General features: G+C 35.7%; 41 protein-coding genes (2 of these 41 cut by a window edge). 39 read left to right on the plus strand and 2 right to left on the minus strand.

Features of this window, described 5'->3' with window-relative positions; translation table 11 throughout:
- From SFC47_RS07090 to SFC47_RS07115, 6 genes are all read left to right on the plus strand, one after another.
- Nucleotides 1-3,422, plus strand: partial view of a DEAD/DEAH box helicase gene (locus SFC47_RS07090; RefSeq protein WP_411253533.1) — the 3' portion only. It extends 1,390 nt beyond the left edge of the window; 3,422 of the gene's 4,812 nt are visible here — the last part of the coding sequence; the start codon falls outside the window, past its left edge; it ends in the stop codon at nt 3,420-3,422.
- On the plus strand, nt 3,419-3,694 hold the full coding sequence (locus SFC47_RS07095; RefSeq protein ID WP_411253534.1) for a hypothetical protein: 276 nt from the start codon (nt 3,419-3,421) through the stop codon (nt 3,692-3,694). The genes SFC47_RS07090 and SFC47_RS07095 overlap by 4 nt, the downstream gene beginning before the upstream one ends.
- A gap of 157 nt (nt 3,695-3,851) precedes the next feature.
- Nucleotides 3,852-4,322 (plus strand): hypothetical protein, encoded by a 471-nt coding sequence (locus SFC47_RS07100; RefSeq protein ID WP_411253535.1) that lies wholly within the window; start codon nt 3,852-3,854, stop codon nt 4,320-4,322.
- Nucleotides 4,323-5,139: 817 nt separating this feature from the next.
- Nucleotides 5,140-8,334: a UvrD-helicase domain-containing protein gene (locus SFC47_RS07105; RefSeq protein WP_411253536.1), complete on the plus strand. Its 3,195-nt coding sequence runs from the start codon at nt 5,140-5,142 to the stop codon at nt 8,332-8,334.
- Entirely contained in the window at nt 8,331-11,021 is a 2,691-nt protein-coding gene (locus tag SFC47_RS07110) for a hypothetical protein (protein ID WP_411253537.1), read from the plus strand. Before SFC47_RS07105 ends, SFC47_RS07110 begins: the two co-directional genes overlap by 4 nt.
- An 830-nt stretch (nt 11,022-11,851) precedes the next feature.
- A complete protein-coding gene (locus SFC47_RS07115; RefSeq protein ID WP_411253538.1) occupies nt 11,852-13,213 on the plus strand; it encodes a DNA cytosine methyltransferase in 1,362 nt (453 codons plus the stop codon).
- Nucleotides 13,214-13,245: 32 nt separating this feature from the next.
- Here SFC47_RS07115 and SFC47_RS07120 read toward each other — a convergent pair whose 3' ends face one another.
- Complete coding sequence (locus tag SFC47_RS07120) at nt 13,246-14,448, minus strand: MvaI/BcnI family restriction endonuclease (protein ID WP_411253539.1); 1,203 nt, start codon at nt 14,446-14,448, stop codon at nt 13,246-13,248.
- Nucleotides 14,449-15,248: 800 nt separating this feature from the next.
- On the opposite strand from SFC47_RS07120, the gene SFC47_RS07125 reads away from it, so the two are divergent.
- The 4 genes from SFC47_RS07125 to SFC47_RS07140 all read left to right on the plus strand — a co-directional run bounded on the left by SFC47_RS07125 (nt 15,249) and on the right by SFC47_RS07140 (nt 22,540).
- Nucleotides 15,249-15,575: a phosphoribosyl-ATP pyrophosphohydrolase gene (locus tag SFC47_RS07125; protein WP_411253540.1), complete on the plus strand. Its 327-nt coding sequence runs from the start codon at nt 15,249-15,251 to the stop codon at nt 15,573-15,575.
- Entirely contained in the window at nt 15,568-17,991 is a 2,424-nt protein-coding gene (locus SFC47_RS07130) for a DEAD/DEAH box helicase family protein (protein ID WP_411253541.1), read from the plus strand. Before SFC47_RS07125 ends, SFC47_RS07130 begins: the two co-directional genes overlap by 8 nt.
- A gap of 226 nt (nt 17,992-18,217) precedes the next feature.
- Entirely contained in the window at nt 18,218-18,535 is a 318-nt protein-coding gene (locus tag SFC47_RS07135; RefSeq protein ID WP_411253542.1) for a hypothetical protein, read from the plus strand.
- A 240-nt stretch (nt 18,536-18,775) separates the two neighbouring features.
- Nucleotides 18,776-22,540 carry an AAA domain-containing protein gene (locus tag SFC47_RS07140; RefSeq protein WP_411253543.1) on the plus strand — a complete coding sequence of 1,255 codons (3,765 nt, stop codon included), beginning with the start codon at nt 18,776-18,778 and terminating at the stop codon, nt 22,538-22,540.
- A gap of 129 nt (nt 22,541-22,669) precedes the next feature.
- Here SFC47_RS07140 and SFC47_RS07145 read toward each other — a convergent pair whose 3' ends face one another.
- A complete protein-coding gene (locus SFC47_RS07145) occupies nt 22,670-23,788 on the minus strand; it encodes a sigma-70 family RNA polymerase sigma factor (protein ID WP_411253544.1) in 1,119 nt (372 codons plus the stop codon).
- A 112-nt stretch (nt 23,789-23,900) separates the two neighbouring features.
- Here SFC47_RS07145 and SFC47_RS07150 point away from each other — a divergent pair, with 112 nt between their 5' ends.
- From SFC47_RS07150 to SFC47_RS07290, 29 genes are all read left to right on the plus strand, one after another.
- The gene (locus SFC47_RS07150) at nt 23,901-27,170 is read left to right on the plus strand and encodes a DEAD/DEAH box helicase (protein ID WP_411253545.1); all 3,270 of its coding nucleotides are present in this window, start codon (nt 23,901-23,903) and stop codon (nt 27,168-27,170) included.
- Nucleotides 27,171-27,552: 382 nt separating this feature from the next.
- Nucleotides 27,553-27,726, plus strand: a complete 174-nt coding sequence (locus tag SFC47_RS07155) for a DUF7662 domain-containing protein (RefSeq protein ID WP_411253546.1) — start codon at nt 27,553-27,555, stop codon at nt 27,724-27,726.
- 57 nt (nt 27,727-27,783) lie between these two features.
- The gene (locus SFC47_RS07160) at nt 27,784-28,035 is read left to right on the plus strand and encodes a hypothetical protein (RefSeq protein ID WP_411253547.1); all 252 of its coding nucleotides are present in this window, start codon (nt 27,784-27,786) and stop codon (nt 28,033-28,035) included.
- Between the two features lie 155 nt (nt 28,036-28,190).
- Entirely contained in the window at nt 28,191-28,622 is a 432-nt protein-coding gene (locus SFC47_RS07165; RefSeq protein WP_411253548.1) for a hypothetical protein, read from the plus strand.
- An 87-nt stretch (nt 28,623-28,709) separates the two neighbouring features.
- On the plus strand, nt 28,710-29,291 hold the full coding sequence (locus SFC47_RS07170; RefSeq protein WP_411253549.1) for a hypothetical protein: 582 nt from the start codon (nt 28,710-28,712) through the stop codon (nt 29,289-29,291).
- 122 nt (nt 29,292-29,413) lie between these two features.
- The gene (locus tag SFC47_RS07175) at nt 29,414-30,481 is read left to right on the plus strand and encodes a Wadjet anti-phage system protein JetD domain-containing protein (protein ID WP_411253550.1); all 1,068 of its coding nucleotides are present in this window, start codon (nt 29,414-29,416) and stop codon (nt 30,479-30,481) included.
- Nucleotides 30,482-30,499: 18 nt separating this feature from the next.
- Nucleotides 30,500-31,987 carry a hypothetical protein gene (locus tag SFC47_RS07180; RefSeq protein WP_411253551.1) on the plus strand — a complete coding sequence of 496 codons (1,488 nt, stop codon included), beginning with the start codon at nt 30,500-30,502 and terminating at the stop codon, nt 31,985-31,987.
- A 35-nt stretch (nt 31,988-32,022) separates the two neighbouring features.
- Nucleotides 32,023-32,781: a DUF6063 family protein gene (locus SFC47_RS07185; RefSeq protein WP_411253552.1), complete on the plus strand. Its 759-nt coding sequence runs from the start codon at nt 32,023-32,025 to the stop codon at nt 32,779-32,781.
- Nucleotides 32,774-37,234, plus strand: a complete 4,461-nt coding sequence (locus tag SFC47_RS07190) for a coiled-coil domain-containing protein (RefSeq protein WP_411253553.1) — start codon at nt 32,774-32,776, stop codon at nt 37,232-37,234. The genes SFC47_RS07185 and SFC47_RS07190 overlap by 8 nt, the downstream gene beginning before the upstream one ends.
- 566 nt (nt 37,235-37,800) lie before the next feature.
- Nucleotides 37,801-38,244, plus strand: a complete 444-nt coding sequence (locus tag SFC47_RS07195; RefSeq protein ID WP_411253554.1) for a hypothetical protein — start codon at nt 37,801-37,803, stop codon at nt 38,242-38,244.
- 47 nt (nt 38,245-38,291) lie between these two features.
- Nucleotides 38,292-38,855 (plus strand): hypothetical protein, encoded by a 564-nt coding sequence (locus tag SFC47_RS07200; RefSeq protein ID WP_411253555.1) that lies wholly within the window; start codon nt 38,292-38,294, stop codon nt 38,853-38,855.
- 393 nt (nt 38,856-39,248) lie between these two features.
- Nucleotides 39,249-40,214, plus strand: a complete 966-nt coding sequence (gene hflK, locus SFC47_RS07205) for an FtsH protease activity modulator HflK (RefSeq protein ID WP_411253556.1) — start codon at nt 39,249-39,251, stop codon at nt 40,212-40,214.
- Entirely contained in the window at nt 40,207-41,142 is a 936-nt protein-coding gene (gene hflC / locus SFC47_RS07210) for a protease modulator HflC (protein WP_411253557.1), read from the plus strand. Before hflK ends, hflC begins: the two co-directional genes overlap by 8 nt.
- 126 nt (nt 41,143-41,268) lie before the next feature.
- Complete coding sequence (locus SFC47_RS07215; protein ID WP_411253558.1) at nt 41,269-42,612, plus strand: NfeD family protein; 1,344 nt, start codon at nt 41,269-41,271, stop codon at nt 42,610-42,612.
- Between the two features lie 327 nt (nt 42,613-42,939).
- Entirely contained in the window at nt 42,940-46,608 is a 3,669-nt protein-coding gene (locus SFC47_RS07220; RefSeq protein ID WP_411253559.1) for an AAA family ATPase, read from the plus strand.
- A 363-nt stretch (nt 46,609-46,971) separates the two neighbouring features.
- Complete coding sequence (locus SFC47_RS07225) at nt 46,972-47,718, plus strand: DUF2087 domain-containing protein (protein ID WP_411253560.1); 747 nt, start codon at nt 46,972-46,974, stop codon at nt 47,716-47,718.
- Between the two features lie 23 nt (nt 47,719-47,741).
- Nucleotides 47,742-48,098, plus strand: coding sequence for a GIY-YIG nuclease family protein (locus tag SFC47_RS07230; RefSeq protein ID WP_411253638.1), 357 nt, complete (start codon nt 47,742-47,744; stop codon nt 48,096-48,098).
- 115 nt (nt 48,099-48,213) lie between these two features.
- Nucleotides 48,214-48,432, plus strand: coding sequence for a hypothetical protein (locus SFC47_RS07235; RefSeq protein ID WP_411253561.1), 219 nt, complete (start codon nt 48,214-48,216; stop codon nt 48,430-48,432).
- A gap of 251 nt (nt 48,433-48,683) precedes the next feature.
- Nucleotides 48,684-48,878: a hypothetical protein gene (locus SFC47_RS07240; protein ID WP_411253562.1), complete on the plus strand. Its 195-nt coding sequence runs from the start codon at nt 48,684-48,686 to the stop codon at nt 48,876-48,878.
- Nucleotides 48,879-49,079: 201 nt separating this feature from the next.
- Nucleotides 49,080-49,400 carry a ribonuclease E inhibitor RraB gene (locus SFC47_RS07245; RefSeq protein ID WP_411253563.1) on the plus strand — a complete coding sequence of 107 codons (321 nt, stop codon included), beginning with the start codon at nt 49,080-49,082 and terminating at the stop codon, nt 49,398-49,400.
- Between the two features lie 550 nt (nt 49,401-49,950).
- Nucleotides 49,951-50,250: a ScoMcrA-related endonuclease gene (locus SFC47_RS07250; RefSeq protein WP_411253564.1), complete on the plus strand. Its 300-nt coding sequence runs from the start codon at nt 49,951-49,953 to the stop codon at nt 50,248-50,250.
- A gap of 71 nt (nt 50,251-50,321) precedes the next feature.
- The gene (locus SFC47_RS07255; RefSeq protein ID WP_411253565.1) at nt 50,322-50,741 is read left to right on the plus strand and encodes a hypothetical protein; all 420 of its coding nucleotides are present in this window, start codon (nt 50,322-50,324) and stop codon (nt 50,739-50,741) included.
- 194 nt (nt 50,742-50,935) lie between these two features.
- Entirely contained in the window at nt 50,936-51,226 is a 291-nt protein-coding gene (locus tag SFC47_RS07260; protein WP_411253566.1) for an Ada metal-binding domain-containing protein, read from the plus strand.
- 222 nt (nt 51,227-51,448) lie between these two features.
- Nucleotides 51,449-52,213, plus strand: a complete 765-nt coding sequence (locus SFC47_RS07265) for a DUF4230 domain-containing protein (RefSeq protein ID WP_411253567.1) — start codon at nt 51,449-51,451, stop codon at nt 52,211-52,213.
- 231 nt (nt 52,214-52,444) lie between these two features.
- On the plus strand, nt 52,445-52,960 hold the full coding sequence (locus SFC47_RS07270) for a YkvA family protein (RefSeq protein WP_411253568.1): 516 nt from the start codon (nt 52,445-52,447) through the stop codon (nt 52,958-52,960).
- A gap of 263 nt (nt 52,961-53,223) precedes the next feature.
- Nucleotides 53,224-53,379 carry a hypothetical protein gene (locus tag SFC47_RS07275; RefSeq protein WP_411253569.1) on the plus strand — a complete coding sequence of 52 codons (156 nt, stop codon included), beginning with the start codon at nt 53,224-53,226 and terminating at the stop codon, nt 53,377-53,379.
- Between the two features lie 101 nt (nt 53,380-53,480).
- A complete protein-coding gene (locus SFC47_RS07280; RefSeq protein WP_411253570.1) occupies nt 53,481-53,777 on the plus strand; it encodes a hypothetical protein in 297 nt (98 codons plus the stop codon).
- 111 nt (nt 53,778-53,888) lie between these two features.
- Nucleotides 53,889-54,419 (plus strand): TetR/AcrR family transcriptional regulator, encoded by a 531-nt coding sequence (locus tag SFC47_RS07285; protein WP_411253571.1) that lies wholly within the window; start codon nt 53,889-53,891, stop codon nt 54,417-54,419.
- 186 nt (nt 54,420-54,605) lie between these two features.
- Nucleotides 54,606-57,671, plus strand: the 5' portion of a protein-coding gene (locus tag SFC47_RS07290; protein WP_411253572.1) for an MMPL family transporter. It continues 18 nt past the right edge of the window; only the first 3,066 of its 3,084 coding nucleotides appear in the window; its start codon is at nt 54,606-54,608; the stop codon falls past the right edge of the window.

Raw genomic sequence — 57,671 nt, forward strand, 5'->3', positions numbered from 1 at the left:
TTGAACTTGCAAACTGTCAAAGATGTGGACAAGAATATATCACTGGAAGGACAGAAAATGAAAAACTGATTCATGCAGATTCTGATGTTGATATCGAGGGTGTTATTAAAAGAAAACAAGAATATTACATGCTTAATACAACAGAAGAAGAGATTGATGTCACATCAATAGATGGGGATGAATCCGTTGTTGAAGGTGGTGGTATTTCAATTGACAGTGATGAATATATCTTATGCACTGGTTGTGGTCATATCGAACCGGATGGAAAAGTGAAACGGACACATTGTTGTAATTTTCCAAGTGAAAAATTCATAAAAGTACTTAAAATAAAAATGCCCGAGTACACAGTCAATACGTGCTTGAAGTGTGGAAACCACTCAAAGAACATTGTAAAACAATTTAGAACGGCAGATGACCCAGCAACAGAAGTTTTGACTAGGTCTTTATATCAATGTATTCCACCAAACAAACAGCAAGTAATGGAAGATGATTTGTTTGGAGAAAGTGAAGAAATCGATGAAGATTTATTGGGTCGTAAGCTATTGGTGTTTTCCGACAGCCGGCAAGAGGCAGCCTTTTTTGCATCTTTCCTTCAGACGAAGTATAGCAATATTTTATGGAGAAATGCGATAATACATGAATTAGGCAATCTTCAAGAATACGATGATATTCGTATCGATAGCCTGGCCAATGCGGTTGTAAAGTTTGGGAAACAAAAAGGCCTATTCGAAAATGGCCTTGACGATATTGAAAAACAAAAACAAATCCAGACTGTGCTTATAAAAGAATTCATGAACACAGAACGCCAAATCGGACTAGAAGGTTTGGGATTAATTTCATTTGTACCGGAAAAACCGGATAAATGGTCAAAATTAAATATGAACAGTCTTGGGATTAATGCTGAACTAGACCTTACCATTGATGATTTATGGGAATTATATAAAAATTTATTTAATTCATTAAGAGACCTTAATGCTATTACCTTCCCAGACTTAGTTTCTATAACCGATCAAACCTTTGCACCAAGAAACAAAGAAGTATATTTTAAGTTGGAATCAGAAAAAAGTGCCCTAGGTAATAATATTGTCGGCTGGTTACCAAAGGAAAACCTGAATAATAAAAGACTTGATTTCATCCAAAAAATGTATAAAGCGAAGGGATACTCTAAGGAGGATGCAGCCGGTAAGGCGAGGAGTCTTCTAAAAGAGCTTCTTACCGGTAAATTATATAAGGGGTTCTGGGTAAAGGATGGATATATTTCTGAAACACCACTTGCCAGAGAAGGAACAGTACTAAAACTGAATTATAAAAAATGGCAAGTGCTAAAACCGGAGAATTTATATATTTGCAATAAGTGCGGCAGCATCAATTCTAATAATTTGAGAGGTATATGCCCTACCTTTAGATGTGAAGGATCATTGGTTAAATACAATGATGATATGAGTAGGTTTACTTATTTTAAAGATTTATATACAAAGATGAAACCATTACCTCTGATTGCAAACGAACACACAGCACAGTTAACAAGTGAATATGCCTCTAGATTGCAGAATCGTTTTGAACGGGGAGAAGTGAATGTTTTAAGCTGTTCTACAACCTTTGAAATGGGTGTGGATGTCGGACAGCTTGAAGCCGTATTTATGCGCAATGTACCGCCTGAAACAGCAAATTATATTCAAAGAGCAGGTCGTGCAGGTAGACGGACAGAATCAACTGCATTTTCATTGACCTATGCCAAAAGACGTTCACATGATCTTACCTACTACCAATTTCCTGAGAATATTATTGGAGGTATGATTAAGGCACCGTATATAGAAATGAACAATGAAAAAATCGTACTTCGGCATGTGTTCTCCGTTGTGTTTGCTTGGTTTTTTAGAAAGTATCAAACATATTATGGGAAGGTTGATAATTTCCTTAATATTTCTGGCGATGGTGAAAAGAGTGCAGTCCAGGTATTAAAAGAAGTGTTAAATGCACAACCAGAAGATCTGAAGAAGGCATTACAATTTATTGTACCAAATTCAAGATCTTTACAGGCTTTTGTTGATATAGAGAATTGGAAATGGGTTGACTACCTACTTAAAGATGATGAGGGAGCCTTAATTATCGCGGAGTCGAATGTGAAAGAGATTATTGATGAACTGGAAGAATTGAAAAAAAGACTAGACTTGGAACGGAAACCTAGTGACAATATACTAAAAATCCAAAATACCTATTTGACGAAAGATGTTTTGAGTTTCTTATCCTCAAGTAATGTATTACCCAAATATGGATTTCCGGTAGATGTGGTTAATTTAGATATTCTTCATAATGGGGAAAATGCTAAAGTTATTAATATTTCACGAGACTTAAAACTGGCGATTTCGGAGTTTGCACCAGGTTCTGAAATCGTAGCCAATAAAAAGGTTTGGAAACCATATGCGTTGAACATGAATAAGATGAAAAGCTGGCCTGTACAACAGTATGCCATTTGTAAGAGTTGTGGCCGTTTATATGGCTATCATGTTGATTTGGGCACATCGTATGAAGATAGAGAAATGGAATGCTGTCATGAGCCTTTAAACTACTATTACTATCTGCAGCCAGTATTCGGATTCTCTACAAAGGCAGACGACTTACCAGGAAATCCTGGTGAAAGACGTAAAGCAAAACCTCTACCATCTAGAGTAAAGTTTGATAACTATGTAGAAGAGGAATTAGAATTAACCGAATCTACACAGGAAGTTATCAATATAGGCACCCATGAAATTGAAGTCAAATATTCTTCTAGAGGCAAATTGGTAATCGTAAATAATGGTGGGGGTCTTGGGTATTCACTTTGTAAGCGATGCGGCTATATCACACAAACGAAATTAACGAAGTCTAAAAAGACGAATGAGAGAAAAGTGGAGCATAAAAACAAGCTTGGTAAAACATGTGATAACACGTATTTGCATAATATTCATTTAGGGCATGATTTTATCACTGATGTAGTGGAAATAAGATTGCCTTTGATTTCGCAAAAATTTAATCAGAAAAGCTTCTGGCCATCTCTACTATATGCAGTGATGGAAGGTGCAAGTATTGAATTAGGCGTAGCAAGAAGCGAAATCGGCGGCTGCTTATATCGTGCTGACGGAGTAGATGTAACAAATACCTCTATTATTTTGTATGATGATGTGCCAGGTGGTGCTGGGCACGCAAAGAAAATCTCTCAGAATCTACGAGGTGTCCTTGAAAATGCTAAATTAAAAGTGTCAGGTTCATGTGGATGTGGGGAAGATACAAGCTGCTATGGCTGTTTAAGAGGATTTGAAAATCAGTTTTATCATGAGATATTAGAGAGAGGTATTACACATGAATATTTAACAAAGCTTTTGGGGAAGGGTAATTCAAGTCATATTGAAACTGCAGAGTTATATAAGGAGGAGATCCTGTGAACGATTTTTCAAAAAAGTTACTAGATGAATTAAATGAGATTGGTTGTTTAGAAGTTGTAAATCATAAGAATGATTCTGGGTTTGTAAATGTTAGATGTACTACTAGTAAGGATCTAAGAAGAATTAATGTCGTTGGTGATCTCAATACCAAAACAGGCAATATGCGATTATATTCTAATGGAAAATGGGTGAGTATAAATAAATTAAGGTTGATAAATATTGAGGAGATAATTACATTTGTAAAAAATGATATAAAATTATTAACAAAATAGATAATAAAACGGTTAATAAGATTATCTTTAACCTAAAAAGAACCGAAGCTTATCGGTTCTGTTCCATTATAATATTTGTTTATTTAAAATAAGAAGTGGAAAAGATATACTTAAAAACGATGACTTTACTCTACTTAGCCGTTTAGTGGATACAGATTTGAATATTTATATTTATGAATTTCTTGAAATAAACTTTGATTATCTTTCTCAATTCATTCTTGATATTAAAGATTTGTCTCTTTTCGTTTCATTTATGCATGTGAATTTAGAATATAGCATGGAAGACAAAGGAGACATGCTTCTATCAAAGCTTCTAGAAGATTGGGTCCGCTGTAATTATGCGTTAACAGAACAACAATTCATCAAGCTGCTCTGGAATAGCTCCTACTACGAAAAAGATCAAGAGTTAATAGAGCTCGTTCCTTGTGAGTTCTTAGCAGAATCTGTTCCTGGTATAAAGTTGTACACAGCATGCTATGATGCAATGAACGGAGACGCAGAATCAAAAAGACGAGTTCAGTTGTACAAGAAAGAATTTATAGGACTTTTTAGTCCAATAGAGAGGGTTCTAATTCAAGAGAAGATCAAGAATATAACTTTAATTAATAAGATTAAAGCCTTAACGTAGTAGATTACATGTTGTCGAGAAAACTAATTCTAATAGCCCCTTTCTTTCATAGTAAGGGGCTATTGTTTGTTCAAATACCAGAACCCTACCCCTACCCCGTTTGTTGTAGGTATAATAATAAAGTTGGTATAAATATTAATATCGAGAGAATTGAAAGCAAAGGGCAGGGGATAGTACATACGTCTCCTACACTGTACATACATCTAAGGAAATGTTAACAAATACCAAACAAACAGCTTACATAAATTTGATAAAGGACAGGTACCTAAGCGGTATGATTAACCTAAGAAATCAGGGTCTGGTTCGTATTTGTGGATTCGTAATTTAAATGACGAAGAAAGTCCTGATAAGTCGATTAACAAAAAAATATTGGATTCAATATTTGTTGGCAGAAAAAAAGTTCAATAACCCGCTCGATTAAGGCGGCAGGGTAATATTTCCACACTACTGTCGCTGAAAACGGTAAGGTTCATTTTGGACAAACGATTAAACATTAATTACGGGTAGAAACAAAGCCTGAAGAGTTTGAGCGATTGCATTCTAAAGTGTGGTCAGGGTATTTGTCGTTGAATAAATATTCTACAATCTATAGTTTTTTCAATCTAACGGGTGGGCTTTTGCTCAAGGTGAATGACGATCCATTATCCATAATATTTGGGATTATTTATAAATATCCCAAGTTAATGTACTTAAATATTATTAATATAGTTCTTTATACATAATGAGTAATTTTTGTTAAATAGTTTAATAGTCTATTCTTACTAGTAATATTAAAGTAAAATGAAAGTAAGATTTAATTTGCTAAAGGGGAAATAATATGGTGCAGCGTGAATTAAACGTTATACGCATTTTACAAACATCACAAAATATAGAAAATAAAATAAAAAAATCATACAGAAAAATATACCCAAGCGTTAAATGGCACCCAAGCGTAAGAGATGAACAGATGCCTAACTTTGTTTCATTTTTTTATGACTTAATTATAGCCTTAAAGTATTTACCTTCTCTAAAACAATTTGTACGTGCATATATGAAAAATTACTACAGCAAAGTACTCCCCGAAGGAATTATCTATCATACCTATATAGATAGGACAAGTAAAGCCTACCAGTCACTGGTTCGTGATTTGCACTTCTATTTTAAGCTAAAAGAGAGTGACTATTTTGACCATGTACAATTATCCTACGCATACGACATTGAAGCAAAACAGGATCTTGTTGTTACATTAGGGGATAAAAAGTTGGGATTGCAACTGTTTGAAGGAGATGACAGTCAAACCAAGTGGAAAGAGAAGCAAGCTGCAAGACGAAGGATCATTCTCGGTTATCCCGATTATTACATGCCGCTTAAAGGAATAGATAGTAAACCTGTCAACATTGGTACACAGCGGGATGAATTTTTTGTTTATAGCGATTACGATGTTAGGATCGTATATCATAAATTACTAGATGTTTCAAATGTTGCAAGACATGTTGAAAGGGATTCGTATATATTACCGAAACCGGTTATAAAAGAGAATGGTGATTCTAGGGAAAAACACGATTATGATGACATTGATCACTCTTATATTTATGTCGGAGAAAAGAATATATTAGACGATTTGGACATGATCAGAATCCTCCTTCAACGAGGGGTAAGAGTAGAATGGGTATCACCCTATCCGACAGTGAAACGCGATTTGCCAACTGATTTATTTGGCGAACTTCTTGAAAATTTACGCTTACACGAGTGGCTAGGGGCAAACATCTGTCGGTTGCAAATATACGATGGACGATACAGTAAATCACAAGGGGATACATTGCAGGACATTGGTGATAATACAACATTTAATTTTGAACAATATAAAACAGAGCATGCCCCAACGAAAAAGCATTTAATTGTCGAAGCCGGAGCCGGCAGTGGAAAAACAGAAACTATGATTTCAAGATTGATTTATCTTCTTCATACAAAAAAACTTACCAAATTGGAAAATGTTGTAATGATAACATTTACAAATGAAGCTGCAGATAATATCAAAACAAAGTTATTGAAACGGTTGTACCAATTTTATGAAATAACAAGCAATATTCGATACATCAAATGGAGTGAGGAAGTTACTTCAGTTCGAATTATGACCATCCCATCCTTTGCCAAAACGGTAATTAAGGATTTTAGTGCTGACCTTGGTTTGGGTAATGACTTCTCCATTCGCACTCTTACTGTTGATCGTAGGAAGATTATTGATGAAGAGCTTAATGAGTTCGTCTCTAAAAAGGGTTTAAGTTTTAAAGCACTAGGTGAAATCCGTGAATATGAATGGCGTGAAATAATCGACGAGTTTTGGAATCAATTAGAAAAAAAGGGAATCCCTCATGATATTCAGGATCGTATTGAATGGGGGAAAACACCAGAAGATAAGTTGGCACAAAGATATTTCACAATGGTAAAACAGGTGCTGTCAAATTGTGAACAAAAATTCAACGATTTAAAACTAAGGCAGAATGTATTTACGGTAAATGATTTGACACAAAAAATTAGTGAAATACAAGAAATTATTAATATAAAGCAACTCAGTAAGCCTTTTAAGTATCTATTTGTTGATGAGTTTCAAGATACCGATGATATACAGATAAACCTGGTAATAACACTTATTAATCTAATAGAAGCTGCTCAACTGTTTGTTGTGGGTGATATTAAGCAATCTATATATCGTTTTAGGGGAGCAAATTATACTGCTTTTGATGTACTGAGCAAACAACTTGGAGTAAAAAATATTGACCGTGATTATCGGTTGAAAAAGAACTACCGCACAAACGACGAGATATTGGATGCAATTGAGGATATGTTTGATATTTGGAGAAATGACCCTGATCAAATACTTCCAAAAGAACTCGTTGATTGTAATAATCGCCTTGAACCCACTGTCCACTATTCTAAATATAAACAACCATATCATTTTGAAGCTGTTTATAATACAAGGGATTATGACTATACATCGAAAATAAGGAACCTTTACCATTCGCTGAAAATAGATAAGGAAGACGAGAAAGAGAATAAACCTACCGTATTAGCGATTCTAGTCCGTACGAATTATCAAGCAAGGCAGATAAGAGATATACTTGAGGCGATGAGGACCGGTTTGGACAAGGATATTGTGTATGATGTAGTGACTGGAGGAAATCTATTCTCTACCACTGCCGCCCGAGATTTGTTAATACTGTTAACTGCTTTCAATTATGAAAGGGACCCTGAATCATATTTTGCTTTGTATCAAACACCGTTCACTCCTAAACCATTTAATCCAGTTGAGTTTCTTCCATTTGAGGGGAACCTGGATAAATTTCGTACTAACCACTCATTTGACGAAGTCGATGGTTTTAATGAAACACTTGCTGCATTACGGGTTAAACCACCACTTCATGCAATTTATCAATTTATTGCAAATAATCCGTTTGAGAAGGTTCTTGCGGCCCAAAATATCCAACTTCATGAAATTGAGAAGTATCGTCTTAATCTGTATCGCATTCTTGAGCTTGCGACGGAAGAAGTGGGATCAGGTATCACAAGTATCCAGCGCCTTAGAGACTGGCTACGGCAACAGGTCGCAAGTAATCGAGAAGAGGAAGAGATGCAAGTAGATATCACAAACTATAATAAATTAATAAAAGTCGTAACTGTCCATAAAGCTAAAGGGCTTGAATTTGATACAGTATTTATTCCTTTCACTTACCAAAAATTTGAAAAGAAAACAAAAAAGGATATGATTGTAACAAAAGAAAAAGACAAGGTGAAAGCCGGTTGGAAGATAGAAGGGTCTGACGATGAGGAAACATCAGTTAAATCACCATTGTATATCAAATTAAAGGAAAATGAGAATATTGAAAATATCCGTGAAGAGGCGAGACTCTTATATGTCGCTTTGACACGTGCTAAAAATCGTTTAGTGGTTATATATAATAAGTCTAACTCGAGAAAAAATGAAAGAAGAAACTGGTCCGATCTAATCAGGCTAGGGAGGGGTGAAACGGTATGACTAGAAAAATACTAACCTATCAGGCTCCTTCGCAATTGTTCAGATCAGACTCACTATTCCAACAAGAGTATGGAGATTGCCTTCATATTGCAGCCACTAGCAGTCTCAAATCTGGCCTTGGGGAATCCCTTGCGGTTTCAAGGTGGTTTAGTGCCCCAATTATTACTTTTAGAGAATTATTTACAGAACTTGCCGGACCTCGATGGTCCTCTTCCAAAGCTCAGCTTAGGCAATTTCTTTTCCTTTCTGACGTTTTGGCAGATTTATGGAATGCCGATAGTGGCAAAAACAGGCTTAAGTTACAGGCGATGGAACGAAATCAATTGCAGATACTTCAAACCCTAAGGGTGCTGACGGAGTTAGGAATAAAACCTTATCACATTTCACTTGATGTAATAAGAGATAGCTCTTCTGAAATATTGTTTCTTCAAATTTGGAAGAAGATGTTCAATCTGTTGACCCGTGACTCTTCAGGGCTGCATAGTTTTTTGAATGCAGATAAACAGGCTGATGAACTGTTAAAGGATGCCCTAAGAAGATGGAGTGAGGCACTTCTAGACAAAAAGGATGCACAGGGAACCATTCATAGAACAACAAGTAATATACCTCTTGATAGTGTTCAGCAGTCTATTACTTCATCTTTAGAGAAAAAAAGTCTAATCCTCCATGGGTTTTACTTCATCACCCCTATTCAGCAACGGGTCTTTAATGAATTGGAAAAGGATTATGAATTAATTTTCCTTAATACGTATGATGAGAGGTTTCCAAATACGTTTGAAACAGTTAAGGATTTCCTCGGTATTGGTGTGTTTGAGACACTCCGTTCAACAGATGACGATGTTCCTATTCATCCCCTTGCTGTTAAGCTTATTGAGAGTCTTGAAGGGGGATCAAGCATATCGATAGATAGTGTAGCTGATAGATATGTTGATCTACCACATTTTATTCAAAGCGAAAAAGCTAGGCTTAGGGATGATAAAAACGGTACCCAGGGTATGGGATATCAACTAATTACACCAAGGGCGAAACAGGTTGAAGAACAACTTATTGCAAATGAATTTGTACCGTTTCCAAAAAACAGGAAGAAGCTCACTGACTATCCTGTTGGCCGCTTTTTATACAGATTACATCAGATTAAAAGTCAAAATAATAATGTTGAAACCGGTAAAGTCACGTTTGCAGAGAATATTACATCAGAGATTTTGCTTGACTGCTTTTCCTCTGGATGTCTTTTTGTAAAAGGCGAAGATATGAGGAACTATGTAAAATCATTGGAAAGAATTTTGCCATACTGTGAAGGTGTTAATACTTTTGATCAATGGTTTAAAAGAATAGAGTCACTGGAAAATGAAAAGGCATCTTGGGAAGAAGAGGTTTTGAAAAAAAATTCAAAGTCGTTATCCGATCGTATTCATAGGTTTCATTCCTTTCCTATGAGACTCCTTTCATATTTTTCTGTTGAAACTGAAGATCTTATTAAGATTAAATCAGGTATCGAAGCGCTTTACAATATTCACTCTGCCTTGTTTAGTGATTTTGAAAAGAAAAAGGTAAATATGACAGTCCACCTTCAGGAGATTGAAAGACTGGTATTAAAAAATGCAGAAAATTCCTTTGAAGGTGAAGAGAAAGAAATTGTCCGTAAAATTATTGCAGATATAAATAATATTAAGGATACTGAACTCGAATTCTCACTGAAGGATATTTCGAAAGGCCTCTTGTTTTATCTGAAGGGCACATTGGAAGAACTTGCCGGAGAGGAAAACTTTGGGGAAAAAGTATATTCATTTGATAGTGCAGACGCAGCTCCATTCCGCTCAAACAGAAATTTTCATTTAGCTTTTGCGGACCAAAAGGCATTGCCTATTTCTCAGGACTACAATATTTGGCCAATTTCAAGTGGTTTACTTTCTTACCTTGAGAAATCATTTCCTGAATTGACATTACTCACTGAGAGAAAGCAAAAAAGTAATTCCATTACAAGATACCTGCTGTATGTCCTTTTCCATTCGGCAGATGATATTCGAATCTCTTTTACGGAGAATTTGGGGAAAGAATCACGGCTTCAATTAGCTTTATACCTAAAATTGATAGGTTTTAAAACGCTATCCGTCGAAAGGGAACCATTTCATACTGAGGAATTGTCGATTAATGGGCCTGACAGTGTAGAATTGGAAAGTTTGGACTGGACAGATCCTATGGTACGTGAGGCGCAGGTATGCCCGAAAAGAGCAGCATTTAGCTTTATTTTGAATGAACAAACCATGTATCATTCTGATTTCCATCATGGTTTCTTATACACCAAGTTTGTGACAGTTATGAACCGGATGGAAAAAGGAAAAAAAAATAAATTTGAACCCGAAGAGTTCCGACCTAGAATTGACAAATGGTTTCCACAATGGAATAACATGAAAAAGGATTTTCTTTTTGATTATATTACAACATCAAAATTTGCTAAGCCGACAATTAGTAAATATAGAATTTCATATGATGAAAAAAGCTACAGTGCTGGAATGACCTATTTAAACCTGTTGCCTACGGGGTATGCAGATAAAGGAAAAGATAATGTAATTCCAATTAAGGATGTTGCACTTCATGAGGCATGTCCTGGAAAACACTGTAAGTACTGCCCGTATGCTTCCATTTGTCGGGATGCAATCTATAGTCTGGATTTTGAAGATGATTAAATTTGAACATTGGTTGAAATCGACAAAGATTAATATGATAAAAACGGTGGTACTTAAAGAATTCTGAGTTTTCTCTAATAGATTCCTAAATATAAAAATAAAGGCAGTACATCTGAGCTTCTAAATAAGGAAAAAATATGAAATCGATTGGTTTCATCTGTTAAATATATTTAGTAAAATGTTCGAAAAATTGTATTGTTTTAATTGATTGTCAATTGGAATGAACAAAAGAGCTTAATCATTACCTCATTCAGCTTTATTGACTTTAGGCTAACACAGTTGTGTTAGTAGATCATTGATCAACACGCACTTGTATTAACGTTCAATGGAAGAATTATAGGTTTTCAACCCCAGTAACAGAGGGTAGGTCGTAATGTAATATAGATTAGGTGGCAAAACTCTGCAAGAACCATGCACAGTTATTGCCTTTTTTTCTGCAAAATACAATACACCATCATTAAAGATGTTACCCGAAAAAACTATAAGATATAATAAAACACTACTGCAAAGCAAAAATATAGTATGGAATCGGGAAGAAAGCTAACTTATTATCTAGAATTACAATTCTTGTTAGGTTTATTTGTTATCTGACAAAATAATTACTGTTTACTTTACAAGAACTTACGTTCGCTATATAATATAAATATAGCTGAACCCTTGATGTCATATAACATTAAGTTTTGTAAAGGAATGCTTGTCAAAACTTACCTGTTAGATTTTATTTGTTTTTTTAAAAATCTGGACTTTTTATGATTTTTCTTTGAAATTGAGTTATAATATATCTTTTCGCAGTAATTTACGCAGCAATATTCTCAGTTGGAGGTGTAGTAATGACTAAACCAATAGCAATAGATTTATTTTGTGGTGCAGGAGGGATGAGTGAGGGATTACTTCAAGCAGGTTTTCACATTGTTTTTTCAAGTGATATTAACGTTGATGTTGAAAAAACATACACCAATCGACATGAGCAATTGGGTTTACATCAAGGGGTTAATACTTTTTTTCATAGAGCAGATATAAGAGAACTTAATGGAGAGTTTATATTAGAAGCTATACGAAATCTTCAAGTTTTCAGAAACAGACAAATAGCAGATATTGATGCTATTTTCGGTGGACCGCCATGTCAGGGATTTAGTTTAGCTGGCCGTCGTGATAAAAATGACCCTAGAAATATGTTATTTAAAGAGTATTTAAGAGTAATTAGTGAAATTAGGCCAAAATATGTGGTAATGGAGAATGTAGAAGGGTTTTTAACTACTCGTTTAGATGGATTTATTGGAGTGACTGGGATTGAGTACCAAGATGATAGTTTAGTTCCTGAACTTCTTGAACATGAACTTACAGAGATTGGATACCATGTAATACAACCAAGGGTTTTGGATGCTTCTGATTTTGGCGTTCCTCAGCGTAGGAGAAGGGTTATTTTTATTGCATATCGTGATGGCCAATCTGCACCTAGTTATCCAGACCCTTTCACTCTTAATGATGTAGATAAAGTTACAGTCCAAGATGCTATAGGCGACCTAATAACCGATGATACAATTAAAATGCAGGTGAATCTGAAACCATCTAAATATCAAATGGATTCCATTGCTGGTAGAACAAGAACATTTCATGGGCAAGTTGTACCACATGACGGAACTGTAAATAATCACGAGTTATCAAACCACTCTCCAATCATTCAGGAACGGTTTTCACTATATAGGGAAGGTGAAAATGTTACTTCGGTTTTATTTAGGATAATGAGCGAGGGTCTAAATCTAAAAAAATATCCCCACTTACTTGATGAATGCACTAGAAAACTAAGTAATTGTTATAGTAGGGAAGAGATAATAACTCGTTTTCAAGAAGGACGACCTTACAAAGAAATGATTGATGTCTTATTAACTAAAAAAAATAACAGGTTCAGATATTCAAGAGATAAAGTGTCTCCAACAGTAGTAACACTTCCCGATGACTATCTTGTACCTTTCGAAAATCGAATTCCATCAGTGAGAGAGATGGCTCGCCTGCAGTCCTTCGATGACTCGTTTGTCTTTCTTGGGAAGAGGACAACTGGTGGGCAAAGAAGGAAAATTGAGGTTCCACAATATACACAAGTAGGAAATGCTGTTCCTCCCCTTTTAGCTAAGGCTGTTGCACTTAAAATCAAAGAAGTTGTTTCCATTGAACAAGCACACCCAGTACATTAAAGTACAATAATGGGTGTGCTCCTTTAAGAGTATTACAATTCTAGATCAATTGTTTCACCGAATAATAGATGCCGTTTGGAAGGATCCATTCTAAACCCGTGCCCATAATCCATCTTAGATTTTTTTATACTTGGAGCGTCTGGATCAGTTTTTGCCCTTCTACGCCAATCAAAAGTGATTACTCCTTGTTTTAACAATGAAATGAACTGAGAAAAAATAGGGTCACGTGTATATTGAACCTTAATATAATTAAAATGAATTTGCTTGTTAATAAACATTTTATCAGCTACAATCCACATTGTTTTTGGATGTTTGTCAAATAACTTATTCTTAATATCCTCAAACTTCCAATAGCAGGTTTCCGTTATTTCCCCATTTTTTTTGCATTTTTGGATCACCATTTCATTTTCATCATCAACTTCTAAATAAAGTCCTTGAGGGTTTGGTTTAATCCCTACCGTAACAAATAAGGCATTATATCCTGAATATTCATTATCAGAATAACCATAATTTAAAGCCATGTCATTTGCACTTGTTGTCGGGCTAATTTTCCAATCGGGTACCATACTAAATAATGAATCTTTTGTTCCGGAACCAAGTGTCTTTCCTTTTACTTCTATTACTCCCTTGAAGTCCGGCAAAGGTAAGTTATTTAGTTTAATTCCCAATTCGTGTTCTAGAGTGTCACCAATATCTTTGTCATTGAGCTTGTTTGGTGAAACACTTAGTACCCAACCTTTATTTTTAACCACACTGATTTTCTCTTTAAATTCTTTCACAATTTCTTCCTCTTCTTCATTAGCTCCGAAGAAAGAGATGATATTTTCTTCAAATTCAGGATAATCAATCAAAGGTATCGCAATTAAACGAAATTCATGAACAGTAAAATATACTAGTTCAAGAGGATTTACAAAGCCTTTTAACTTGTAAACCCAAAATCGAGGATCGCCATCTTTAGTTTCTGGCCTGTAAAAGCTTGTTTGGTTTTCTTGAATACCAAATTGTGATATTACAACAGATGGACGTAACTGTTTGAATTCTTTGCCCTTATCAATTGTCCTGTAGTCTACTATTGTTTCGCGTACAATACCCCGGAATTCTTCGGAAGCATCGATAATACTTTTGTTAAGCATTGTTTCTGTCATACGAATAAGAGCAAATTCATTTCTACAATATTTTTGTATTATTTCAATGAGGCTGTTTTCGATCTTATCCGGTAGAAAAATTACATTCACTTAAAATCCTCTCCTAATAAAATGGTAAACCCTGGAAGGTCTATTAATTATAATAGCAAAGGTTAGTCAATTATACCTATGTTTTTTATCATGTAAATAATGTAAATATTTAACGTTTATAAATACTAAACTAGTTATTGCATACACATATTCAAACGACATAAAGTATTTATTGGGATTGCTTGAAAGAATGGAGCCTCTTCAAAGCATATAATTTTAAGGGCTAAATGCAAAACTACCTTTATTCCGGATAAAAAGACACTTAAAAAGGTTGTTTGATTCAGAACCAATTTCATTTTATAATTGCAAATGTTTGCACTGGACATGTGTCTGAATACTCTGTTTTTAATTTTTACAAAACTATTTTTCACTAACCTCTAGAAAAAACTACTCAATGAGGGAACTTGCAGCTTGAGAAAAGGGGATTCAAAGTCCCACCAGTTAAACTTTTTGGGGCAACTTGTATCGGGAATTTTGTAAGCAGCTGACTATTTTTAGAATAAAAACCACCGTAAATGTAAGATTTGTGTCTAACATTTACGGGTAAGCTCAAAATCATTAGTGGATAGGGGATTCTTTGTATTCTATAAAGGTATGTTCAAATTTAATTGTTATATGAACCAACTGAAAAAATGTCATCTTCAAAATTATGTATCATCTGCATGATAAATTTACTAACTTGAGTCAATTTGAAGCTTATTTATAATATTCTTGTAAAATTAAGAAACCCACTCCAAAGAATGTAAATGATAACATGATTCGTTATAATGTAGGTAAGATCAATATTGGAGGTAATATATATGCCTGTTTATAACAAATTAGTAAGAGATCGTATACCTGAGGTAATTGAAAAGACAGGGAAAAAATTCACTACAAGAATTTTAGAGAATGAAGAATACATAAAAGAACTAAAAACAAAAAGCTTTGAGGAGCTTAATGAATACATAGATACAGAAAATGATAAAGATGCAGTTGAAGAGTTAGCTGACCTTTTGGAAATTATCCATGCTCTTGCTGAATGTCATGGAGCGAACATTGATCAAGTGGAACAGGTTCGGAAGGAAAAGGCAGAGAAGCGCGGTGGATTTAAAGATAAAATCTTTTTAATCGAGGTTGAGGATGAGTGAGGTACAACTGATTACAAGTGACCTAGGGTCACATTTAAATGACAATATAAAAGAGGCAGATACAGTCTGTATTTTGTCTTCCTTTGTAATGAAATCTGGCGTCAAGTTTATTAAAGAGGCCTTGAAGAAAGCTTCCCAAAATGGCGCGGATATTAAGATTTGTACAGGTGATTATTTGTACATTACGCAGCCAGAGGCTCTTGAAGAACTGCTTTCAATTGATGAACGTATCAGCATCCGGCTATGGAAAAGTAATGGTGTTTCCTTTCATCCCAAAGCATATCTATTTCAAACGAATGAACATGATGTTCTTTTTATCGGTTCTTCCAATCTTTCAAATTCTGCTTTGAATCAAGGCATCGAATGGAATATTTCTGTGAGCGATGAAAAAGAAGTTTTTGATGAAGCACTAAAGGAGTTTCTTGATGTTTTCTATTGTGATCAAACCGTACCATTAAATAAAGAAACCCTTGAGGAATACCGAACTAATTATGATGAGTATCATCTTAAACATCCAAATCTAGTTCGAAAATGGACGGAACTTGAGGAACAAGAATTAATGCTTCCTGCAAAAAAGAATAGTCCTGAAATGCCTGAAGTTGTATTAGAAACCCCGGCTTCTTATGGAGAGATACTGCCTCGTTTTGCGCAAATTGAAGCACTTGAAGAGTTAAATAAGACATTAGAAGAAGAATACAATAAAGCTTTGGTTGTTATGGCTACTGGATTGGGAAAAACCTATTTGGCTGGATTCTTTGCACAAAACTTCAAAAAGATTCTCTTTATTGCTCATCGTGAGGAAATTCTCTATCAAGCAAGAGATTCTTTTAAAAGAATTATGCCTGAAAAGCAGTATGGCATATACAATGGCAAGATAAAAGAAGGTGGAGCAGATGCGATATTTGCTTCAATCTATACATTGAGTATTAAGAAGCATCTTGAGCGGTTTAGAGCGGATGAATTTGATTTAATTATTGTGGATGAATTCCATCATGCTGCAGCGGATTCCTACCAGCGGGCATTGGATTATTTTCAACCGCGCTTTTTATTAGGAATTACGGCTACACCCGATCGGAATGATAACAAGGATGTTTATGCTATTTGTGATGGGAATGTAGCCTTTCGATTAGATTTCTTAGAGGCTATTAATCGGAAATGGTTAGCACCGTTTAAGTATTTTGGAGTGTACGATGATACCGATTATAGTCAAATTACTTGGTTGGGCAACCGTTATGCGGAAGAGGAATTGCTACAAGCGCAGCTAAGAGAAGATTTGGCACAAAAGGTCCTTCAAGCATGGGAAGATAAAAAACAGACAAGGACACTAGGCTTTTGTTCTTCAATTAAACAAGCAGACTTTTTATCCCGTTATTTCAATACACATGGTTATAATACTGTTAGTCTACATTCTCAATCAGGAGTCAACAGGTCTGCAGCAATTTCTCAGCTTTCAAAAGGTGAGATTGATATCATCTTTACTGTGGACCTATTTAATGAAGGTGTTGATATCCCGGCCGTTGACACATTAATATTTGTACGTCCAACCGAATCCCTGACAGTGTTTACACAACAAATTGGTCGTGGACTTAGATTACATGATAATAAACAAACATGTGTGATCATCGATTTAATTGGAAATTACCGAAATGCCGATATTAAGCTAAGTTTATTTGATACCCATCCAGGTGAAGGGAATAGTAGAAATATTAATCCTGCACTGCCGAAGTTTTGTGAAATGAATTTAGATGTAAATGTCATAAATCTTTTGCAGGAAATGCTCAGAAAAAGACAGCCGAGAAAAGAGAAGCTATTTAATGATTATATGGTATTAAAACGAGACATAGGAAGAAGACCCTCTTATTTGGAGCTGCATTTAAAGGGGGCATCTGAGTCACCGCAATATAGACAGGAATTTGGTTCTTATATCGGATTTTTAAAATGGGCTGAGGAATTAACAATTGAGGAAACGGATGTTTTCAAAAGGTACGCAAACTGGTTTGTTGAAGAAGAGAAAACCAGTATGACAAAAAGTTATAAGATGGTAGTCTTATTAGCCATGTTGGAACGTGGAAAATCGGAATGGTACAAGCCAATTTCATCTAATATAGCAGCACCATTTTTTCATCGATATCTAATCGAAAAGGAATATCGCAAAAGAATCGATTTCTCCGATAAAGGTGCTAAGAAACTGTGGGATTATGATGAAAAGGGTGTCAGCAAACTAATTGCCACCATGCCAATGTCAAAATGGAGTGGCAGCTCTAAAGGATTAATTACATATCAAAATGATGAGTTTATCTTAAACTTCGATGTTGCTCCAGAACATGAGGATATTATGTATAACTGGACGAAGGAAATATGTGAATACCGGTTACATTATCATTTTGAGCGTAAGGCAAATCGTAATAATTTCTAAATCGAGAAATCCTTAAAAGCAAAAAAGCCAGTATCAATAGCAAAGATACTGGCTTTTTTGAGTTAATTCACTCTATGGCTCGATTGAAAACGGCATAGATGTGTTTATTTTATCAGCTAATATGTAATTCAGGATGCTTGATAATAATCTGATTTATCATATTATGATAATTATGGGACAATATAGGTATGATTATTTAAAAAAATAAATATTAGAGGTGAATTAAATGGAAGAATTAATAACTATATTACAAGAAATTAGAGATGGAATTCAGGATATGTCCAGTAACATTAGTAATCTAAATGATTCCATTAATGAGTTAAAAGGATATAATACAATAACGGATTTAAATGATAATCTTGATGATATTAAAGGAACTGGTATTTATAATTCTATATCAGATATTCATGATAAGTTATATCAAATTAATGAAAGTGTAGAAGAAATAAAAGGATCTGGCTTATATAATTCTATTTCAGATGTCTGTGATAAATTAGACGAAGTTGTATCATCTCTAAACTCGATACATCTTGAAGTAATGTAAACAAACATTAATTTTCGACTACATATATTGAAAATTAAAAACTAATAATAAATATAAGAATAAACTTAATAAATCCTAAGCCCTGTAGAGAATCTATAGGGCTCTTAGCAATCTCGGGTATTACTTTGGAGAAACATTATTAAAATTAACCATTACCTTAAGCTGGATAATGAAAAAGCATGAATTAAGAGATATACTGGATAGTGGTGGATATTGGAAAAATGGAAAGAGGTCTTTTAATTGAAAGATAAGTTAATACATATGAGGGATAAACTTAATGATATTAGTAAGCGTAATCGTTCTATCCGATTATTGAAACTTTATAATAAGTGGAGCTTTGATGTAACGGAATTGGATACCCTAGCAATGTTATCAAAGGAGAAAGTAAGTTCACTTGTTGTGGAGCAAATTATTAATCAGTCTAAAAATGAAATTACTCTACTAAAGCCCACAATTACGAATGAAAAATCCATGATCATTTCTAAAAAGCTTACTGACTTGTACAGAAATATAAAAGCAATTGAAGAAGAAACAGGAATCCACGATTTTTATTTAGGTTTTCCTTTTTTATCAGGGAAACTTTATGACGGTACGTTTTTTCAAGCTCCGTTATTTTTATTTCCGATAAGACTAGAAAGAAACAATGTGAATTCACAAAAATGGGTGCTAAAACTGGATGAAGGCAGTCCACAGATTAATCGTACTTTGTTTTTAGCATTTAAAAAGTTAAATAACTTGACGTTTGCTGAAGAATTTTTTGAAAAAGCCGCTGAAATTTCAACGAATTTCAATTATGAAGCATGGCTATCCTTTTTGAAGGAAAATGAAATGAATGTTTCGTTTATTCCAAGTGGTATAACGAAATTACGTGAATATAAATCAGATGAAGTTCCTGAAGTAGCGAATCTAACTTTATTGGAAAATGCCATTATCGGGAACTTCCCTCAAGGGGGGTCCTCATTAGTAAAAGATTATGAGGAACTAATTGAACTTTCAGAAGAAAGTGATTTGTCTCTCGCAGGAGAACTCATAGACCCACAAGATCATGATCTTGATAAAGATGGAGAACAAGTTGAAAACGAAAAAGACAAGATACCGGAAAAACCCGAGATATTGAATCTCTTACAAGCCGATGGCTCTCAAGAGGAGATTTTGGTTGAGGCACGCTATAAAAAAGGTATTGTTGTCCATGGGCCACCGGGTACAGGGAAGTCTCAAGTAATTGTTAACTTAGTATCCGATGCAATTAATCAAGAAAAGAAAGTATTAGTCGTATGTCAAAAACGAGCTGCTTTGGATGTGGTCTATCAACGATTAGAAAGTGTGGGATTAAGTAATCATGTTGCACTAGTCCATGATGAAAAAAATGATCGAAAAAAGCTCTATGCAAAAATTGGTGCCCTTCTTGAACAAAATCAAGTTGCATATGAAACCGCAATAAAAGATTTAGCTTCCACTTCCAAGAAATTATCCTCTCAGGAAGATTTATTAAATAAAATTGCAAATGCTTTATATGTGTATCAGGACTTTGGATTAAGGCTTTACGATCTGTATGGATTAGCAAAACCCATTGAAAATACCAACCAAATAATTGATTTAACCGAATTATTATCAGCATTAAATAAAGATGTTTTAGAAGATGTCTCAGAAAAAGCCTATACCTATGCTGAATGGTTTGAACGGTACGGAGATGATGACTACCCCTTAAAAGAAAGAAAAACATTTGCGAATTTTAATATGAAGGAGAAACTAGAAGCGATAGAATTGCTGAACGAAATCATTGAGAAGGCAAAAAAGTCAGTTGAGTACCTGGATTCATTAGATCATGAAAAAATTACTCCAGCCTATACGTGGTTAATTGAAAATAAACTCGATAAAATTTATCCAGATATAGAAGAGGGTACTAAAAAAACACTACAAGGTCTTAGACTATGGTGGTGGACCTCATTTTCCGGTAAGACGATTATAGAAGAATTATTGGAAGGGCAAAAGTTTAAAGGCACGAGTTCGCCGGAATGGTTGAAAATAAAAAAATCTCTCATAATGATGAATCAATTAGGTAAAGTTACAAAAACAATGGCTGAAGAAATGGACAAGCTTAAAAAATATATAAGTGATTCAACTATTGAGGGTTATAAAATTAGAATCTCTGAAGGGGATATCCCTTTAAATGAATTAGATAAAATTGTGGAATATTTCCATCGGGATTTCGAAGATTTACAGCAAATGGATGTCTATTGGAATCATTGTTCTGACCTAGAGAAAAAGGTCATTCTTTTACTACAAAATAAAAAAACAACGAATGAATTAACACTTTCTGAAAATTGGGTTGAATTATTTAGAAATTCTGCGTATGTTCAATGGATTGACCAGACAGAAAAGAAATACCCAGAGGTGCAAAAAGTTTCAACCAATGAATTGTCAAGGATAAGAGAATCTTTCGCAGCACTAGTTGAAGAGAAGAGAAAGATTGCCACACATTTTTTAATAAATAAACTAACAAAAAAAGTAGAATCAGCTCAATCCATCCATCCAAAAGGTATCAGGGAGTTAAAGCATCAGGTTGGTAAGAAGAGACAGGTTTGGTCGCTTCGAAAATTAGTCAATCATTTTGCCGGTAATGGACTAGTAGATATCATGCCTGTTTGGTTGGCATCCCCGGAAATTGTTTCATCTATTTTTCCATTAAAGGAAGGGATATTTGACATCGTCATTTTCGATGAAGCCTCCCAATGTACAGTAGAAAGTGGCATTCCGGCGGTTTATCGTGCGAAACAGGTTATCATCGCTGGAGATGAAAAGCAGCTACCACCTTTTAATATGTTCCAATCTTCCATGGTATCCGATGATGAGGAGGAAGAACAATATGATACAGATGATTCACTTAGCTTATTAAACTTAGCTAAGAGAAGATTCCCGGAGAGACTGCTGCAATGGCATTATCGTTCAAAATATGAAGAGTTAATCAATTATTCAAATCATGCCTTTTATAATGGGCATGTTCAAATAGCACCTAATGTTGTTCCTTATAAAAATCCGCCAGCGATTATATGGAAAAAAGTGGAGGGAATTTGGATTAATCAATCCAATGAAGTAGAAGCCCTTGAGGTCGTGAAAATATTAAAAGATCTATTAATAAAGCAGCCTGGAAAATCCGTTGGCATCATAACCTTTAATGCGAAGCAACAAACGAAAATACAGGATGTGATCGATAAAAAATTAACGGAGGATCCGGAATTCAACTCAGTTTATAATCAGGTTATGGCAAAAGAGCTGGATGAGAGAGTTTTTATAAAAAATATCGAGAATGTTCAAGGTGATGAACGAGATATAATTCTTTTCTCCATCGGTTATGCCAAAAATGAGGAAGGTAAGGTCTATAACCGGTTTGGCATGTTAAATCAAAAGGGTGGAGAAAACCGGTTAAATGTTGCTGTTACAAGGGCAAAAGAGGGAATCATTGTGGTATCAAGTATTGAACCCGAAGAACTTAATGTTGCAAACACCGCCCAAATGGGACCCAAATTACTTAAAGCCTATTTAAAATATGTTAAAGCTGTATCAAATTCACTAGTTGACCAGATTAAGGCAGTTATTCAAGAGGTAAATGAAAATGTTTCTACACATGTTCAAGATTTAGAATTACATTTTGATTCTCCTTTTGAGGAACAGGTGTATAATCAATTAAAAAATTTAGGATATGACGTTGCGACCCAAGTAGGAATGTCAGGTTATCGAATTGACTTAGCTGTTTTTCATCCAAAGGACTCTTCCAGATACATCTTGGGAATAGAATGTGATGGAGCTATGTATCATAGTTCTGCAAATGCAAAGGAAAGAGATGTTTACCGCCAACGATTCCTTGAAAGTAGAGGATGGACCATTGAACGAATATGGAGTCGAAATTGGTGGAAGAACTCATCTGCTGAGGTAGAAAGGATCGATCAGAAAATTAAAGCATTATTAAAGAGTCAAGATGTTCGAGATAAAGTGGTTCTTAAATAATATAAAAGCGAAGTTAATTGTGAGAAGTTATATTTTCTGTTCGCCAAAATTCAATTATAGAAAAAAGCACATTTATTCAACGGTAAAAGTAATAAGCTTTACCATGAAAAAATGTGCTTTCTTTCTGTCTTAAGCAGAAATCCAATCTTTTTTTCTGATCCGATAACGAAGACGTTTCATTGCTTTTGCTTCGATTTGGCGAATACGCTCACGTGTTACGCCGTATTTTTTGCCGACTTCCTCAAGTGTTTTATTTTCGCCATCCTTAATACCAAAACGTTCTATAATAATATCTTTTTCTCTTTCCTTTAAGCCATCCAAAGCTTTGTAAAGCTTATCATATTCATCGATTCTCTCAATCGATAAGTAAGGGTCCTGATAATCGGACATATCAATTCCCAAAAGGTTAACATGGTCATTTGAAATAAATTCAAGCAGCTCTGTATCGCCGTCTTCCCCCGAAACGACACCATTTAAGGAGGTTATTTGAAAGAAATTACTTTCGACTTGTTTTATCTGTTCATATTTTTCAAAGGTGATATTTAATGCTTCACAAACAAAATCTATATTGATTTTATCCTCATTATTCATGGACTGCCGTTCCATTTTTCTCATTTTATTTACGAGTTCGATCATATGGACAGGAATTCTCACTGTGGAACCGGTGTTGCAGATGGCTCGGAAAATCGCCTGACGAATCCACCAGACGGCATAGGTAGAAAATTGGTTTCCTAAAGAACCATCAAAGCGCTCAATTGCCTTAAGTAAACCGAATATTCCCTCCTGAACAAGGTCATCATAAGAAAGCTTATGCTTCATCCAATTTTGCAATTTGCTTGCTTCTTTATGAACGAGTCGTAAGTTTTGTACAACTATGTCAGCACGCATTTTGTCATCATGTTCAAATTGGTACGACTGAATCATCTCGCTGTTACTCTCGTAGGAGCTTTTCTTAGCTGGTATTTTCGCATGAATTTCTACATCTTTATTTGATTCTAAGAAATCATCGAGGTCAAAATCAAATTCATCAGACTTCGATGTGGTCTGTTTCACCTTAGGTTGCTTCTTTTCAATTTGTTTATAACCTTTTGACTTCAAATAGTTCATGATTAACTCTTGTTTAACCTTTGTATTTACGATACCTTCAATAAATTGGACTGCATCTTCAATATATATTAGTTCCTTATTAGGAAAGTGGGTTTCTAGGAATTGTAGCTGCTGGGAAACATTCAACATTGATGGTTGCAAAGTTTCTCCTTCTTTCTTACTATATTTATATTCTTATTTTAGTACATATTTACTAAAATTAAAATACTATTTCAGGAAGTGGTAGAAAGTGGATGTTGTTTTTAAAAGAATTTTGAATCATAAAATCCAACAAATACAAGGGAAATCTAGTAAAACACCCTTGCTTGTCTTTAAAGGATTTCCACATTATATACTAGAGAAAGTGGATTTGGAGAAGTTAGTAACATTACCAGTGACTATTGACCTACATCGTCTTCATACTGAAAAACCGAAGCTCCTGCAAGAAGTCATTATGAAAACAGCAAGTAATCCAGGAAATGCTTTATGGTGTACGTTTGAAGAATTTCTTTCCATTGGAGCTCCCATTCTTTCCATGTATTTTGAGGTAAAAGTTTTTAAAAACAATGTTTATCATCAATTTTACCCATGTACATATTCGGTGCAGAAGATTGAAGAGTTGTATTCAGAGATCTTTGAAAACGATGAATTTTTGAATGATGATGATTTTGACCATCCATCCTTTTCCATTTTTACAGAATATTATGGAGGATTAAAGAAAGTAAACGATACTTTCTATATTACCTATGCCAGCGAGAGTGAAGAAGAAGCCTTTTTTATAGAAAATCCAGATGCCGTTTCCATAACCGAGCAAAGTATCTATTCTGAAGTTAATTTGGAGCTTTCTGAAGTTGAGGACGATTTCCTATCATTAATTGAGGAGCTGCTACAGGATGGCAGGGATCATGATACATATTATATATCGTTTTCTGGTGATCTAGACGTTCTTCCTAATCGTTATAAAGAAAGAATCTCGGTCCTTCAGTTTCTACTTGAAGAGAAGGTAACACTGCATCTTGTAACCAAATCATTAGACCAAAGAGCACAGTTTGATGACAAGAAATACGTAGATATACTGAATCGATTTTGGCATTTTCCGTCCTTTCGGAACCTCAAAATGTATAAGAACATTAACGACCCAATAAACAATAAAGAAATTATCGAAATTCCCCAAAGTCAAATTATTGATGATATCGTCAAGCAGGCTGAACATGCAAAGACGGGGAATTCCTATAAGGACATCTTTGTTACTTCACCGACGGGCGCAGGGAAGTCTATTATGTTCCAGATACCTGCTATTTATTTAGCGGAGAACTATGGCCACATGACCATTGTTATTTCCCCGTTAATTGGTTTAATGAAGGATCAGGTGGAAGGGATGCAACGAAAGGATATTGACATCTCAGCTACCATTAATTCTGAAATTACTCCTGTACAGAAATTGGATATCATTGAAAAAATTAAACTCGGGAAAATAAAAATACTTTATATTTCCCCTGAAACATTACTTAGCCGTTCTGATATTAAATTGTTAATAGGTGATCAGCAAATTGGATTGTTTGTTGTCGATGAAGCGCATATCGTTACGACATGGGGAAAGGCGTTTCGATCTGACTATTGGTATTTAGGCAGCTATTTAAATAAACTCCGGAAAGAAATGAACAAAGAGGGGAAGGGCTTTCCGATTGCGACGTTTACAGCAACGGCCATTTACGGCGGAGTCGAAGATATGTACTCTGAAACACGTGACAGCTTAAATTTAATTAATCCGATCAGTTATTTCGGGTATGTAAAACGAGATAATTTACAGGTGTTAATTAAACAATCCAAAAAAGAGCAAGGACGGTTTAATGAATACCTTCATGATAAGTTTAGGATTATGCTTCACAGAATTGAGAATCAATTTTTACCAAGAGGAGAAAAAACGCTTATTTATTTTCCGACCGTTGCACTTATCCATAAATTTCGTGACCATGTTCGGACCAACAAGAGTGACTTATTAAATCAGATTGTTATGTATTATGGACCAATGGCCAAGGAAGATAAGAATGAAAGCTTTGCAAAATACCTAAAAGGCGAAGCACGGGTGATGCTGGCGACGAAGGCCTTTGGGATGGGAATCGATATTCCCGATATTGCAAATATTTATCATTTTGCACCTACAGGAAATGTATGTGATTATGTGCAGGAAATCGGACGTGCAGCCCGTGATTTAGAGGAAGGCAGAGCGTTCTTTGATTATTTGTCCAAGGATTTTGTTCACGTCAATCGCTTACACGGTGTATCTACGATCAGGAAGCACCAACTTATTCAGGTGATGGAGAAAATTCTTCTTATACTTGACCAAAATAAAGGTAAAAGTCATGCTCGTAACCTATTGGTAAGTGCAGAGGATTTTCGGTATATTTTCGAGAAGAAGTCAGCGAATAATGATCAAGATGAAGATATCGATAACAAGCTTAAGACAGCGCTGCTTATTATCGAAAAGGACTTTATCGCTAAACTAAATTATTCACCTATTGTGGCGAGACCGAGAAGCATTTTTGCAAAAGAGTACTTCATGTTTGAAAAAAAGAATGAAGTGGAAATACTCCGGAAGTATGGTTCCTATTTTACTATTGCCCGCGAACGAAATACTGGTACAAACAATATTTTTGGAAATATTTATATAGGTGATTTGAAAAAACTCTGGGAGGACAAATATGAACACTTGTCATTCCCAAATTTTAAACGATTATTTCATCAAAAGGATGAAAAGCTAAAATTACCGATTCTAAAGGATATTATGCCGGTTCTGCAACTTGAATTAGACCTAAAGGAAGAGAATAGTTCAAAATTTTTGAATGCCTTGAAAAGAAATGTAAGTAAAATTTCTGAAGTATTCGGTGTGTTTGTTAGAGAAGGGAAGTATTTTACCGTACATGACTTTGCAAGAGAACTCCAAAAGGTAACCGGAAAAAATAAATACTTTTGCGAAAATCTGGCCAGTATTATAATGCAAAGTGCGGATAATTATGACCAAATGCAGAAAAAGAGTTCCAATTTTTACACCAGGTTCCTAAAATACTACGAGGAGCGTAATGCATACGTCCTTACTAGTGGCTATGCAGCTTTTATGGATTGGATCGTAAGTGAAACCTCTAAACTATTGGCTGATATAAATACGGTCAAGATTTCAGAGGACCAATATCAAACATTTCTTCCAAAAGCCAATGACACACGTATTGAAAAACTGTTTGTTCTTTTAGGAATGATTGAGGCATTGGGATTACTGTTATATCAAGTAAATGGCGGAGACAAGCCTGAAATTTACATCAGAATCAACTCCCGATTACAATTAGACAGGACTGTAAAAGAACCGAACAGATACAATAATGTAATTCTTCAAAATGTTTACAAGCGGCATAAAATATCCGTAGAGATGCTCATGTTCCTGTTTGAAAATGAAGTTGATACGGAACAATTTTGGAATTATATAGAGGACTACTTTTTAGGACATATTCCTCAAGAGGTACTAGCAAGGTTAGCTGCAAAGTCATCCTAATATACTGCGCCCCTTTGATCATTAACAATCAGAGGGGCGTTGATTTGTTTTAAGCCTGATTTTTCTTTTATTGTGTATATATTTAGATTGCTCACCATTCGATTCCTCTGGCTGGGCCAGATAATCATTTAACGGTTTACAAGGGATCACTAGAACAATTAAGAAGGATCAAAAGATGGTATAAGGATAAAAAATTTATAAACTAAAAGGGATTTTAATAGGTGCGTGTCGAAATTATTAGGTAAAAAGTTGGATATGGTTTGAACCATAATATATATATTTCTTAGTGATTGGAGTGGCATTGTGTGTATACAGGGAATATGAAAGGTTATATCAATCTCTTACTAAAAAGGAGAAAGAAGTTTGACAACTTACATTATCTATGAATGAAATTGAAGAAATACTTACGTTTAAATTGCCTGCCTCTGCTTATAAATATTCTGCGTGGTGGGCGAATGAAACAGAAGGAACTCACACACATGCACGTTCATGGTTGATGGCTGGTTGGAAAACAACTGAGGTAAAACCCGGAAATAAAGTGACATTAATAAAATAAATAGCTAGTTCAAAGGGGAGAGTAGCAGTGGGTTTATTTGAACAACGTATCGAAGTAATGAAAGAAAGTGGTCTTGAAATTCGGGAATTAGCCAATAATCGCTTCAGTGGGTGGTTTAACGGTCGAGCAATTGTTCAACAATTAAAAACTAGTGGGACGGGTTATGTTCCTGGAACACTTGTACAAAGGGTAACTAGTGAATTTAATTCATATACCGATGAACGAAATATGGTGAAATTTGAAGACTTTACAACAGAGAAATTTAGAAGTTTATTAGAAGCTGCAAAATCAGCCATTAACCGTTTTTAAAAAGTTTAAACTTTCATGTGTAAAACGAATAGCAAAGGAAGATAAACTTCTTTAAATAATTTGTATAAGAACAAATATTCGGGGGAGTTTTTCAAGGTGAGCAAAGTGTTTAGCAATTTGTCAAAGTATAACGACAAATTAGGGGCTGTGGTTTTTTGAATAAGGTAACTCTAATTCTTATATCAATTGTTTTCTTATTGGCATCCTGCCAATCAATAAATTCCAATATGATTACGCTGAATGAAGTTGTATCTTCTTTTGAAAAACAGCAATTAGTCATTAAAGAAAATAAAGAATTAAGCAAGGATACCATTTTTGCAATGAAACTTAATGGTGTCAAACCTTCATCTTATGAATTAGATGGAAAGTTGTTATCGGTGTATATCTATGATTCAGCGAAAGAACGAAAAAAGGGATTAGAAGACTTTCGTGACAAAACAGCGACAATGGATATTGTTTCTTATAATGTTTATGAAGTTACCAATGTATTAATCTTCTATGTGTATGAACACGACATGAGTATGGAAGTTCTATTTGATGATGAAGTTAAAGAAGCACTAAGTAAGTTGAGATTAGAGAACTTATAGAAGGAAATTAATGAAAGTAGGTAAAGATGACATGGATTATGTTTGGTATGCCAGTTACGGTTCAAATATCAATATTGAAAGATTTATGTGTTACAAAAAGGGGGAAAACCTGCTGGATCTAGTAAAGTTGAAATTGGATGCAGAAATACATCTCTACCCTTAAAAGAATCAGTATTTGAAATTCAGCACCCGCTTTATTTTGCAAAAGAAGCTGCAAGGTGGGGATTTCAAGGAGTTGCTTTTATCGGTTTAAGTTCCGAAAAAGAGAATGTCACGTTAAGTAAGAAATATTTAGTCACCCGTGAACAATTTTTAGATATCCTTAAACAAGAAAATAATGGTTTAGAATTTGATATTCATTTAGAAGACGTTATTGAAAAGGGTTCACAGGTTTTCCGCAACAACGCATGGTATGGAAATATTCTTTATCTGGGTGAACATGAACAGTATCCGATTTTTACATTCACTGCTCCATGGGATGTAAAGGAGGTTCAATTGAAAAAACCATCTTATGAATATCTTTCTACCATTGTAAAAGGTTTAAAAAGGGACTTTTCCGATGAGGAGATCTACGAATATCTAAAAGAAAAAGATGGAATTAATGGGGAATATTCAACAGAAGAATTAATTGATGTTATTAAATCGTCGTGCCAGGCACGACACGAATAATCTTGTTTTACTATTGTTCCACAGCGATGTGCCAGGTCCGACATTAGGTCCTGGCACTTTCTATTGGCTCATTTTGTCAAATCTAGTAGAATAGTAGGAGAGGTGCGAAAGGTGGAAACCTGATGAAGGATAAAATGAAGGCGTGGTTAGTAAATTATTTTAAAACGATGCAATTGCCTACGAAACGGAAAAAAATACATATACAACAAGTAGAGCATTATCTCATAAAAGATAAGTTAAAAGATCCGATTCGCTATCAAGCTGAAAATGGATATCGTTATTTTGTTCAAATTATGAATGAACTTACTGATGAGGGAATTGTTTCCCCTGTTAAGAAAAGTCCTTTAAATGGCAGGAGACCAAGTCTTCATTCTGAATGGTGGCTGGAAAAGGCTTCTTTTGAAAATCAGTGGAGTGATATGCAAGTATTAGCAGTTTCTGATGAGCTGAATTTATCAAAATATCGGCAGCATCCAGAGTGGCAATCAGATTTTGAATGGCAGCTTATTCAATCCATTTATACACTTTTAAAACAAAAGGAACAGTATAGCTGGGTGACAAGGGAGGAACGTTCCTTCCAGCTTTTTGGTGAGGAAAAATTCCTTGCAAATGTTGGTGCCACTTTACTACAAAGATTACAACTGTCGCTGGACGATTTGAAGGCGAGAGTGTACGGAGAACCTTTTGCATTTTGGCCAGCGCCAGATGCTGATATTAGAAATGCCAAAACTGTTTTAATTGTTGAGAATCAATCATTTTATCATACATGTAGATTATTAATGAATAGTGGCAAGGATATTAGTGGGATACATCCAGATTTATTGATTTATGGAGAAGGAAAAAAGATTGAAAAGAGCTTCAATTTCTTAAGTGACATCACCAATGAAAATGACTTGACCATATATTATGTCGGAGATATCGATCCGGAGGGCTGGGGGATATATGTTCGGCTGAAAGATTCCTATCCTGACGCAAATATTCAGCTGGCAATGCCGATATATGAGGCCTTACTGAGTAAGGATTTGACCAATAAAACTGATACAAATCAAAACGAGAATCCAACCTATCTTAATCGGGTCCTGCTAGAGTTTGAGCAGCTGGGGCGTCCGGATTTAGCAGCTAAAATCCAACAACTATGGGAGCAAAAATTGCGAGTACCACAAGAGGTGCTGTCTCTTGATACGATTTAAGCATAAAGGAGTAAGTAAATGAAGGCACGATGGCAAGGCTTTGGGGAACGGATGAAGCGGTTGAATCCGATTTGGAATTTAGCATCTGGGATGCAGCTGGGTGGGTTAAAAGACTATGCTCACATGTTGGCACTTAGTGTTCTGCTAGAGATGTTTTACCGTGAAATTGAAAACAATCCCGAACGAAAAAAACAGGATTTACTAGGAATCGCTAAATCTTGTATAAGCGATTTGGAAATATCCATTGAGTCAGACAGTCAGGAAGAGTTAATTCAGCGTTTTGTCGATGGGATGCTTTGGAGTGGTCAAGCAGAACTGCATCAGCCGTTTTCGGCGAAGTGGTTTGATGAAAAAGAGCAGGGAATGAAAGACCACCGTTTTCGGTACTTAATTGAAGACCGGGAAACGTCTCAATGGGAAAAGGGTGGGAAAACGGTTTATCGGTGCTCCGATGAGGCAAAAGAATTAATTTTTATGAGTCGAGAGATTCTTCAGGAGCTGGAAATCACGATTGACCAGCTCTATATTGAACACCTAGTGAAGAACGGCCATTTTCAACAAGCTCTGTCTGGGTTAGATGATTTAATGGCCCGGGTGAAACGGATGATAGCAAGGGAGTTGGATTATCGGGAGAGTATGAAGCGGAATCCGAAAATTATTTTCCAACAGGAGCATGAACTACGAAGTGGACGCGAGCAAGAGGTCAAGCAGCAATTTCAAGAAGAAAAGACTCGGTTTCAACAAATGCGGCAGCTGCTGCAGCGAATATCCACCTCCAATCAGCACTATGAAATTGCAGAGAAACTAGAGCAAACAAGGCGAATTCATGATCAGCTGGCAAGTAATGTTGTTGAAAATATGCGCCTAGAGATTGAGCTACGCTATGAGTTTCCTAATCTCTTTTGGAAACAACAGCATGTCACATTTCAAAAAAGTTATTTTCAGGATTGGCTGGTGTTAGAAGGGCTTCCGGAACCAGACGATATGGAGATTCTTATGGAGCCTTTATTTTCACCACAAGCGCATTTTATTTATCCACTTGATTGGAGCTGGATGGAGCAGGATACAGATATACATATGGAAGAAAAAAGCGAGCCAATGGACGAAGAAAAAGAAGAAATCATTTATCAAAAGCGGGAAGTCGATTGGGAAAAGGTGGTCCGATTATGGGAGCCGCTATTTGTAGAATTGCTGGAAAAAGGAGAATTTCATCTTTCCAGATTGCGAGATATCCCGGAATCGTTACAAGAAAAATGGCTCGAGCAAAAAGAGGCCATCGATCTCTGGCTATTATTTCATAGTGAGCCATTATCAATCCCTTTTATTGATTTGGAGAAAGAACAATCGGATGAACGGTTACTACTTCTTTCCCATTTAGTTCGTCAACAGGAACGATTTATTATGCTTGAAGGGAAATCCATCACTTCCTTTATTGATGCCAATGAACCAATGATTCATTGGAAAGGGATGAGTATTTCACCATTTGTCTTACGGATTAAGGAATAGGATTACTTACACGAATATTTTTAGGAAGTGATGTTTTGAGTATTTCAACCCAACAGTTACAAGATGCAGCGAAAATCTTTTTTCAATTATTAAACCGTAAAATGGTGTTAACCAATGATCCGATTATGAATCCTTATTTTGAGGAGGATGGAGTCCGGGATGCGGTAAAAGTCCTGGCAGAAGAATCAAGAACACGAGTTATTCAAACTGCAGACCGCATCCATTTAGTTGCACGTCCAGAAGGCTCTATTTTTGCCACCTCGTTTACACAATTTAAAAAGAGGTATGGGGATGTAGAGAACAAGAAACATTTTTATCTTATGAATCTTATTGTGTTCGTCTTTTTAGCTGAGGTTGATATTCCTTCTACTTCTAATCTTCGCTGGGAACATGCAGGTGTTTCTTATTACTTACTAGAAAAAAACGTAACACAGCTCTTAGCTGAATGGCAAAAGGAAAATAAGGAGTCCGAGGGGAAATTTAGCGAGGATTATGGACTAGCGGTAGACGATATGGCAGATATTTGGGGTTCAATGGCGGTGGACCTGGATACTGAGACGGTAGACGAACGGATATCGAACACAAGGAAAACACATATTGGGCTTATACATACGGCAATGAGGTTATTACGAGATGAAGGGCTTGTCTTTATTATCGAAGACGAAAAGCGAGTTATTCCTAAGATTGAGTTATATGAACGTTTAGAAGAAGGGTACCATCAGCAGGCACGCTTTGAAGAAATGCGTGACCTTGTTTTAACGACTCTATCATCAAGAGGTGACACCCATGCCTAGAATCGAAAAAGTGCGGATTACCGGTGTCCGCTATGACAAGATGAAAAAACACTATGAAAATACAATCTTTGATTTTCTCAATGAAACGGAACCCCAGCATGCCCTGCTAACCCTAGTTAACGGCGGTGGTAAAGGGATGCTGCTGCAGATGATCTTTCAGGCGTTGACGCCACTAACGACATGGGGAAAGAATGGCGAGAATCATATTGATGCACTATTTTATAATGAAAAGCAGCAATTTGATCCTTATACCTTTCATGTTGCACTAGAGTGGCGCTTGGATTCGGAGCCTGCGGAGTGGTTAGTGACGGGGATTTGTGTGACCGCACGAAAAAGCGGTCAGGATAAAGATGAAATCGAAACCGAACCGCAATACTTTTTATATACAAGTAAATACCGCAAACCGGAAGATTGGATGCTTGAAAATCTCCCACTTTATGACGAAGAAAAAAAGCTGACTACTTCCTATGAAGACTGGGAGATGTGGCTGAAAAAGCATAAGCAGCAATTCCATTTTTATTCTAAGTCGAAACAAACGGCATATTACCAATATCTATCTTCGTATGGCATAGAAAAGATGGAATGGAAGCACATGAAAGAGATTAACCGTGATGAGGGCGGCATAGAGCATTATTTTAAAAAGGGCTTAGACAACTTTGGTTTATTTCATCATCTGATTATTCCGGAAATTAGTGCCTATCTTGAAGAGGATCAGGAAGAGAATCTAGTTAAGATTTTTCGAGATAATTCTATCATTGCCCAGAAGCTGCCGAAGCTTTTGAAGCGAGAGGAAGCCTATCAGCTGATTCAGGGCAAGCTTGTTCCGATTAAAACGGTATTAGAAGAGGGCCAAAGCTTAGAGGTTGAGGAGCAGGAGCATCACGACCGGGCAAATTATCTTTTTTTCGGCATGGAGGAACAGAAGCAAACGTATCAGTATGATTTAGAAAAATGGCAGCAGGACAAGCAGAGCATGGAAAAGAAGCAGGCAGATTTTTTATGGCAGAAAGATAATTTAGAGTTTGCGAGGGAATGTCGTTCCTATAGGGAGATATCAACTAAGATTGAAACGAGTCAGGCTCGTGTAGAGCAATTGGTTACTGAAAGTAAGCTCCTAGAAACCGAAAAAAACAATATAGAAGTTGACATTGCGCTAAAAGATTACATAGAGTCGACAACCGAATTAGAAACTATTGAAAACCGTATTCGAATTTTAGAAAATGCCCAAAATCTGAAAGAAGAAAAAGACCAAATATCTGATATTGAACAACAGCTTGCTGAAAGCTGGAAGTCTATTGAATCTGAGATACAGAGCGATATTGAGAAATTTAATACGTTAGAAAGCAAAATGAATAAAGAAATAAATGTTGTTGTATCTAAAATGAAATTGGATCAGAATGATTTAAATAAAGTCAATGGCAATTTAATTAGGTATACAGACCATATTCAAGCACACAACAAAAAGGCAATGAATATGGAGCAGAAATACAGCAGGGATGTGAACCGTGAGCCGGAACTCGTCTATAAAAGAATGACGAAAGAATTGCAAGAGCTTGATACTTCGTTAGAGGAACTACAAAGAGATGTGGATGGGCAGCAGGCAAGAAAGCTAGAAGTTGGGGAGCAACAAGGTGAATGTCGTGCGCTGATTAATGGAAAGAAAGAAGAATTGGAACAAGTCGAAAAGAAAAAAGCTGCTAGACAAGAGGCGGAGAAGTCCTTCCATAAGCAATGGTGCAATTATTATCTGGTCGACCAAGAGTTTCGGTGTTTTTCTGCAGATGATTGGATAGATATAGCGGATAGGTTGAGCACGGAGCGGGATCACTTAAAGAATACCTATGACAATACATTAAAAGATTATTGGTACCATCAGTTAGATACCGCACTTATCAATGATGACTACTGGGTGGCCAACAACGATGTTCGCAAAATGGTTGAAAGGTTAGCTGATGAGGGTATTGCGGCTACTTATGGTACGCAGTTGATTCAAGAATTTACTGCAGAAGAACAAGCGCTTGTGATGGAGCGTTATCCATTATTGGCATATGGCATTGTAGTTCACCAGCATGATTGGGATAAAAAAGTCGACCAAGTGGCAATCCAACAGATACTAGTGCATTCCCCCGTACCGATTTTTATCCGTGAACGGATGAATCAGGAATACAAACTGCCATTTGAAATCGTCCGGGACCAGGGAATTTCTATGGCATTTCATCAAGAACAATGGATCCTGTGGAAGGAAAAGTTAGCAGATTTGACGGATAGTTTTACTCTCGATCTAGATAAAATTCAGGCAAAACGTGAAGAAGTAGAACGTATGATAGAGTCAGTAAAAACTCTATCTGTCATTACGTTTCAAGAGATTCTTAATGAAGAAGAAACGGTTATCGGACAATTGGCTGAACTGAAGGAGAAAGGAGAGCATTTACAAGCTGAAATGCTTTCCTTAGAATCCCACTTAGTAGAGTTAGGGAATAGGATTAAACAAACGTACCAGGAACGCCAGTCCACTCAACAGAAACAACAAGAGCTTGAAAATTGGGTGAGTGAGCATAAGCAGTTTCAGCAGTATCAAGAATTAAAGGCTGTAGCACAAATTAAAAAACAAGAGCTTGATAAACTTTTATACTCATTGGGTAAGCAAAGAGACGACCAGGTGAAAAATCTGAAAAGCTGGGAAAAATCTTTTAATGTCTGGAAAATTAACATGCAGAGAGAGACGAGGGATCTTCAAGAAATTCTCCATTCGATTCTGTTCCCGACGACACAATCTATATTTGCAGATGATAAGGAAACACCGAATTTACGGAATTCCATTTTTGATGAAGCGGGTCCTATGGTTAAGAAGTGGCACTTTCTACAGCAAAAAATCAATAGTGCGGATAGTGAATTAGCATCAGAAAGAACGAAGAGAGAGTATCAATTAAGGGACCAACAGCAGATTAAGGCACAATTAAATCAACTCGATTTGAACTGGACTGCTCGGAAGGTTCCGATACTGCCCAAAAAAATATTGATGGAACAGCTAAAAAATAAAAAGGAAGAAATGAATAAAACCATCCAAGACCTTGGTACTGAAAAAGGAAATGTTACAGGTCTAAATGGTCAACTGTTTCAAATAAAGAAAAATATCGCAAAGCTGGAGCAGCAAATTCTTAAGAAGCATTATCGGAGTGCAGAGTCTTGGGACGATGTGAATCTTGATGAAATGGAACGTAAGGTTGAAGAAGCGCTAGAAAAGATAAAAGAAGATTTAGATGAAATACAAAAAATCATTACTGAACTAGTTCGTAATCAGCAACAGCTGCAAAAGCAGCAAGATATCCTAAAAACACATCTTCTTACTATTAAACATGTTGGTGAGATTCCAGTTACTTATAAAGAGAAAATTAAAGCAGATCCAGAGAAACTGATTCAACAATGGATTAGTCAAAACAAGGAATTATCGGATAAGATAACTACCTATCATAAGGGCTTCAAGGAGCAATTAAAGCAGCTTGGTTCGGTTCTTCAGGATGATAAAATTGATGGCCCATTAAAACAAAGTATGAATCAATTGATTCCACAGCTCGAGAGTGATTCAATCCGGTCAGGATTAAGTGTGGTTTCAAGTGTAATCGAGCATATCCAACATGAACTGCTAAAGTTAAAGGATGACAAACAAAAAGCCGAAAATGCACAGGAGATTTGGGTTGACCGTTCTGTAATCCGTGTCATCAGAATTTTTCAATCGTTAAAGCAAATGGTCAATCGCATGAAAATAAAGAATAAAGAAGGTCACTCCTTCCCGCTTGTTGAGATTGAACGATTAAAAGAAATTGAAACAGGTGATGACGAAGAATACCGTCGGCTTTTGCGCGAACATTTTACCCAAACGATTGAAAAGCTACTTGAAAGTGAAGAGTCCATTGAGAACTTAACAGATAGTCAATTGAAAAAGTATATAGATGATAGTCAGCTAGTACTGGTTTCTTTGCGAAATCGGTACCCGAAATTGGCTATTTATAAGCCGCAAACGACCAATGCCTTTTTATATGAAAAACCAAGAAAACACCACTATACCGACTGGGAAACTTTAAACAAGGGTTCCAAGATGGAAGCAAAGGGCAGCGGCGGTCAGTTGTTAGCAGCAAGAACGATGATTATGATGATGATTATGACCTTCAAACGGCAGGAACACAGCAATAACTGGTCCGTTTTAATCACGGATAATCCATTTGGCCAAGCGGTATCAGCTCATATATTGGATCCGATTTTCTCCATTGCTGATATTCTGTGCTTCCAGTGGATCGTCCTTGCACCGCCAGAATTAATCAAATTAGATGTCAGTCGACGTTTCCCTGTTTATTGGAAACTTGAACTTAGCCAGCAAAAACAGGGTGAAATGATCAAAGAAGTGCTTCAGCATGGGGGCAGGACATTTGATGAAGTGGAGTTTAGTTTGTTTTAAATGAATTTACTTAAAATTTCTAAGCTAATTATTAGTACTGTTTTCTAAAGCAGAAAGCACCATCCACTATTGGTTGGGGCTTTAAACATGGAAAAATTATGAAGAAATAAATGCCAGGCACCACCTAATTAAAAGGAAGGTGCCAGGCACTTTTTGTGAGATGAATAGAAAAATTCAGCATTTTGTCATTATTTCTATAAATTTGTGGGATGAATTAATGATAAATTTAAAATGCAATAAAAAGTATACAAAAAATTGCAATTTGTAAGAAAGGATGATAAAAAATGTGCTAGGTTTCAATTTTTAGCTCTAAAGAATATACTTAATCGGTAGTTATTAGGATTTTATTTTTTACCTTCCTCTATCCACTATTTCTATCTTCACCTATCGAAAGATCTTCTTGAATCAGACTATTTATCATTTAATTTCTCCTCTTGTATTCTTTATTGTTTTTTGAATCCAATTTTTTAATAATGAATCTAAATATCGATGGAAAGATTATGGCGTTGATCTATTTGTTTCAATTACTGGAATCTGCCATTTTTATTGAAGCCTGGAGGTTCGCTATGGAGGAAACACTGAAAAGTATTTTATCAGAATTGAAAGTTTTAAATGAGAGGCACCAAGAAATAATGGAAGGCCAAAATGGACTAATAGGACGGATTGAAAGTATAGAAAAGGTACAAAAAAAGTTAGTTACGAATACAAAAAATATCAATCATAATCATGAAGAATTAATTAGAGCGCAGCACCAGAACAGGATTCGAATAGATCATATAGAAGAAGTTAAAAATGTAATTTCTTTGGGGCATAATGAAATTAGAGAGTTAATTAAACAAACAACTATGTACATGGCTGGAAAGCTGTCACTATCAGATAGACTTAATATGGAGATTGATTTATTAAACGACCAAGAGCAGAAAGGGCTTCTAAATAAAATCAACGAAAAAATTTTTCTAAGAAATAATAAAAACGCATGGAATGAACACTGGGATGATAATGATTTTTAATAATATGTATGGCTGTCAATTTACAATCAAAAAATGGGGGTACTTGGATGGAAGAAAAACTAGATATTATACTCCTTGAACTAGGAAAATTAGATTCAGGTCAGAAAGAATTAATTACCCGTACAGTTAGAATGGAGAAGGGACAGAACGAATTATTAGACCGTACAGAAAATTTGGAAATAGGGCAGAAAGAATTAATAGGGTGTACGGATAATTTGGGGAAGGGGCAGAAGGAATTAATTACAGGACTCAAACAATTAACTATTCGGACGGAAAAACTAGAAAAGGGTCAAAATGAATTAATTACGGGTCAGAAACAGTTAACGACGCGGACGGAGAATTTAGAAAAGGGACAGACAGAATTAATTATTGGCCAAAAACAGTTAACAACTAGGATGGAGAATGTAGAAACAGGGTTGGATCACTTGTCAGCCGGACAAAATGAAATAAAAGATTTAATTAAGCATACCACCACTCTAATGACAGAAAATTTTACCTATATAAGAAAAGACATGAAAGCTTTAGCCTTTGATGTTAACTCTGATGTTGAACTTTTATTCAAAGAGGTTGCAGACGTAAAAAGAAGAGTAAATAAACTTGAGAATAAGTAAGGAGAAAAAAGTTCCGCTAGTGGACGTCCTCATTCTTTAACGAGTTAAACGGAGTGTTGATAAGGTAAATTAAAGTTTTATATCACTATTTATTAAAGCAATGCCCTGACCTACAGACCTCTATATCTTCCTAGGGGTCTTTTTGGTGTGTTTTATAGGTATTTTGATCATGGAAAAAGCTTCATAAAAAGTGTCGTGGAAAACCTAGAAATGCATGTTATGAACGGAAATTCTATTCTTTTCCTCCTATTTAGAAATATATAACATAAGGGAAAAACCTATCTATAAAAATAGGAATATAGCAAAGGGAAATTCACTATTTATGAAATATTGAAACTTTTCTGTAACATAGCCGTAATAAAACTATAGGCTTATAGAAAGAAGGGAGACGGAATGGATACTATAAAAAAGATATATAAAACCGTTGGACTTATTTTTTTATTGGCACTTGTCGGTATTGTCGGTTTCACCACTTGGTACACCGTCGATGAGAGTGAGCAAGCCGTTATTATTACCTTTGGTAAGGTTGAAGAAGGGGTAAATGAACCCGGGCTGCATTTTAAGCTTCCTTGGCCAATTCAATCGGTTGAAACGTTATCAAAGGAAACCTTTAGTCTACAATTCGGATATGAAGAGAAGGATGGGGAAATCAAAGAGTTTCCAAATGAAACGAAAATGATTACAGGTGATGAAAATATCGTTTTAGCCGACCTAGTCGTCCAATGGAAAATAACCGAGCCAGCCAAATATTTATTTAATGCTGAGAAGCCAGAAGAAATCTTGTATAATGCTACCTCTGCATCTTTAAGAAGTATTATCGGCAGTTCGAAAATTGATGACGCCCTAACCTCTGGAAAGGCTGAAATTGAAGCGGATGTCAGGGATTTGTTATCTACATTGGTAGAAAAATACGATATCGGGATTTCAATCCTTGCGGTTAAGCTTCAGGATGTGGAGCTTCCCAATGATGAGGTAAGAAAGGCATTTACAAATGTTACAGATGCCCGTGAAACAATGAATACAAAGATTAATGAAGCAGGGAAATATCGAAACAAACGGACTAATGAAGCCAAAGGGGAAGTGGCTGCCATTGATTCAGCTGCCCTAGGTGATAAAGCAGCAAGGATCGAAACAGCAAGAGGCGATGTTTCCGTTTTCAATAAATTGTACGAGGAATATCGTACCAATCCTGATATTACTCGTGAGCGTTTAATTTTGGAAACGCTTGAACAGGTTCTCCCGAATGCTGAAATTTATATTATGAACGATAATGGAGATACATTGAAATATTTCCCAATCAGACCTTTGGAAAAAGAGCAGCCAAAGACAAATGAGGAAGGAAGTGAAAAAAATGAGTAATGACAATGTAGTCAACATAGAGGGTCGTGGTCCAAAAGGCTTCAACTGGCAGAGCTTCAAAAAAATAGGCATCTTTTTAGTCATTGTCATCATCCTTTTAGGGGTATTGCTATTTAACCTCATCGTTGTAAAAGAAGGCGAATATAAAGTGATTCGGCAGTTTGGTGAAGTGGTACGAATTGTGAAAACTCCAGGGTTAACCTATAAAGTTCCGTTCATACAAAGTGTTACGACTCTGCCAAAATATCAAATGACGTATGATGTGACCGAAGCTGAGATTAACACCAAGGATAAGAAACGGATGCTCATCGATAACTATGCCATTTGGAGAATTGAAGATCCGAAAAAGATGATCACCAATGCTAGGACCGTTGAAAAAGCGGAATCCCGAATGGAGGAATTTATTTACTCCGTCGTTCGTTCAGAGCTCGGGCAGTTAGACTACGATGAAATTATTAATGATGAAAAATCTTCACGCGGTTCTTTAAATGATCGGATCACGGAAAAGGTGAATGACCTTCTCGGAAATGATCATTATGGGATTGTGGTTACTGACGTAAGGATGAAGCGCACGGATTTACCTTCGGAGAATGAACAGTCTGTATTCACCAGAATGATTTCTGAACGGGAATCGAAAGCACAGGAATATCTGTCTATGGGTGATGCAGAAAAGAATAGAATAGAAGCAGATACGGATCGCGAAGTGAAGGAATTGCTATCAAAAGCGAAAGCTGAAGCTGAAACGATTCGTGCTGAAGGGGAAGCGGAGGCAGCTAGAATCTATAATCAGGCGTTCTCAAAAGATCCAACCTTTTATTCCATGTTCCGAACTTTAGAATCGTACAAAAAGACGATTAATGACGAGACCGTTATCGTCCTTCCATCCGACTCCCCATATACACGTTTGTTGATGGGATATACAAATTAATCATAGATACCAACAAGTTAAATGAATGGTAATGCCCTGCTAATAGCTTCGGTGTAGCAGGGCTTGTCCTATCTCGTAAGAAAAAGGTTTTTTAGGTGAAACATAAAAAGAAGGGAGCGAAAGGAAGTGAAAGGTATAAGGATCGTTGCGTGTATTTCATTCATACTTGGCTTTATGCTTATGCTGCTCCCAGTGGACAGCTCTGCAAAAGGTGAAGTTGTCTATGTTGTACCGATTGAAGAAACAGTTGAAAAGGGATTGTACGCCTTTTTGAAAAGAGCCGTTGAAAGTGCTGAGAATGAAAATGCGGACGTGATTATTTTTGAGATCAATACCCCTGGTGGAGCCGTTGATGCTGCTGTAGATATTGGCAGGCTGCTTACTTCCACGAAAACCAAGACAGTGGCTTTTATTAATAACCGAGCGTTATCCGCGGGTGCCTATATTTCATTAAATATGGATGAAATCTACATGGTGAAAGGAGCAACGATGGGAGCGGCTGCAATCATTGACCAGAATGGTAATACAGCTGGAAAGAAAGCGGAATCCTATTGGTTTGCCGAAATGAAAAACGCGGCCATGCATGCTGACCGGGATCCCATTTATGCCCTGGCGATGGCGGATGAAAATGTTGATTTACCAGAGTACGGAGCCGAAAAAGGGAAATTATTAACATTAACCTCTGAGCAGGCTGTAGAGGTCAAATATGCTGAAGGAATTGTTAACAATCTTGATGAACTGCTTGAATTACTCGGATACTCCGAAGGTGATGTACGAACTCTTGAAGTAAGCATGGCTGAAAAAATTGCCCGCTTTATCACGAATCCATTTGTTTATTCACTGTTACTAACGATTGGACTTCTTGGTATCGTATTGGAATTATTCTCACCTGGTTTCGGTATTTTCGGGTTGATCGGAGTTTCATCATTGCTGTTGTTTTTTTATGGACATCTCGTTGCAGGGCTTACAGGTTATGAAACACTAATCCTATTTATTATCGGGATCGCCCTTATACTATTAGAGTTGTTTATATCAGGTGGTATTGCAGGGATCATCGGCTTTATCGCAATTGTTGCAAGTTTCTTTATGGCAGCAGATAATCCAGTTTATATGGGGATATCCCTGCTAGTGGCCATTATTGTTTCCATATTGATATCTGCTTTAATGATTAAGGTTTTTGGTAAAAGAATGCGCCTGTTTAAAAAGCTCATTTTAACTGATTCCACGAAGACAGAAAGCGGGTATATTGCAAATACAAGCCGTTTAGAATTAATCGGATTGGTTGGGGATACCGTAACAGTCATGCGGCCATCTGGTACCATTCTCATTGAAGACGAAAGGTTAGATGCTGTAAGTGAAGGTGGCTTTATTGGCAAAGGATCGAAAGTAAAAGTGGTGAGGGCAGAAGGGTCCCGAATTTATGTAAGAGAAATTCCGACTTTGGATAAGGCATTAAATCAAAAAAATTGAGGTTGTTTCCCCAAAAAGAATACAAAGACTTTAATTATTTGAAATACTACTTGTGTTTTGTATTAATAATGATAAATGGATAATTATGGTGTAAACTGAATTTGTAATATACTAATTCTTGGAGTAATTTCATATACAAATCTATTTAAAAAGAAAACACATCTGGACGAACGATCCTCAACTACTATAGATGAAGTCGACGAGATTTAACTAATGATAAAAAGGTTTACTGGCAAAGTAGAAAGATTGATGAATGGACTTATAACGATAGACCGATTTATGGTAAGTGATAGAACTATGTGATAGAGGTTTAGGAGGAGAGCTCTAATGTATTTGTTTGATAAAGAAAAGAGTGAACAACCGCAATCGAACTATGTACAACACTTCTCAACAAGAATTCCGTGGAAGGATAACGATTATACTGGGCGAATTGACAATAATCCTAGGTTTAATGTAGCTGCACAAGTAATCCCAAACATTGCATCGTCACGGGACTTGGAATTTGAGGAAACAAATAAAGGTAAAAGTTACGAACAAGTTGGACCAGTAAGAATGCAAAGCTGGATTACAGAGAACGCTGCGTTCATGAGTGAAACCAAGCTTGAACTTAAAATGAACCATCCATATAAAAAAGGAAATGCTAAGTTCACGCATTTCAAAGAAACAACTTTTGAGATGGAACCCTATTCATTCTTATTGCGCCCCTTTTCATGGACATTAAAGGATAATGCCAATGAGAAACAAAAGTATTACAACTTTTATTTTGACATAGAAAAAACAGAACAAATGCTGGATTGGTCAAGCTCTTGGGTATCGCATGGAGAATCTCAAAAAGCCATCTTCGATTACTTCTTTTCTGGAATTAATCCGCACAATTCATTGATATTTCCATATTACAAACAAGTTCCATTTATCGAAGATAATCGGCGTGTCATTGCAGGAATAGGAAATATCGTTTCAAATGTAGAAATTCATGAGTATGAGTCTGATGGAAGTAGTGACGAAAAAAACTATATTTGGGAGACAAATGCAGCTCATTCAATAAGTAATGGTGGCAAAGCTGGCTTCTTAATGCCATATCTTGAAATATCCGAGTATGTAAAGAAGCATCCTGATTTTGATGTATCGAGTGTCACATTGTTTGAACCAGCAGGTTTTAGATCGGAATTTTCATATGCAGCTGAATGGGTTAGCTATGATGCGGCTATCGATGTGTTAAATCAAGCCAAAACTGCATTGAAAAATATAGCTAAACTCAAGCTAAAAGAAGCCAATCATGAATGGGTTAATGTTCAACTTGAATATATTGAAAATCAATTAAAAAGCGTTTGGAATCAACGTGGTATATTCCCAGGATTAGGTTCAATTTTATCAGCTTTCGGTGTTAGATATGGTTTTGATGTTGCTAAATATGTTGATACATCTGAAAACGACCTGATTTCTGAATTGAAGTTTTACTTTTCAGGTGATAAAGAAACTGGGATCGAAAAATTGGATGAAAGCTTAGCAGAAAAAGAGGATGAGTTTTATGGTTTACTAAGAGACGAAAACAAAACTAAGTATTTTGAACTTTTGTCTCGATTGAATCTTTCTGTTGAACAAGCTATTTTTGTTTGGGGTAACTTGAAAATTCATGCAGCAAAAATTGTTGAAAACCCATACCTATTATTTGAACTTACACGAAAAGAAAAGGCTGAACATCAAGTTACGATTTCTCAAATCGACAATGCCATGTTTGTGAATCCGAAGGTGGAAAATAAGTATCCTCTTAAAAAACCAACCAAAATGAGAACCGAAAGTGATAAACGCCGTTTTAGAGCTATGGTGATATTTGTTTTAGTTCAAGCTGTAAATCAAGGCCATACTTTACTGAGCTATGATCAAATTGTTGAAGAAATTAACAAATTACCATTAGATCAAAGAACGGATTTTCAAACAGAAAAGATTGAAGGTGTTCTAGAGTTCTTGGAGGAAGGCGAATTGTACGTTGATGTGGAAAATACATACATCAAACTAAAAGAATATCAGGATTATAAACATTTGGTAGTCGATATAATAAATAGCCGTTTAGGAACTAGTTTATCAAGTGAACAAAACTGGAGAAAAATTATTGACGACCAATTTGGAGAACTTCAAAAAAATAATGAAGTAAACGATGAACTGGCCCGTGATGAAAAGGCTAAAGCGTTAAAGATTCTAGAATCATCTAGAATATCTGTCTTATTGGGAAGAGCTGGGACCGGTAAAACATCAGCATTGGGGATTTTTGCTTCTTCAAAAGAAATTAAAGCTGGTAGAGTATTAGCATTGACTCCCACTGGGAAAGCAAGAGTTCAACTTGAGAATTCATTTAATAAAAATAATGTTGAAGCTGAGTTTATGACTGTGGCACAATTTTTAATTCGGTCAAAAGGTTTCAGCTCTAACACAATGACATATAAGATCCCGAGCAAACCTAGTTCGAGTATCGCCAAAACCGTTATTATCGATGAAAGTTCTATGCTGACTGAAGATATGTTTGCTGGCATACTTAAGCTTGTTGATTCTCATGCTGAGAGAATTATCTTTATAGGAGACCCAAATCAATTACCTCCGATAGGAGCAGGTCGCCCATTTGTCGATTTGATAAATTATTTAGAAAATGCTTATCCTGATAAGGTCGCAACATTGAAGACTGAGATGAGACAGGGTTCAGGTGGGGATGATTTGTCATTTGCTCAATTATTTTCAAATTCGAATTCAGTTGATAAAAATGTAATTTATCTTATTCAAAACAATCAAACAGATGATCGTCTTAAATACATTCAATACACCAATTTAGACGAGTTAGAAAAAGTGTTCTTTGAACAATTAGTAGAGATAGCAAAGATGAATGATAAAGACGATATTGATGGTTTCAACAAAAGTTTGGGAGCTGCTGTAGGTCAATATACAACGTATCCAACTAGTAAACATATAGAAGACTGGCAAATTCTATCTCCAACTAAATTCATTGGTGCAGGAAGCTATTATTTGAATAACCAACTTCACCAAAAATATCGTCAAGACATTGTTGAAAAATGGAATGCATTTGCGTGGTCAAAAAACAGTCCTCAATCTGTTCAAAATATCGTTTACGGAGATAAAGTCATTTCTAATGTTAATGGTGAGAAGGACTACTGGGATGGTTCAACGGGAAAAGCATATATTGCAAATGGTGAAATCGGTATTATGTCAGATTACCCTGGCCACTATGGCAAAAAGGATAAGAATACTAGTTGGTATAAATTCCGTTTTGGCTCATTTGAAGGAAAGATATTTTCATATACCAAAGCTGATTTTGGTGGTGAAAATAGCGATTCTAAGTTAGAACTTGCTTACGCTCTTACAGTTCACAAATCACAGGGCTCTAGCTTTGGCAAAACCATTATAGTTATAAATGGTAAAAGTTCATTTGTTACAAAAGAACTTTTGTATACTGCGTTTTCTCGCCAAAAAGATAAACTAATTGTATTAAGTGACTTGTCAATTCAAGAATTGATTCAGTATGCGAATGACTGGTATTCGGATACGAAACAACGATATACAGACTTATTTGAAGTTCCAAACATCATTGAGATTGAGTCTCGTAAACAAAAACGGTACTTTGAAGAAAAATTGATCCATAAAACGATTCGTGGTGAAATGGTAAGATCAAAGTCCGAAGTAATTGTGGCTAACATTCTTGATAAGATGAAAATTGAATATTCCTATGAAGAACCATTAGATGTTAATGGTAAAACCTATATTCCAGATTTTACTCTGCGCTGCCAAGGCAAAACTGCTTATTTAGAGCATCTTGGAATGCTAAGCAATAAATCATATAAGTTGCATTGGGACGAGAAAAGAGCAAATTATGAAAGTGTGGGAATTTCAGAAACTCTTGGAAATTTGATCATTACAGAGGATGGATTAGACGGAAGTTTGGATGCAACATTAATAGAGAGTAAAATTCAAACATGGATAAAAAATAGTTAATTTATGAAAGGGCAAGGATTCCAAGGCAGCCGATTATAATGAGGTTGTAACACAAGGTATATAAAGGATATAGATACAAAAGAGTTATAATAGATTTTCAGCCATTCTAGTAATGGCTGTTTTTTTATTTGTGCTTTATTGTTAGACATCTTTCGACATGTCCATTTTATATAATTTATAGTTCCTTCCTTTCTCTTTTATAAACAAAGTAAGTTATTGTTTACTTATTCATCTATACAACCATAATATTATTTGTTTTTTATTGACATAAACCAAACGTTATTGTAATTTGTTTATATAATAACAAACGAAATATATTCGTGTTTGTGTTTATTTGAAATGAAGAGGGTGTGTTTTATAAGGATGGAACTATCAAATGTTTTTTGGAATGCATCTTTCGATGAACTGAAAAAGGGGTATATTCAAGACTCTGATTCATTAACTTGTCTATTATGTGGTGAAAAGATAGAAAAAGGGATTGTTTATCCTTTTGAAAATAAATTATATGAAGCTGAACGATATATGCGAATTCATATTGAACGTGCCCACGTATCCGTATTTGACTATTTACTTGGGATGGATAAGAAACTTACGGGTCTTACCGAACATCAAAAGAACCTATTATCCCATTTTTATCAGGGGAAAAATGACAAAGAAATTCAAATGGAATTGGGTATTGGAAGTGTGTCTACTATTCGTCATCATCGTTTTGCCTTAAAAGAAAAGGAACGTCAGGCAAAAACTTTTTTGGCTATGATGGAATTACTGAAAGAAAAAGATGAACATGCACCTGCTTTTGTACCTGTGCATAAGACAGCCACCATGATCGATGAGCGATATAACATTACGCAAGATGAACAAGAGCAATTGGTTAAGAAATACTTCTCAGAAGGAGTTTTAACGAAGTTTCCCCAAAAAGAAAAACAAAGACTTATTGTCCTAAGAGAAATTTCTAACCATTTAAAAATGGATTACCAATATGATGAACAGGAATTAAACCAGATTCTTAAAGGCATTTATGAGGATTATGTAATAATTAGAAGGTATTTAGTCGAATACGGCTTTTTAGACCGTACATCAGATGGAAGTAGTTATTGGTTAAAAAAGTAAATGAAAATGAGCAGGTGAATAAAATGGACCGCAAAAAAGAGTTGAAACAACAATTTAAGGAAACATCCGTTGAAGCGGGAATCTATCAGATCAAGAATACGATCAACAATAAACTATTGGTTGGAAGTACGAAAAACTTTAAAACTCTAAATGGCATAACATTTATGCTTGAAACCAATGGGTACACCACCAACAAAGAGCTGCAAAAAGAATGGAACGAGTACGGAAAAGATGCGTTCAAGATTGACATCCTAGAAAAATTGAAAAAAGATGATGGACCTTATTTTAACGAAAAAGAAGCTTTATTGGCACTGGAAGATAAATGGCTAGAAACCTTACAACCATATGGAGAACGTGGCTATCACCAAAAAAAGTCTTAATTTGTGCAGCCCTTATATGTTAACTACCAACTAGTTTATAAGCTTTTAAAAAGGCCGATATTAAAACTGAGGTTGATTTGACTGTTAAAAGGTAAGTCGATGAGGAGGAACGAATATGAAAAAAAATGAAGAAACGATCTCGTTTTCAGCCAATAAGAAATGGCTTGCTATTCCTGTAGATATGCGCAAACAACTGGAACGAAATGTTTTTTGTAGTTATTGTCTTGATGTTGTTCAGATCGAAAATTATGTTGTTAAAGAATCTCCTCCAGGTATTGCTCTTGAGGGGACCTGTAAAAAATGCGGAAAAGGTGTGGCCAGATTTATTGAGTAGTATTAGATTACTTTTTCATTGTATAATATTAAATTCCAATAGCCTTGCTATTGGAATTTTTTTATAATTTTGCTGTGATTTTGTTTTCCAATAATCTATAAATATCATCATAATATAATTATGTAAACTATAAAATATTCTGCTTTTTCGTAATAACTAACTTCCCCTATCTCTTATCCACTTAAGAAGGATGAATAAAAAGTGAAAATGTACAAAAAACTAATTTGCAAGCATATTTTAAGGGGGAAAAAATGAGTATCAATAAGGATTCGGCAAAAATATTAAGCAGCAATTTATTAGGGTTTATGGATAGAAATACAGATAAAGAAACTTTTAATCAATTTTCCGCTTTATTATTTAATGAACTTACATATATATTTGAAACTGAAGAAGTAATTGGATGGTTTTTAGATTGGGCGAAGGAAGAAGGTAGTAAAAAAGAGTAATATTAAAAATCAGATTCATGGCTTTTTGGAAGAGGCCAGGATTTATCTTGAATATACTTGCAGCTGATTGAAAAGTCAGCTGTTTTTTGCCGCGTACGGCTCCGATTTTTTTGTAATACAAAATATAATTTGTTAGTCGAAAAGGAATATGTGAATTATAATAAAATCCTATAAATGTACTAGAATATGGAGGAAAAACGAATGAAATTTCCAAATGACGCTGATGGTAATGCTTTACATAGTCTATATAAAGATGGATTAAATTTTAAAAAACAACACTCAGTAGAATTCTTTGTTGCCGTGCCTGATAAAGCAGCAGGTGAAAAATTATCGAAAGTACTAAAAGAAGAAGGATTCAATTGTTTCTTAGAGCAAGACGACGAAACGGAAGAGTGGGCATGTTGCTGCTCGAAAAGAATGTTATTAAATTATAATGAATTAATTAAAATACAGAATAAATTAAATGACTTAAGTAAGCCACATGGGGGGTATTCTGATGGTTGGGGTGTATTTGTGGAATAAAATGATTAGGGAATTAAATAGATGATTTCGACTTTTTTACTAAGAATAAAGTAACGGTTGAACAAGTACTGAACCTTTGAAGCAATTGAAGGAGAAATAGATTAGGTTAATTACTAAAAAAAGACAAAATTTCAGCATGTTTGCCGATTTTAGGTTAAGTTTGATTCCACCGTTCGGTATACCTTGACCTAAACGAAAACGTCCCAAGTACTCAAAACCACTTGGGACGTTTTATTTGTTCGCGCAATATGGGTGCAATTGCCTGTGTCACTTCCTGTTTTTCTTGTTTGTAAACAAAATGACATTTTTTCACAAAAATGATAAATAAGATAGAGGAAAAATGTCCTATTATATCGAATATTGTAAGTGTGTTGCCAGTTTATAATAAATATATTGATTCATATTAAAAGTTTGTATGAAAAATGGAGAAATACGGATAATCCCACTTGGGGTAGCTTTTGTTGGGAAACAATGGAAAAATATATTGAAAACTATCGAATAACTAAAGAAAAATGGTTAGTCTTTTAAATGAAAATTTGAGGTGAAAAAAATGGTCATACCGAAAGGGATAACCCGAGAACATGTAATAAGTGCAATAACTCGTATTAATGCAATGGGGATAGAAAGTTTAAATCCGTCAACTGGTTATGATTTATTTTATGAAGGCCGATTATATCCACCTAAGGAAGTCTTACAAATTGCAAGTAGAGAAGCATTCGGTTTAGAAATTAGGAACCTTCACGGTGGGGATCAAACTAATAACTTTCTTATTAAACTTGGGTTTGATATTGTCCTAAAAGGGACAAAAATGAAAATAGATTTAAACCATGTGAAGAATAAAAGAAAGTAAAGTTAATTATAAATTTTTTATAGAAATTCTAAGACTTATTAAGGAATTTAATATAAGGGAGCGTGAAAGACTTGAGGAAGGCCTACATAATTAATACTAACCGGACGAATGTGCCTAGTGGAGAAACTGAGAGGGACATGTTGAGAAATGAGAAGTGTTCTGCTTATTTTTCACCATGGAAAGAGAAAATTAGCCAAATACAACCAAATGATTTAGTATTTTTATATAGCAATAAAACTGGCATTATTGCAAGAGGAATTGCTACAGGAGTAATGGAGATAGGGGATTATTTGAATGATGATGGTTTACATATTAATGAGGAATATTATATGCATTTAAACCGATTTGAAAGGATTGGAAGACCAGTATCATCATCGGATATAAATGATATTGTAGGAAACCATGTTGTATTAGCACAAACAATGGTGTCAATGGACTACAATCGTGGTTTAAAGATATGGCAAGCTATAACAAGGAAATATTTAAAATAGATTTCTAGATTAAATAATAATAATTCGTCTCTTCACAATAATTGAGATTATAAGAATTTAAATATTTATAAAGTTAGGTTTGGTATCCCATAGTCTCCAATTTAGAGCTCGAGTATATTGACTAGGCAAAGTTTTTAATAATTAATGGTTAATCCTTGGCTAGAATCAAAAATGAATGGATGGTGATTAGTTAGGTGGAAAGTAAGATTTCAGCAGGTCAACCCAAAACTTATACACTATTGGGAGCAGATAATATCCCATATGGGAGTGTAACCCCAGGTATGTTGGGAGGAAACCGGAAAAGCAAAATTTATGGGCGTTTTGATTGTCATGCTGCACTTCGTGCCTTAAAAATTGGTGGATATGAACAATATCGAGTTTTTTTTGCTGATGAAAAGACAGCCATTGCAGCTGGTTATAGACCTTGTGGAGCCTGCATGCGTGAGCAGTATGTTAAATGGAAAAATGAAAAGGACAAGCAATAGGATATTGGAAGTTTTATAGTCAGCAGGATATGAATACTAGTTTATACTTTCAGCAAAATATAGTTTCCTTTCAAAGAAGGCCTTGATAGATCCAACGATTTAACAAATAGGATTTCCAGAAAGCAATAAGCTAATCCAAGAAGTGGAAATATACCACAAAGATTTATAGTTAGTGGATAAAATGGATAATCATTGTAATGGTAATAAAGAGAGGTGAAAAAAATGGATACATCTAGAGATATTATAGAAGATAAAGACGAAAAAATTGCACAGCTAGAAAGACAATTAATAGAATTAAAGGAAGCACAACAGCAAAGTGCTGCAACTATTGCGGTAGGTCATAACACAAGATCCTTATCTCCACCGACAGGAATAATTAAATCTTTCTTAAAAGCTAGTGTATTAAAGATTATTTTAGCCATGGTCATCCTTGTTTTTTTAATCGTCATCACTTCAGGAGGAATTCGGCTATTTAATGACAGTACCTTAAAAAAAGAGTCTGTCATATTTGTTGAACATGTTCAAGAACTCTCCACATTGGCAACAGCTGAAGCTCATATGAAAGCGGTTATACACGAAGAGGATACTAAGAACCTCTGGAATATTAATCTGCCAGGAACAAAGCGAGAGTTACTATTAGTTGTACCTGCGAAGGTTATTGCTGGGGTTGATTTGAAAGGTATTACTTCTGAGGACATGGTTATAAATGAAGAAACAAAAGAAATAGATATTACCCTTCCTCATGCAAAGCTCATCCAGGAACCATCACTACAAATGGATAAAATACAAGCGGTTGACAATGGTGGGCTTTTCCGAGCTGATATTAAAATGGATGAGGGGTTTGAGAAGGCAGCTGATGCACAAGAGCAAATTCGTCAAGAGGCCATCTCTGACGGGTTACTAGATACTGCAGAGAAGAATGCAGAAAAAGTGTTAAAAGAATTTTTTAAGAATATTGGTTATACGGTAAATGTGACGTTTAACTAAAGGACTGCCAGCCTATACTATTTGGGACTGGGGAAGCACAGGGGTTTGTCAAATTCTTTATGTAGTAAACCGACAATCGTTATCCAAATTTTTTAGTCTTCTAGATATTCTGTGTGAAGTATTAGATGCATAGAAACATATTTCTTTAAGATACTAGTGTTTTAATAAAATGAGAATTTGAAATTATGGTGTAAAAATGTACTGTAATATACTAATCCTTGGAGTGATTTTATGTTAAAAAATCTATTTAAGAGGAAAACAGAACTAGACGAATTATCCTCATCTAATATTGATGAAGTTGACGAAATTGATATTGAAGAAGAACTAGTTGCTGATTTAAAAGATGAAGCAGAAAAACTGAATGTTGAAGATCTAAATCAACACGAGGAGCATTTCTCAGAGGAAAAGTTTTGGAGTAAGGTACAGAAATTCTCTAAGAGAGCTGGAACTTCTGTAGTCTACGCTGTCCTATTACTTTATTACACACTTCAAAAGCCAGAAGTACCATTAAAAGTTAAAGCAACAATTGTTGGGGCTTTAGGTTACTTTATTTTACCTCTAGATATTATACCCGACTTAGCAGTTGGTGTAGGATATGCTGATGACTTAAGTGTAGTAATATTCGCATTAATTCAAGTAGCTCTATATGTGGATGATGAAATTAAAATCCAAGCAAAAAATAAACTAAGAGATTTATTTGGCGATAATGTAGATACAACTGAGATTGATAATAAACTAGTTAGATAATGGTATCACTTACATAGTGTTTGATGAAGGTAAATACTATCATTTAAGGTGCTATAGATAAACACTCCTGCCCTTGCAGTGAGTGTTTTTTTTCTATAATTAAGGCGTATAGTGCACTTACTCGCCGTTTTAAAGGATGCTTATAATAGTCTTCTTGGGGAAATGTTACAAATTTATTTTACAAATATACTTATGGGAAAGAAGCATCTGTAAATTATTTCATGTTAAAATTGTATAAAAAGGTCGTTGTTAGGGGGTATTCAATGAGTCTATCTGCCTTATCACCCTATGAACTAGGAGAATCCAACCATGAAGATGCAATTCCATATCTTGTTCATTACCTGAAAGACGTGACAGATAACGAAAAAAAGACTTGCTGCTTCAGCAATAATGAAATTATCAACAAAGTTTCCTTATAAATATGCAGATACATATCCTTACTAAAAAGGTAATGCAAAAAATTGAAATGATGCAAATTAGTATTATTGCACGACATAAATAAAAACATGGAGGTATAGGTATGTGGGTAATATTTGGAGTTATTGCAATAATAATAACTTTTATAAATCTTTACTTGTATAAAGCAGGAAAAGATTATAAGCTTGCTATGGCGATGGGATTATCGTTTACAGCATTAACACTTTGTGCCGAATACAGTCTTGTATCGATGTGGGTAGAAGTGGAAGATTGGGCAGCTTTAATGGATGTAGTACCTGGTATGGAAAGGGCATTATGGTTTTTGACAATTGTTTCTATCTTCCTAAATATTGCACCTATACTTTTAGAACGAAAAGGTAAGAAAATAACTTCCACTTAAGCTAACCGACTAGACTCTTTTTTAAGTTGTGATTAAAATTATGGGTAACACTAAGTAGATGGGTCCTCATAAGGGACCTTATTTTAATTGCAATCTATAAGGAAGTGAACTATGAACTATACAACGGAACGTACACGGCGTCAAATCATACATAGCTTTATGGTGGTGCTTCAAACGAAGCGATTCTCTTCGATTTCGATTCAAGATATTTGTGAGGAAGCATTAATTCATCGTACGACGTTTTATCGTTACTACGAGGATAAATATAGTTTGCTGCGAGATTTTATCTATCATTTATCGGAGGAAATCATTACCCTTAAGAACAATTCAGATCGTGATACCTTTAAATTACTTGTCGACTATGTAGACAAACATCTAGTGTTATTTGAAAACACCTTATTAAGCTCTGATGGGCATATTCTTTTCAAAAGCATGGTGAAAATTGCTAGTGATATACTACGGGAACATTCCAAAACAGAAAATGACCACATTGCTATGAAAATCAATCAATCGAAGTATCCTGAGGTGATGTGCGATTTATATGCAACAGCTTTTATGACGATCTTACAGAATTGGATTAGTAAAGAGTACCATTATGAAAAAGAGGAATTATTCGAGATTTTTAATCAGGTGATGTTTTAAATGAGACAAAATGATATAAATGTATTATTTTGATGCACTCGTCCTATTTTGCTTTTTGAACCCTTCCCAAACCCTTGTTATAGTGACTAATGTGAAAAAAAATCTACGAACGTTGTTCTTTCCTGAAAATGATAAACCAACAGGGAAAACAGACATGTTAGACGAAAGCGGGAGGGGACAAATAAGGTGAAATCAATTATAAAAGGGCGTTGGGCGATATTTGCCATTTGGCTAATTGCCACGATCGTGCTAACCGTCATTCAGCCTGATATTAATGCCATATTACGGCAGAAAGGCCAGCAGGGAACGGGTGGTGATAGTCCATCCGTGGTCGCAGACAATATCCTGAAAAAAATGGACACAACGAAGGGTACGAATAACCTAATCGTTTTTTATGATAAAAATAAAATTTCTGAAGAGGAAATGAAAAAGATTGGGGATGCCGTACAGGACATTCATGACAGCAGCAAAGAGCTAGGGATTACGGATATGATCGACCCGTTCAGTTTACCGGAAGCAAAAAGCTCTTTATTTTCTAAAGATGAAACCACCGTAATGGTGAGTTTTAAGATTGATAAGAAATCAAGAGAAGTGGATGATATTCAAAAGGAAATTGACAGTAAACTGAAAAACGTTCCTGTGGAATACTATTTGAGCGGTGAAGATTTCATTAATAATGATTATTTGAAGGCCTCGATGGAAGGTGTCGAAAAGAGTGCAGCATTGACGGTTATTTTTATATTAGTCGTGCTGATTATTGCGTTTAGATCCGTTGTAACACCGTTGATATCGTTAATCACGGTAGCCTTTTCTTATCTTGTTTCGATGGGGATTGCCGCCCAATTAATTGATAAAGCAGATTTTCCAATAACGAGTCTTACCCAAATGCTTTTAGTTCTCATTCTCTTTGGGATCGGTACAGATTATAACATCCTTTTGTTTAACCGATTCAGAGAAGAAATGGCACAAGGATATTCCGTCGATGAATCCATCATCAGAACGTATCAAACGGCAGGTAAGACGATTGCTTATAGTATCCTAACTGTATTTATTGCTTTCCTTGCACTCATTTTTGCCGAATCGCCAATTTATCGATCTGGTGTAGTCGTTGCGATCGGGGTAACGATTTTATTGCTTGAAATTGTTACTTTAACTCCTTTCATGATGAAAGTGTTAGGCAATAAACTTTTCTGGCCATCGAAGAATGTAAGTGGTCATAAGGAAAACAAGTTTTGGGGGAGTACTTCAGCGTTTGGTGCAAAACGTCCACTGCTATCGGTTATCGTCATTCTTTTAATCATTGGACCAATGGTGTATTTCCATCAGGAAAAGCTTAACTTTGATACAATCGGTGAACTAGGAAATCGATACTCTTCTACTAAAGGCTTTAATATCGTGGCAGAGCATTTTGGCAAGGGCCAGGCAATGCCTGCTACCGTTGTCATTGAAAATCGCTCCGCTTTAAATAATAATGAATCTCTAGCTGTGATTGATAACTTAACGGAGAGTATCAAGGATATTGATGGCGTTAAGCAGGTTTCTTCGGTCACCCAGCCACAAGGGGAACAGATTGATGAATTTTATGTCGACAGTCAAATGGGTTCCGTAACAGACGGTATTTTCAAAACTCAGGATGGTGTCGATCAAATAAATGACGGCTTAAAGCTCGCTCAGGAACAACTGGGTTCGGCTGACTTCTCTCAAGTGAACCAAATGGTTGATGGTACGGCAAAGCTACAGGAAGGAATCAACGCTTTAGCCAATGGATTAAAGCAAATCCAGGCCGGAATAGATAATGGGTCCAGTCAATCTGAAACCATCAGCAATGGTATTGGTACCATTGAAACCAATCTTTCTCAGATGAGCAGCGGTGTTGCCTTGTTAGCCGACAATTATGGGAAAATGCAGGCTGGTTATGCTGAGATGGGAACACACTATCAAGGCGCTGCACAAGCTCTTTTGGGTGTAAAAGGGACGCTAGCTCAAATGAAATCCATGCTGACAGATCTAGGGGAAAGTATACCAGCTGTTACGAGTGATAGTAATTACCTGGGATTAGTGCAGACAATTGACCAACTATCATCGTCGTTAACTCAAATTACTCCGGAAGGGATTCAGCAGTTAAATGACAATTACACTACCGTTACGTCTGGTTTTGCAGAAGCGAATAAGAATCTGACAAAAATGAGTGGCGGTTTAGCGCAAATGGCAGATGGTTTGAAAAAATTGAAGGATGGACTTGATCAAGCTTCTTCAGGAATAGGAACAATTGTAACCAATATGAATAGTGTCAGCGATGGCCTTGGTGAAATGAAATCCGGTCAGGAGCTGTTGGTAAATGGTCTCAATGGATTTAGTGTTTTTGGAGAAAAACTTGCGGAAGTAAATGGCGGGTTAGAGCAAATTTCTGATGGACTAGGGCAAACAAACGGTTTCTTAACACAATATAAGGACAATAAAACGTTCTTTATTCCAAAGGAAGCTTTGACTGATACAGGCTTTAAGAAATCATTAGACACATTTATGTCCGATGATCGGGATATAACTAAAATGATGATTGTGTTAAAGGATGATCCATATTCACCGGAAGCGTTAAATACAATCAATAAAATCAATGCAGCTGTTTCATCTGGACTAAAGGGAACAGAACTGTCACATGCTAAGTTTGGCACATCCGGACCAAGTGCAACGACGAATGATATGAACGAAATATTGAGCCGGGATTTGAACAGAACCACAACGATCGTTATTATCGGAGTATTACTCGTGCTATTTGTTGTCATTCGTTCATTCTGGACACCGGTTTTCATTACGGCATCACTACTTGGTGCCTATTATGCGGCGATGTTTATTATTAACTATATTTTCATCGATTTACAGGGGTATTTTGGGGTTTCATCCTTTGTCCCATTCTTCTCCTTTATCATTATAGTCGCCTTGGGAGTCGACTATAGTATCTTCTTGATGATGCGCTTTAAGGAATACCACCATATGTCTCAGAAAGAGGCAATCGTGTTGGCCTCAAGACATATTGGCGGAGTGATTATTGCGGCAGTCATCATTCTTGGCGGTACGTTCGCAACTCTAATGCCTGCTGGGATCATGGTTTTATCTCAATTGGCGGTTGCAGTTATTACCGGACTCATTGTCCTATGCTTTGTACTGCTTCCAATCTTCTTGCCGGCAATGATTGCCTTGCCAGAAGCTCTTGCGAAGTTATTTTCCAGAAAAAAGCAAGAGGGATATAGTTTA

The sequence above is a fragment of the Neobacillus niacini genome, assembly GCF_046591715.1.
GTDB classification, from domain to species: Bacteria; Bacillota; Bacilli; order Bacillales; family Cytobacillaceae; genus Neobacillus; species Neobacillus niacini_L.

Coding starts and splice junctions, on each gene's coding strand:
- SFC47_RS07105 (WP_411253536.1), top strand. CDS start 5,140: ATGGTGCAGCGTGAATTAAACGTTATACGCATTTTACAAACATCACAA.
- SFC47_RS07110 (WP_411253537.1), top strand. CDS start 8,331: ATGACTAGAAAAATACTAACCTATCAGGCTCCTTCGCAATTGTTCAGA.
- SFC47_RS07115 (WP_411253538.1), top strand. CDS start 11,852: ATGACTAAACCAATAGCAATAGATTTATTTTGTGGTGCAGGAGGGATG.
- SFC47_RS07125 (WP_411253540.1), top strand. CDS start 15,249: ATGCCTGTTTATAACAAATTAGTAAGAGATCGTATACCTGAGGTAATT.
- SFC47_RS07130 (WP_411253541.1), top strand. CDS start 15,568: ATGAGTGAGGTACAACTGATTACAAGTGACCTAGGGTCACATTTAAAT.
- SFC47_RS07135 (WP_411253542.1), top strand. CDS start 18,218: ATGGAAGAATTAATAACTATATTACAAGAAATTAGAGATGGAATTCAG.
- SFC47_RS07155 (WP_411253546.1), top strand. CDS start 27,553: ATGAATGAAATTGAAGAAATACTTACGTTTAAATTGCCTGCCTCTGCT.
- SFC47_RS07160 (WP_411253547.1), top strand. CDS start 27,784: ATGAAAGAAAGTGGTCTTGAAATTCGGGAATTAGCCAATAATCGCTTC.
- SFC47_RS07175 (WP_411253550.1), top strand. CDS start 29,414: ATGAAGGATAAAATGAAGGCGTGGTTAGTAAATTATTTTAAAACGATG.
- SFC47_RS07180 (WP_411253551.1), top strand. CDS start 30,500: ATGAAGGCACGATGGCAAGGCTTTGGGGAACGGATGAAGCGGTTGAAT.
- SFC47_RS07190 (WP_411253553.1), top strand. CDS start 32,774: ATGCCTAGAATCGAAAAAGTGCGGATTACCGGTGTCCGCTATGACAAG.
- SFC47_RS07195 (WP_411253554.1), top strand. CDS start 37,801: ATGGAGGAAACACTGAAAAGTATTTTATCAGAATTGAAAGTTTTAAAT.
- SFC47_RS07200 (WP_411253555.1), top strand. CDS start 38,292: ATGGAAGAAAAACTAGATATTATACTCCTTGAACTAGGAAAATTAGAT.
- hflK (WP_411253556.1), top strand. CDS start 39,249: ATGGATACTATAAAAAAGATATATAAAACCGTTGGACTTATTTTTTTA.
- hflC (WP_411253557.1), top strand. CDS start 40,207: ATGAGTAATGACAATGTAGTCAACATAGAGGGTCGTGGTCCAAAAGGC.
- SFC47_RS07220 (WP_411253559.1), top strand. CDS start 42,940: ATGTATTTGTTTGATAAAGAAAAGAGTGAACAACCGCAATCGAACTAT.
- SFC47_RS07225 (WP_411253560.1), top strand. CDS start 46,972: ATGGAACTATCAAATGTTTTTTGGAATGCATCTTTCGATGAACTGAAA.
- SFC47_RS07230 (WP_411253638.1), top strand. CDS start 47,742: ATGGACCGCAAAAAAGAGTTGAAACAACAATTTAAGGAAACATCCGTT.
- SFC47_RS07235 (WP_411253561.1), top strand. CDS start 48,214: ATGAAAAAAAATGAAGAAACGATCTCGTTTTCAGCCAATAAGAAATGG.
- SFC47_RS07240 (WP_411253562.1), top strand. CDS start 48,684: ATGAGTATCAATAAGGATTCGGCAAAAATATTAAGCAGCAATTTATTA.
- SFC47_RS07245 (WP_411253563.1), top strand. CDS start 49,080: ATGAAATTTCCAAATGACGCTGATGGTAATGCTTTACATAGTCTATAT.
- SFC47_RS07250 (WP_411253564.1), top strand. CDS start 49,951: ATGGTCATACCGAAAGGGATAACCCGAGAACATGTAATAAGTGCAATA.
- SFC47_RS07265 (WP_411253567.1), top strand. CDS start 51,449: ATGGATACATCTAGAGATATTATAGAAGATAAAGACGAAAAAATTGCA.
- SFC47_RS07270 (WP_411253568.1), top strand. CDS start 52,445: ATGTTAAAAAATCTATTTAAGAGGAAAACAGAACTAGACGAATTATCC.
- SFC47_RS07275 (WP_411253569.1), top strand. CDS start 53,224: ATGAGTCTATCTGCCTTATCACCCTATGAACTAGGAGAATCCAACCAT.
- SFC47_RS07280 (WP_411253570.1), top strand. CDS start 53,481: ATGTGGGTAATATTTGGAGTTATTGCAATAATAATAACTTTTATAAAT.
- SFC47_RS07285 (WP_411253571.1), top strand. CDS start 53,889: ATGAACTATACAACGGAACGTACACGGCGTCAAATCATACATAGCTTT.